Annotated in this window: 42 protein-coding genes and 1 pseudogene (2 of these 43 running past the window's edge); 14 read left to right on the top strand and 29 right to left on the bottom strand. The window is 71.5% G+C overall.

Annotation, left to right across the window (positions count from 1 at the left end; genetic code table 11):
- Both BUE43_RS06830 and BUE43_RS06825 read left to right on the top strand, forming a co-directional pair.
- Positions 1-317 carry the end of a ribonucleoside-diphosphate reductase subunit alpha gene (locus BUE43_RS06830; RefSeq protein WP_073480541.1) on the top strand. 2,176 nt of this gene lie to the left of the window's left edge, so 317 of the gene's 2,493 nt are visible here — the last part of the coding sequence; its start codon lies beyond the left edge, outside the window; its stop codon occupies positions 315-317.
- The gene (locus tag BUE43_RS06825; RefSeq protein ID WP_268844413.1) at positions 314-1,438 is read left to right on the top strand and encodes a ribonucleotide-diphosphate reductase subunit beta; all 1,125 of its coding nucleotides are present in this window, start codon (positions 314-316) and stop codon (positions 1,436-1,438) included. The genes BUE43_RS06830 and BUE43_RS06825 overlap by 4 nt, the downstream gene beginning before the upstream one ends.
- Before the next feature lie 887 nt (positions 1,439-2,325).
- On the opposite strand, the gene BUE43_RS06815 is transcribed toward BUE43_RS06825, so the two are convergent.
- The gene (locus BUE43_RS06815) at positions 2,326-3,531 is read right to left on the bottom strand and encodes a helix-turn-helix domain-containing protein (RefSeq protein WP_073480538.1); all 1,206 of its coding nucleotides are present in this window, start codon (positions 3,529-3,531) and stop codon (positions 2,326-2,328) included.
- A 110-nt stretch (positions 3,532-3,641) separates the two neighbouring features.
- Between BUE43_RS06815 and BUE43_RS06810 the strand changes: the two genes are divergently transcribed.
- Positions 3,642-4,154 carry a TIGR00725 family protein gene (locus tag BUE43_RS06810; RefSeq protein WP_073480945.1) on the top strand — a complete coding sequence of 171 codons (513 nt, stop codon included), beginning with the start codon at positions 3,642-3,644 and terminating at the stop codon, positions 4,152-4,154.
- 161 nt (positions 4,155-4,315) lie between these two features.
- On the opposite strand, the gene meaB is transcribed toward BUE43_RS06810, so the two are convergent.
- From meaB to mutA, 3 genes are read right to left on the bottom strand one after another with little or no spacing between them, the layout of a single operon-like run.
- Positions 4,316-5,317 carry a methylmalonyl Co-A mutase-associated GTPase MeaB gene (gene meaB, locus BUE43_RS06805; RefSeq protein WP_073480537.1) on the bottom strand — a complete coding sequence of 334 codons (1,002 nt, stop codon included), beginning with the start codon at positions 5,315-5,317 and terminating at the stop codon, positions 4,316-4,318.
- Positions 5,318-5,320: 3 nt separating this feature from the next.
- Complete coding sequence (gene scpA, locus BUE43_RS06800) at positions 5,321-7,606, bottom strand: methylmalonyl-CoA mutase (protein ID WP_073480536.1); 2,286 nt, start codon at positions 7,604-7,606, stop codon at positions 5,321-5,323.
- Positions 7,606-9,489, bottom strand: a complete 1,884-nt coding sequence (gene mutA, locus BUE43_RS06795; protein WP_073480535.1) for a methylmalonyl-CoA mutase small subunit — start codon at positions 9,487-9,489, stop codon at positions 7,606-7,608. The genes scpA and mutA overlap by 1 nt, the downstream gene beginning before the upstream one ends.
- 1,019 nt (positions 9,490-10,508) lie before the next feature.
- On the opposite strand from mutA, the gene BUE43_RS06790 reads away from it, so the two are divergent.
- Both BUE43_RS06790 and BUE43_RS06785 read left to right on the top strand, forming a co-directional pair.
- A complete protein-coding gene (locus tag BUE43_RS06790; RefSeq protein WP_073480534.1) occupies positions 10,509-10,856 on the top strand; it encodes a hypothetical protein in 348 nt (115 codons plus the stop codon).
- A 243-nt stretch (positions 10,857-11,099) separates the two neighbouring features.
- Complete coding sequence (locus BUE43_RS06785) at positions 11,100-12,236, top strand: serine hydrolase domain-containing protein (RefSeq protein ID WP_073480533.1); 1,137 nt, start codon at positions 11,100-11,102, stop codon at positions 12,234-12,236.
- A gap of 2 nt (positions 12,237-12,238) precedes the next feature.
- Here the strand turns inward: BUE43_RS06785 and BUE43_RS06780 are convergent, their stop codons facing one another.
- On the bottom strand, positions 12,239-13,243 hold the full coding sequence (locus tag BUE43_RS06780) for a hypothetical protein (protein WP_073480532.1): 1,005 nt from the start codon (positions 13,241-13,243) through the stop codon (positions 12,239-12,241).
- A gap of 116 nt (positions 13,244-13,359) precedes the next feature.
- Positions 13,360-13,782 (bottom strand): hypothetical protein, encoded by a 423-nt coding sequence (locus BUE43_RS06775; protein ID WP_234995580.1) that lies wholly within the window; start codon positions 13,780-13,782, stop codon positions 13,360-13,362.
- 664 nt (positions 13,783-14,446) lie between these two features.
- On the opposite strand from BUE43_RS06775, the gene BUE43_RS06770 reads away from it, so the two are divergent.
- Positions 14,447-15,781 (top strand): hypothetical protein, encoded by a 1,335-nt coding sequence (locus tag BUE43_RS06770; protein WP_234995579.1) that lies wholly within the window; start codon positions 14,447-14,449, stop codon positions 15,779-15,781.
- 28 nt (positions 15,782-15,809) lie between these two features.
- Here the strand turns inward: BUE43_RS06770 and BUE43_RS06765 are convergent, their stop codons facing one another.
- Both BUE43_RS06765 and BUE43_RS06760 read right to left on the bottom strand, forming a co-directional pair.
- Positions 15,810-16,295, bottom strand: a complete 486-nt coding sequence (locus BUE43_RS06765) for a GNAT family N-acetyltransferase (RefSeq protein ID WP_073480944.1) — start codon at positions 16,293-16,295, stop codon at positions 15,810-15,812.
- 80 nt (positions 16,296-16,375) lie between these two features.
- Positions 16,376-16,813 carry an OsmC family peroxiredoxin gene (locus tag BUE43_RS06760; RefSeq protein ID WP_073480529.1) on the bottom strand — a complete coding sequence of 146 codons (438 nt, stop codon included), beginning with the start codon at positions 16,811-16,813 and terminating at the stop codon, positions 16,376-16,378.
- Positions 16,814-16,974: 161 nt separating this feature from the next.
- On the opposite strand from BUE43_RS06760, the gene BUE43_RS06755 reads away from it, so the two are divergent.
- The 4 genes from BUE43_RS06755 (at position 16,975) to BUE43_RS06740 (ending at position 22,766) form a co-directional block, all read left to right on the top strand.
- Positions 16,975-17,964 carry a hypothetical protein gene (locus BUE43_RS06755; protein ID WP_073480528.1) on the top strand — a complete coding sequence of 330 codons (990 nt, stop codon included), beginning with the start codon at positions 16,975-16,977 and terminating at the stop codon, positions 17,962-17,964.
- 194 nt (positions 17,965-18,158) lie between these two features.
- Positions 18,159-18,758, top strand: a complete 600-nt coding sequence (locus BUE43_RS06750; protein WP_073480527.1) for a TIGR03086 family metal-binding protein — start codon at positions 18,159-18,161, stop codon at positions 18,756-18,758.
- Positions 18,759-19,018: 260 nt separating this feature from the next.
- Complete coding sequence (locus BUE43_RS06745; protein WP_073480526.1) at positions 19,019-20,488, top strand: MFS transporter; 1,470 nt, start codon at positions 19,019-19,021, stop codon at positions 20,486-20,488.
- 19 nt (positions 20,489-20,507) lie between these two features.
- Entirely contained in the window at positions 20,508-22,766 is a 2,259-nt protein-coding gene (locus BUE43_RS06740; RefSeq protein ID WP_073480525.1) for a S9 family peptidase, read from the top strand.
- Between the two features lie 3 nt (positions 22,767-22,769).
- Here the strand turns inward: BUE43_RS06740 and BUE43_RS06735 are convergent, their stop codons facing one another.
- From BUE43_RS06735 to BUE43_RS06645, 20 genes and pseudogenes are all read right to left on the bottom strand, one after another.
- Complete coding sequence (locus BUE43_RS06735) at positions 22,770-25,880, bottom strand: AfsR/SARP family transcriptional regulator (RefSeq protein WP_073480943.1); 3,111 nt, start codon at positions 25,878-25,880, stop codon at positions 22,770-22,772.
- Between the two features lie 208 nt (positions 25,881-26,088).
- Positions 26,089-26,888 (bottom strand): annotated as a pseudogene (locus tag BUE43_RS06730) (IS5 family transposase).
- Between the two features lie 82 nt (positions 26,889-26,970).
- Positions 26,971-28,794 (bottom strand): ABC transporter ATP-binding protein, encoded by a 1,824-nt coding sequence (locus BUE43_RS06720; protein WP_327083423.1) that lies wholly within the window; start codon positions 28,792-28,794, stop codon positions 26,971-26,973.
- 7 nt (positions 28,795-28,801) lie between these two features.
- Entirely contained in the window at positions 28,802-30,496 is a 1,695-nt protein-coding gene (locus tag BUE43_RS06715) for an ABC transporter ATP-binding protein (protein WP_073480523.1), read from the bottom strand.
- Positions 30,497-30,590: 94 nt separating this feature from the next.
- Complete coding sequence (locus tag BUE43_RS33300) at positions 30,591-30,734, bottom strand: SapB/AmfS family lanthipeptide (protein ID WP_143173996.1); 144 nt, start codon at positions 30,732-30,734, stop codon at positions 30,591-30,593.
- A 10-nt stretch (positions 30,735-30,744) separates the two neighbouring features.
- A complete protein-coding gene (gene lanKC, locus BUE43_RS06710) occupies positions 30,745-33,435 on the bottom strand; it encodes a class III lanthionine synthetase LanKC (protein ID WP_073480522.1) in 2,691 nt (896 codons plus the stop codon).
- A 606-nt stretch (positions 33,436-34,041) separates the two neighbouring features.
- The gene (locus tag BUE43_RS06705) at positions 34,042-36,330 is read right to left on the bottom strand and encodes a HelD family protein (RefSeq protein ID WP_083959409.1); all 2,289 of its coding nucleotides are present in this window, start codon (positions 36,328-36,330) and stop codon (positions 34,042-34,044) included.
- Positions 36,331-36,635: 305 nt separating this feature from the next.
- On the bottom strand, positions 36,636-38,144 hold the full coding sequence (locus BUE43_RS06700; protein ID WP_234995578.1) for a tachylectin-related carbohydrate-binding protein: 1,509 nt from the start codon (positions 38,142-38,144) through the stop codon (positions 36,636-36,638).
- A 40-nt stretch (positions 38,145-38,184) separates the two neighbouring features.
- A complete protein-coding gene (locus tag BUE43_RS06695) occupies positions 38,185-38,712 on the bottom strand; it encodes a hypothetical protein (protein WP_073480520.1) in 528 nt (175 codons plus the stop codon).
- A gap of 640 nt (positions 38,713-39,352) precedes the next feature.
- The gene (locus BUE43_RS35910) at positions 39,353-39,649 is read right to left on the bottom strand and encodes a hypothetical protein (protein WP_083959408.1); all 297 of its coding nucleotides are present in this window, start codon (positions 39,647-39,649) and stop codon (positions 39,353-39,355) included.
- A 374-nt stretch (positions 39,650-40,023) separates the two neighbouring features.
- A complete protein-coding gene (locus tag BUE43_RS33295; protein WP_143173995.1) occupies positions 40,024-40,299 on the bottom strand; it encodes a hypothetical protein in 276 nt (91 codons plus the stop codon).
- Between the two features lie 291 nt (positions 40,300-40,590).
- Complete coding sequence (locus tag BUE43_RS06685) at positions 40,591-44,490, bottom strand: glycohydrolase toxin TNT-related protein (protein ID WP_083959407.1); 3,900 nt, start codon at positions 44,488-44,490, stop codon at positions 40,591-40,593.
- Between the two features lie 883 nt (positions 44,491-45,373).
- Positions 45,374-45,760, bottom strand: a complete 387-nt coding sequence (locus tag BUE43_RS06680) for a metal-sulfur cluster assembly factor (protein WP_073480517.1) — start codon at positions 45,758-45,760, stop codon at positions 45,374-45,376.
- Positions 45,757-46,227 carry a Fe-S cluster assembly sulfur transfer protein SufU gene (gene sufU, locus BUE43_RS06675; protein ID WP_073480941.1) on the bottom strand — a complete coding sequence of 157 codons (471 nt, stop codon included), beginning with the start codon at positions 46,225-46,227 and terminating at the stop codon, positions 45,757-45,759. Before sufU ends, BUE43_RS06680 begins: the two co-directional genes overlap by 4 nt.
- Before the next feature lie 7 nt (positions 46,228-46,234).
- The gene (locus BUE43_RS06670) at positions 46,235-47,581 is read right to left on the bottom strand and encodes a cysteine desulfurase (protein WP_073480516.1); all 1,347 of its coding nucleotides are present in this window, start codon (positions 47,579-47,581) and stop codon (positions 46,235-46,237) included.
- Positions 47,582-47,640: 59 nt separating this feature from the next.
- Positions 47,641-48,426, bottom strand: a complete 786-nt coding sequence (gene sufC, locus BUE43_RS06665) for a Fe-S cluster assembly ATPase SufC (RefSeq protein WP_073480515.1) — start codon at positions 48,424-48,426, stop codon at positions 47,641-47,643.
- Between the two features lie 38 nt (positions 48,427-48,464).
- Complete coding sequence (locus BUE43_RS06660; protein WP_073480514.1) at positions 48,465-48,779, bottom strand: non-heme iron oxygenase ferredoxin subunit; 315 nt, start codon at positions 48,777-48,779, stop codon at positions 48,465-48,467.
- Complete coding sequence (gene sufD, locus BUE43_RS06655; protein WP_083959406.1) at positions 48,776-49,972, bottom strand: Fe-S cluster assembly protein SufD; 1,197 nt, start codon at positions 49,970-49,972, stop codon at positions 48,776-48,778. The genes BUE43_RS06660 and sufD overlap by 4 nt, the downstream gene beginning before the upstream one ends.
- Before the next feature lies 1 nt (position 49,973).
- Positions 49,974-51,425, bottom strand: a complete 1,452-nt coding sequence (gene sufB, locus BUE43_RS06650; RefSeq protein WP_073480513.1) for a Fe-S cluster assembly protein SufB — start codon at positions 51,423-51,425, stop codon at positions 49,974-49,976.
- Complete coding sequence (locus BUE43_RS06645; protein WP_143174047.1) at positions 51,422-52,366, bottom strand: helix-turn-helix transcriptional regulator; 945 nt, start codon at positions 52,364-52,366, stop codon at positions 51,422-51,424. The genes sufB and BUE43_RS06645 overlap by 4 nt, the downstream gene beginning before the upstream one ends.
- Before the next feature lie 363 nt (positions 52,367-52,729).
- Here BUE43_RS06645 and mptB point away from each other — a divergent pair, with 363 nt between their 5' ends.
- From mptB to BUE43_RS06625, 4 genes are all read left to right on the top strand, one after another.
- Positions 52,730-54,400 carry a polyprenol phosphomannose-dependent alpha 1,6 mannosyltransferase MptB gene (gene mptB / locus BUE43_RS06640; RefSeq protein ID WP_407697102.1) on the top strand — a complete coding sequence of 557 codons (1,671 nt, stop codon included), beginning with the start codon at positions 52,730-52,732 and terminating at the stop codon, positions 54,398-54,400.
- Between the two features lie 74 nt (positions 54,401-54,474).
- Complete coding sequence (locus tag BUE43_RS06635; protein WP_073480938.1) at positions 54,475-55,413, top strand: ABC transporter ATP-binding protein; 939 nt, start codon at positions 54,475-54,477, stop codon at positions 55,411-55,413.
- A 106-nt stretch (positions 55,414-55,519) separates the two neighbouring features.
- On the top strand, positions 55,520-56,332 hold the full coding sequence (locus BUE43_RS06630) for an ABC transporter permease (protein WP_073480512.1): 813 nt from the start codon (positions 55,520-55,522) through the stop codon (positions 56,330-56,332).
- A gap of 133 nt (positions 56,333-56,465) precedes the next feature.
- Positions 56,466-57,443, top strand: coding sequence for a COX15/CtaA family protein (locus BUE43_RS06625; RefSeq protein ID WP_073480511.1), 978 nt, complete (start codon positions 56,466-56,468; stop codon positions 57,441-57,443).
- A gap of 61 nt (positions 57,444-57,504) precedes the next feature.
- On the opposite strand, the gene BUE43_RS06620 is transcribed toward BUE43_RS06625, so the two are convergent.
- Positions 57,505-57,671, bottom strand: partial view of a MarR family transcriptional regulator gene (locus BUE43_RS06620; protein ID WP_073480510.1) — the 3' portion only. Its footprint extends 304 nt past the window's final position; only the last 167 of its 471 coding nucleotides appear in the window; its start codon lies beyond the right edge, outside the window — the gene reads right to left on this strand; the stop codon is at positions 57,505-57,507.

Here is a 57,671-nt window from a genome sequence, read left to right as displayed (position 1 = left end):
CCACCGCCTTCGAGATCGACAGCCGGTGGCTGGTCGAGGCCGCGTCCCGCCGGCAGAAGTGGATCGACCAGGCCCAGTCGCTCAACCTCTACCTCGCTGAGCCCAGCGGCCGCAAGCTCGACGAGCTGTACCAGCACGCGTGGGTGCGCGGCCTGAAGACCACCTACTACCTGCGCTCGCAGAGCGCGACGCACGTCGAGAAGAGCACCCTGCGCGGCACCGACGGGAAGCTCAACGCGGTCGCGCCGGTTCCGGCGCCGGTGGCCCAGCCCGCCGCCTGCTCGATCACCGACCCGGACTGCGAAGCCTGCCAGTGACGGCCCGGAAACCAGTTCGCCACCACACGAGGAAAGCACCGAACATGACCAACACGGAGCGCGCGGCCGACCCGACCGGCCTCGGCGAGATCGACCGCAACGGGGCCAGGGTCACCGTCGACGACAAGGCGATGATCAACTGTCGGGCGGACGTGAACCAGCTCCTGCCCCTGAAGTACCACTGGGCGTGGGAGAAGTACCTCGCCGGCTGCAACAACCACTGGATGCCCACCGAGGTGTCGATGCAGGCCGACATCGCGCTGTGGAAGTCGCCGGACGGGCTGACCGAGGACGAGCGCAGGGCCATCAAGCGCAACCTCGGCTTCTTCGCCACCTCGGAGTCGTTGGTGGCCAACAACGTCGTGCTCGCGGTGTACCGGCACCTGACCAACCCCGAGTGCCGGCAGTACCTCCTGCGCCAGGCGTTCGAGGAGGCCGTGCACACCCACACCTTCCAGTACATCTGCGAGAGCCTCGGCCTGGACGAGGGCGAGCTGTTCAACATGTACCGGGAGGTGCCCTCGATCACCGACAAGGCGGCGTGGGCGCTGAACTACACGCAGCACCTGGAGGACCCGTCCTTCACCACCGGCACGCCCGAGCGGGACCAGGCGTTCCTCCGCGACCTCGTCGCGTTCTACGTGGTCTTCGAGGGCATGTGGTTCTACACCGGCTTCGCGCAGATCCTCTCGTTGGGCCGGCGCAACAAGATGGTCGGGATCGCCGAGCAGTACCAGTACATCCTGCGGGACGAGTCGATCCACCTGAACTTCGGCATCGACGCGATCAACCAGATCAAGATCGAGAACCCGCACCTGTGGAGCGAGGAGTTCCAGCAGGAGATCCGGGTCATGCTCGGCGAGGCGTGCGAGCTGGAGGTCGCCTACGGCCGCGACACCATGCCCAGGGGCCTGCTCGGCCTCAACGCCGAGCTGTGCGAGCAGTACATGCGCTTCATCACCAACCGGCGCTGCGCCCAGCTCGGCCTCGCCCCGGTCTTCGGCCCAACCGAGAACCCGTTCCCGTGGATGTCGGAGATGATGGATCTCAAGAAGGAGAAGAACTTCTTCGAGACCCGCGTCATCGAGTACCAGAACGGCGGCGCCCTCGACTGGGACTGACCCCACGAGGAGCCCGCCCCGAGTCCGGGGCGGGCTCCTCGTGACTCATGGGCTGTGCGCCGCGATCAGCGGCCGAAGGCCGGCAGGTCGATGTCGAGCCAGGTGAGCGGCCCTGACGGCGGCCCTGGCGGCGGCTCGGTGCCGGCCGAGGCGCCGCCAGCGCCATCACGGCAAGCGTCGCACTCGGGCCAGAGCCAGTAGGGGTACTTCGGCAAACCGCCGCGTGCTTCGATTTCCGGTCCGCACAAGAGCTTCACCATGTGCCCGTCGGGGACCTGCGGCCCCAGGTACGCGTGCCTCTCTCCCGAATGCGGCTGCCAAGTCACAGAGAACATGGCCCCGCCCTCCGCGCGTTCTGCCAACAACACCGATCCCCTCCCAGGGACACGAGAACAATGGGGGCGCCTGAACTGGCGCTCGATCACGGCAAAGCTTTCTGTCCTCTGTGGACAGATGTGGTTGGTAGTCACTCTGTGCGGGGGTGGCGGGACCGGTCGCCGTTGTTGTCGGGGCACCGACCGGTCCCGCCGCCCGAGGCCCCCCTGTCGGGGGCCTCAGCGCCGCACACCTGCTCTCACCGCCCTGGTGGGAGTGGAAGACCCAGGGCCGAGCAGAGTGCGCGGTGGCTCATCTCAAGTTGGTCAGCAGCACCGCGCTGACCAGAACGAGGACCCTCGCGCATACGACCAGAGAGACACGTTGCCGTCGAACAACGCCATGCCTACGACTTCGTCTCCACCGCCACGCTCCTCCCTCGGTCGCTTGTGAGCGATCAGGAAAGCGTGAACACCGCCGATTCTCTCGATGTCGGCGTAACCCCTGCCGCTCGTGGTGAACGCTATGAGCGGCGGCGGTCAGAGCCTTGACAACCTGTCAAGATCACCCTGTTAGCCGAGGCGTACCCCCATGCGGTGAACCATGCCGCGCAGCTCCCGCCCGAGCGCGTCCCGCTTCGCCCGGTTGGCCAGCTCGGTCACGGACGCGCGCACGAGAGCGTTCGTCCGGATTCGCTGCGGAGCGATGTCCTCCGCCCGTCGCAGCGCGAGAACGCCCCGCTCCCGGGTCTTGGGACTCTCCACCAGCGCACGACCGAGATCAGCCCAGTACATCGCCTGCCGCGCCGCTGAGGGCACGGCGTCCGGCCTCGCCGCTTCGGCGGCCTCAGCGACCTTCGGCCCCCACCCCAGTTCGGTTCCGATCGACACGCGCCAGATCGCGATATTGGCTCGTCCAAAGTAGAGGCTGCCGAAAGTGCCCACCTCCGGGAGGCGGGAGGCGATCTCCTCGGCTTCCCGGAGGTGAGCCTCGGCATCGTCCGCTTGCCGTTTCGCCGCGGCGGCGAGCGCGCAGCTCAGGTGCAACATGCCATACACCTGTGCGACTTCCGGCGAACCGAGTTCGCTCTGGAGGCTGTTCGCCGCACGCATCGATATCGTGACCTGGCGGGGGCGGTCGGAGCCGCCCAAGGCGTGCGCTCGAAGCCACGCGGCCAGACCTGCCCATTCCGGTGAGCCAAGGGCATCGGCGACCATCTGCGCGTGCAGTGCGGCGAGCTGCGGGAGTCCCTGCGCCCCGAGGTTCTTCGTCAACACCGTCGCCGTGTGGTAGCAGTCCATCAGACCCAGCAAGGCGTCTGTTCTGTGTTCTCCTCCGGCCTCGTGCACGGCGTGCAGCTCCGCCAGCAGTCGCGGCAGAACCAGACCCTGGGCCGCGTAGTCGCACGCCGGGCGGAGTTCCTGGTTCAACCGCCGTAGCTCGGCTGCGATCACGGGCCACGGCCGGGGCTCGACGTCGCTCGGCTCCCCGAGTCGGTACTCCGACAGCGCGGTCTCCACTCCGGAGATCGCGGCCTGAGCCTCGGCCGTGACCGGATCGCGCGAAGGAAAGGGGAAAGCCATCAGCTCGGAAGGGGCGACCCGAAGCGCGTCCGCCAACGCCTCCAGCAGATGACGGCTGTTGATCTGCCGTTCTCCGCGCTCAAGGCGGGACAGGTAGCTTTGGCTGATCCCCGCGAGTTCCGCTGTGGCGGCCAGGGAGCGCTTTCCGCGAAGCGCGCGAAGCCTCCGGCCGATCAACACCTCGTCCGAGTCCACGGCAACCTCCCGCCGAAGTACGGCACGCCCACGGTACCGTCGTGACCTCTCACGGTGACGTGTCTGGCGTCACATCAAGGTAGGCGGAAGTGCTGAACAGGAGAGAGCCCTTGCCTTACCAGGTTTCCGTGTGCGGCCCCCGGCACTGCAGCGAACAGGACCGCGAACACGCCTACGAAGTTGGCCGGTTGCTCGCGCAGCGCGGTGTCGTGGTGATCTGCGGGGGCGGCATCGGCGTCATGGAGGCCGTCGCTGCGGGCGTGCGGGCCGAGAACGGACTGGTGATCGGTGTTCGTCCCAACGACTCTCGCGAAGGCGCGTGCCCTGACCTGTCGGCGGTGGTGGTCACGAACATGGGCGAGGCGCGCAATGCCGTCATCGTCTGGTCGGCCGATGCCGTGATCGCCGTCGGCGGTTCGTGGGGCACTCTGTCGGAGGTCGCGTTGGCGATGCGGCGCGGCAGCATCCCCGTGATCAGTCTCGGTGGCTGGACCATCCGCGACGCCGCCGGAAATCCCGTGCCCGGAATCGAGATCGCCACCGACCCCGCCGATGCTGTCAACCGGGCTACGCAGCGGACTCTTGTGGAGGCAAGTGGTGGGGCGGCAGAACACTCGTTCTAGTGGTAGATCCACGCTTTCGTGAGCCGAGTTGTCCACATGCCGCCGAGTTGTCCACAGCGGACGAATCTCGCCTCGTGGCGGCCTGGTGTTCGGCGATAGGCTGGTCGCGGGGCTCGCCCCCGGGACGGGTGGGGGCTGCACTCCGGCAGGTGAGTGGTGGGTCAGGCGCCGCGGGGTGGGGTGGCGCGGAAGGCGGCGAGGATGCGCTCGGCGGCCAGGGTCGGGGTGAGCGCGCCGTCGCTGACCTGGCGCTCCAGCTCCGGGGCCAACGCACGGACACCGGGGTGGTCGTGCAGGTCCTGCAACAGCCGGTCCCGCACCATGGTCCAGGTCCAGCCCACCTGCTGCTGTCGGCGCTTCGCGGCCAGTCGGCCGCTGGCCGCCAGGGTGTCCTGGTGCCGGATCACGTGCTGCCACACGGTGTCCAGCCCGATGTCGTCCCGGCCGCTGCACGTCAGCACCGGGGTTTCCCAGTCGCTGTCCGGAGAACGCAGCAGCCGCAGCGCGCCGGCGAGCTCCCTGGCCGCGCGCCGGGCGTCGCGTTCGTACTCGCCCTCGGCCTTGTTCACCGCGATCACGTCGGCCAGCTCCAGCACGCCCTTCTTGATGCCCTGGAGCTGGTCGCCGGTGCGGGCGAGGGTGAGGAACAGGAAGGTGTCGACCATGTCGGCGACGGCGACCTCGGACTGCCCCACGCCGACGGTCTCGACCAGCACCACGTCGTAGCCGGCGGCCTCCACCACCACGATGGTCTCGCGGGTGGCCTTGGCGACGCCGCCCAGGGTGCCGGCCGTCGGCGAGGGGCGGACGAAGGCCGCCGGGTCGGCGGCGAGCCGGCCCATCCTGGTCTTGTCGCCGAGGATGCTGCCGCCGCTGCGGGTCGAGGAGGGGTCGACGGCCAGCACGGCGACCCGGTGCCCGGCGGCGGTCAGCCGGCTGCCCAGGGTGTCGATCAGCGTCGACTTCCCCACGCCCGGCACGCCGGTCACGCCCACCCGGCGGGACTTCCCCGCGTGCGGCAGCAGTTCCACGAGCAACTTCTGCGCGAGGTCGCGGTGGTCGGGGCGGCGGGACTCCACGAGGGTGATCGCGCGGGCGATCCACGCGCGGGCGCCCGCGAGCACCCCCTCGGCGTACTGTCCGACGTCGATGGCGGGCGGCATGGGTCAGCCGTCGTTCCCCGTGCCGTCCCGCGAGCCGGCGCCGGCGGCGTCCCCGACGATCGCGGCGACGTCGTGGCCGAGCCGCTCGGCCAGCATCCCCAGCAACCCCACGGCCGCCTCGGCGACCACCGTGCCCGGCGGGAAGATCGCCGCCGCGCCGGCCGCCCGCAACGCGTCGTGGTCCTGCGGCGGGATGACCCCGCCGACGACGACGAGGATGTCGTCCCTGCCCAGCGCCGCCAGCTCGTCCCGCAGCGCGGGCACCAGCGTGAGGTGCCCGGCCGCCAGCGAAGAGACGCCGACGATGTGCACGTCCGCCTCGACCGCCTGCCGCGCGACCTCGCCCGGCGTCTGGAACAGCGGGCCCACGTCCACGTCGAAGCCGAGGTCGGCGAAGGCGGTGGCGATCACCTTCTGCCCCCGGTCGTGGCCGTCCTGGCCCATCTTGGCCACCAGGATGCGCGGCCGGCGCCCCTCGGCCAGCTCGAACGCGTCGGCGGCTTGCCGGGTCCGCTCGATGTCGCTCATCGGTCCCGCCTCGTCCCGGTAGACGCCGGAGATGGTGCGGATCTGCCCGGAGTGCCGGCCGTAGACCTTCTCCAGCGCGTCGGAGATCTCCCCGACCGTCGCCTTGGCCCGCGCCGCGTCGATCGCCAGCGCGAGCAGGTTCTCGTCGAGGCCCTCGCCCCGGCGGCCGTGCAGCGCCGCGTCGGCTGCCCTGGTCAACGCGTGCAACGCCGTCCGGCACGCGGTCTCGTCCCGCTCGGCCCGCAGCCGCCGCAGCTTCTCGACCTGCTGCGCCAGCACCTCGGCGTTGTCCACCTTGAGCACCTCGATGGCCTCGTCGGCGTCCACGCGGTACTTGTTCACGCCGATCACCGGCTGCCGCCCCGAGTCGATGCGGGCCTGCGTGCGGGCGGCGGCCTCCTCGACGCGCATCTTCGGGATGCCCTCGTCGATGGCCCTGGCCATCCCGCCGGCGGCCTCCACCTCCTCGATGTGGCCCCACGCGCGGCGCGCCAGGTCGTAGGTCAGTCGCTCCACATAGGAGCTCCCGCCCCACGGGTCGATCACGCGCGTGGTGCCGGACTCCTGCTGCAGCAACAACTGCGTGTTCCTGGCGATGCGCGCGGAGAAGTCCGTGGGCAGCGCCAGCGCCTCGTCCAGCGCGTTGGTGTGCAGGGACTGCGTGTGCCCCTGGGTGGCGGCCATCGCCTCCACGCAGGTGCGCACCACGTTGTTGAAGACGTCCTGCGCCGTCAGCGACCAGCCCGAGGTCTGGCAGTGGGTGCGCAGCGACAGCGACTTCGGGTTCTTCGCTCCGAACCCCTTGACGAGCTTGGCCCACAGCAGCCGCGCCGCCCGCAGCTTCGCGACCTCCATGAAGAAGTTCATGCCGATCGCCCAGAAGAACGACAGCCGGGGCGCGAAGGCGTCCACGTCCAGGCCGGCGTCCCGCCCGGCCCGCAGGTACTCCACGCCGTCGGCCAGGGTGTAGGCCAGCTCCAGGTCGGCGGTCGCGCCGGCCTCCTGGATGTGGTAGCCGGAGATGGAGATCGAGTTGAACTTCGGCATCCGCCGCGAGGTGTAGGCGAAGATGTCCGAGATGATCCGCATCGACGGCCGCGGCGGGTAGATGTAGGTGTTGCGGACCATGAACTCCTTGAGGATGTCGTTCTGGATGGTCCCCGCGAGCTGTTCCGGCGCGACCCCCTGCTCCTCCGCGGCCACGATGTAGAGGGCCAGCACCGGGAGCACCGCGCCGTTCATGGTCATCGACACGCTCATCCGGTCCAGCGGGATGCCGTCGAAGAGCTGCCGCATGTCGTAGATCGAGTCGATCGCCACGCCCGCCATGCCCACGTCGCCGCGCACCCGCGGGTGGTCGCTGTCGTAGCCGCGGTGGGTGGCCAGGTCGAAGGCGACCGACAGGCCCTTCTGCCCGGCGGCCAGGTTGCGCCGGTAGAAGGCGTTGGACTCGGCGGCGGTGGAGAAGCCCGCGTACTGGCGGACCGTCCACGGCTGCGTCACGTACATGGTCGGGTACGGCCCGCGCAGGTACGGCGCGATGCCGGGGTAGGTCGCCAGGAAGTCCAGCCCGTCGGTGTCGGCGGCCGTGTAGAGCGGCCGGACCGGGATGCCCTCCGGGGTCTCCCACACCAGGCTCTCGACGTCGTTCCCGGTGCGCTCCCGCACCGCATCGCGCCACCGGTCCAGGTCGGGCGCGGGCACGGGCGCGGCGGAGCCCAGCTCGACGTGCCCGAAGTCGGGGATCACCGTGTCCGCCATCAGGCCACTCCCAGGTCGCGCAGGGTCGTGCGGAGAACGTCGAGCGCGTCGCAGCCGGCGAACAGGTAACCGTCCACACCGGACTCCGCGTCCGTCCCGGCGCGCTCGCCCGGCCGCCCGGCCAGCCAGACGCGGGACGCGCCGGCCGCCCGCAACGCGCGGGCCACCGGCGCGGCGGCCTCGGCGTAGACCTTGTCGCTGGAGCACAGGCAGGCCACGGTCGCGCCGCTCGCGGCGAACGCGCTGGCGATCTCCTCGGGATCGAGGGTCGTGCCGCTGGTCGGCGTCTCGACTCCCCCGGCCTGGAAGAGGTTCGCGGCGAAGGTGGCCCGCGCGGTGTGCGCGGCGACCGGGCCGAGCGTGGCCAGGAAGACCGTCGGCCGCGTGCCCGTGGCCGCCAGGTGCGCGTCCGAGCGGTCGCGCAGCGCCTCGAAGTCGCCTGCGTAGCGGCGACGGGGCAACCCGCCGCCGACGGGCGCGGGCGCGGCGGCGCGCTCGGGAAGCCGCTCGGTGAGGTTGGGGAACTCGCTGACCCCGGTGATCGGGTCCCTGCGGTGCGCGACGCGCTCCCCGCGCCGACGCCAGGTCTCGTCCAGCCGGCGCGCGACGAGGCCGTCGGCCAACGCCGCCGCCAGGCCGCCGGCCCGCTCGATCTCGGTGAACCACGCCCACGCGGCGGCCGCGAGCTCGTCGGTGAGCCGCTCGACGTACCAGGAGCCGCCGGCCGGGTCGATCACCCGCGCCACGTTCGACTCCTCCAGCAGCAGCGACTGGGTGTTGCGGGCGATCCGGCGGGCGAAGGCGTCGGGCAGGCCGAGGCAGGCGTCGAACGGCTGGACGGTCACGGCGTCCGCGCCGCCCACCCCGGCCGCGAAACAGGCCACCGTGGTGCGCAGCATGTTCACCCACGGGTCGCGGCCGGTCATCATCGCCGAGGACGTCACGGCGTGCTGGCGCTGGCCGCGCGCCGCCTCGGCCGCACCGCAGACCTCGCCGACCCTGGCCCACAGCCGGCGCGCCGCGCGCAGCTTGGCGATCGTGAGGAACTGGTCGGCGGTGGCCGCGTAGCGGAACTCCAGTTGGCCGAACGCGGCGTCGACGCCCAGTCCGGCGTCGGTCAGCGCGCGCAGGTAGGCCACGCCGGCCGCGAGGGAGCAGCCCAGCTCCTCGGCGTCGCTGCCGCCCGCGTCGTGGTACGGCAGAGCGTCCACTGTGATCGCTCGCAGCCGGGGGAAACCGTTGGCGCACCGCAGGGCCAGCTCGGCGGCCGGGTCGAGGGAGTGCTCGACGCCGGTGCGGGCGCGCAGGCCCAGCGGGTCGGCGCCGAGGTTGCCCGTGAGGGCGCCGGGCACGACGCCGCGTTCCGCGGCCAGCCCCAGCAGCAGCTCCGCCGCCTCCGTGGTGCGCGCCCCCGCGTCGAGGACGACGGGAGCGAGGTCGAGGTAGACGTCGGCGAGCACCTCGGGCAACGCCTCGACCGGGAGCCCGTCCTCGCCCAGCGCCAGCCACATCGAGGTCACGCCGTTCTCCAGGTCGGCGAGCACCGCCTCCCTGGTCACGGCGACGTCGGGGTGGGCGTGCCGCTGCCGGACGTCCCAGCCGGAGACGACCCCGCCCTCCGGCCGGCCGCCCCGGACGAACGGCGGCAGGCCGGGCAGCCCCGCCCCGGGCGCGGCGCCGCCGGCGTCCTCGGCGGTGTGCAGCGCGGCGACGGTGATGCCGTCGTAGGTCGTGCTGGCGAGCAGGTCCTCGACGGGGCCGGGCACGGCGGCGAGGTCGCGGCCCGCCTTGCGCAGCACCCCGGCGACCAGCTCCCGCCACTGGTCGCGGCCCGGCGCCGGGAAGTCGGCGGCCAGGCTGAGTTCCTCCCTCGGCACCGTCATGCCGCGAGATGGTAGCCAGCATCACCGACGGCCGGACGTGCCAACGTGTGCCTGATCACGCTCGGTGAGCCGACCGTACCGGTTCCGATGCCGGCGGCGGCGTCGCGCAAGGTGAGCCCGCGTCCTCAGTAGACGGGGACGGGGCGGTGACCGCGCCACCTGTCCGACGAGAACCGGCGGCGGCGAGCGCGTGGGCCCGTCGCTCGGGCTCGCCTCTCTCGGGTGAAACCGGACTTCCCCGAGGCGTGGCCCGCCGCCGCGCGAGGCGCGCGCATCGTTGTCGAGAAACGACTTCGACAATGGCGGGGAAAGGGGTTGGCGTGACCGGGAGGCATTCGCGACCGGCTGCTCTGCTCCTCCTCGACCCGCGCGTCGTTCCGGCGACCCTGACGCCCGGATCGAGCGTCGCACCAGGACCTCGGAGCGGCCGCGCTCTCGCGGCTCCGCCAACCCCGGCTGGTCGTGGCGGGCGGCCCGGCCGTCACCGAGCACGTGTTCGCGTCGCTGTTGGCCAGACCCCGGCGGCCGGCCGAAGCCGACGCCGACACCCGCGGTGGCGGTAGGACATGTCTCGACCCCGCGCCGCGGTCGGCGAGCCGGGAGAGCCTCCCGCCCTCCTGGGTCTGACCGCCCGTCGCGTCCTCCTCTCACGGGGCGTCATGCCCGCGTCCGCGCCACTGCTGCGTCCGAGCTTCAAACCCGCCGTCCGAACGACGGCCGGAGGGAGCAACGCGTACCGCCTCCCGGCCGCTTGACCAGCGTGGCCAGCGATTCTCGCCAAAGCATCGATCCTGATCACCCGGGCTACGGCGGGACTTCCCGGTCAATGGGGCCGAAAACGTGAATTCATTTCGGTCACCCGCGAGGAACAACGGGACGCGTCTTTCCGAGTGTTTCCGGACGCGGACGTGGCCGGGCACGGAAATCGTCAGGTTCCATGGAATGGGCGCCACGACGAGTTGACCGTCGATTTCCTCCGGCGCCGATCAGGAAGAACACCCGAGGACAGGAGTCACGTGATGAAGCGGACCGTCTCGCTCGCCATGATCACCGGCCTCGCCACGGCCCTGCTGCTGGGTGGCGCCGGCGCCGCCCAGGCGAGCGGCGGCCACCAGTGCGCCAACGGCGTGGCCAACGTCGTGACCTGCAACGACACCGACACGGTGGTCCCCGTGAAGATCGAGATCGAGGGGAACCGCACGCTGACCGACGCCGAGCTCTCCGTGCTGGAGGACAGCCTCAACGACATCGACGTCGACGTCGAGGCCATCAAGCTGGTGGTCGTCGACGTCTACCGCTCGTTCAACCCGTCGATCGACATCACGGTCGACGACGTCAAGGTCTGCGTCGTCGCCGTCTGCTCCTGAACGAGAAGGAACGCGTGCGGTGAATCGGGGGGAACGGGTTCCGCCCGTTCCCCCTGTCCCGCCGCGCGCCCCACCCGTGATCCGACGACGCACGCCGGTCCGGCCGCCACAGGCCCCCCACGGCGGCCAGACCGGCCCGTCCCGACTGCGGTTTTCCACAGGGTCGCACCTGGGGAACACAACAGGTCAGGTCTGCGGTTCACCTCGTGGTCGTGACCGACCCGCGCTTCTACCTTTTTCCGCATGGCCAAACGAAAAACGCTGATCCCGCTCCTCCTGACCGCGCTCACAGCGCTCACACTGCTCGCCCCGGGCGGTCAGGCGCTGGCCGCGGCTCCCTCCCGACCACCGGGGGCGGAACTCCAACGGCGGCTGGACGACCTGGTCGCCACGGGAGCGGCCACCGCCGCCCTGCTCCGCGTCCAGGACGGCCACCGGGCCTGGTCCGGCAGCGCCGGGGTCCGCGACCTCGCCTCCGGCCGGCGCGCGAATCCCCACGGCCACTTCCGCATCGGCAGCATCACCAAGACCTTCGTGGCCACCGTGCTCCTCCAGCTCGTCGACGAGGGCCGGCTCGCCCTGGACGACCCCCTCGACCGGCACCTGCCCGGCGAGGTGCCGCACGGCGACGTGATCACCGTGCGGCAGGTCCTCAACCACACCAGCGGCCTCTACGACTACGCGCACGAACGCGACCTGTCCGTCAACCGGTGGCGCGGCGACGCCAGGTTCCGCACCCACCACCCCAAGAATCTGCTCGCCGTCGCCGCCGCGCGCGAGCTGTACTTCCCACCCGGCACGGGCTGGCACTACTCCAACACGAACTACGTCGTGGCCGGTCTGCTCGTCGAACGCCTCACCGGCCGTCCGTACGGCTCGGAGGTCGAGCGCCGCATCCTGCGGCCCCTGCGGCTGCACCACACCTCGGTGCCCGGCGCCAGTCCGCGTGTCCCGGAGCCGCACGCCCACGGCTACGCCCTGGTGGACGGGCGGGACGTCGACGCCACCGAGATGAACGTCTCGCTCACCTGGGCCGCCGGGGAGATGATCTCCACGACCGCCGATCTCAACCGCTTCTTCGACGCCCTGCTCGGCGGTCGGCTGACCAGCCCGGCCTCCCTCGCGGCCATGCGGCAGACGGTCGAGACCGGGACGACCTTCCGCTACGGCCTGGGACTCCAGCAGTTCGACCTGCCCTGCGGCCGCAGCGTGTTCGGGCACGGGGGAGAACTCCTCGGCTACCTCACCTACGCCACCCGCGCCGCCGACGGCCGCCAGGCCACCCTGTCCTTCAACCCCTACCGCGGGAAACCGCCGGCGGAAGCCGTGATCAACATCTTCGCCGCGGCCTACTGCCCGGCGACCACCCAACCGTCCTGACGTCAGCGGTCGGCCACGAGCTCCATCCGCCAGGTGAGCCAACGGGAGATGACATGCAGTCCAGCCAGGGACGAGGCGTGGCCGACCGTCTCGTCGTCGAGTTCGCGAACCGACAGCTCGGTGACGCCGGGGTGCTCCCGGCGGAGGTGGACGACCAGCTCGGCGAGCAGGGCCGCCAGGTCGGCCGCGGGCGCGTCGCGGTGCACGACCTTCTCGACCAGGGCCGTGTGGTCGGCGACCGCGGCGATGAGCTGGGCGACGAGGGCGCCCCGAGGGTGTCCGGGGACAGGGTCTTGGAGAACAGGGTGTTCGGCGACAGGGTGCTCAGAGACAGGGGGGTCAGAGACAGAGCCCAACAGGTCCAGCGTCAGCACCGGGTACCGGTCGTCGGCCAGGTACTCGGCGACGTCCTCGACGTCCCACTCCACCCCGGTGGCGTCGTGGTAGAGCCGGGCGTACTCCGGGAGCAGGTCCTCCGGCACCGGCTCACGCGTCCGGCGAACCTCGACGGCGGGCAGGCCGTCCGGAGCCGGCCAGGCGTTGAGCTGACGCGTGCCCCAGTGGCGCCCGACCTCCGCCCGCACGGTGGCGCCCAGCTCGCTCGCCGCCGGACCCTCCGGCGTGTCGTCGACCCCGCTCCACTCCAGGGCGGCGAACCCCGCGCCCGCGGCCTGTTCCGCCGCACCGGCCAGCAGTCGGACGACGACCGCGGACTCGTCGACGTCGTGTCCGGAGTGGACCGTCGCCCCGAGGGGCCGCGCCTCCCTGGCGACGAGCAGCAGGTCGGCCGTGGCCGCCGACTCGTCCTCCTCGTGGGCGGAGACCCTGGCCCAGCCGAGAAGTCGGCCCTCTCCCCTGGCGACCACGAGTCCAACGGGGTTCGGCCAGTCGTCGTCGCCGACCTCGTCCGGCGGGGGCTGCCCCAGCACGACGAGGAGTTCCCGCACGAGGCCGGCCTCGGCCCCGGGATCGCTGACGAACTCCAGCGAGACGTCCGTGCGCGTCACCGGCGGCCTCCCCGTCGTCCTGCCAGCACCCGCCGACCGGTCCACCTTGGACGTCCTCTGTGGACACCAGGAGTGACCACAGTGGACGAACTCGCGGCGTCCCTGCCGCGGCCGGCCTACTGGCCGGGCGCCCGGAAGATCACGGGAGGAACCGACGAGGCCGCCGGCGCCTGCTGGCTCCTCGGTTCCCGCTGGAGGCGCAGCTCCCGCGGCGCCTCCTCCTCGGCGGACTCGGCGACCGCCGACGACGCCGACGGGGCCGCCGCCTCGTCGCGGTGGGCGTCGGTGGCGTCGAGCGCCCTCCTGGCCTTGCCGACCCACATCGCCCACATCACCTCGTCGCGCGTGCCCCTGGCCTCGGCGAGCACGACGGAGAGCGCGCCACGCACCCGCGCCGACAGCACGGCGTCACGGCGGACGGCGGCGAAGATCCGCAGGGAGTGGGCGTCGTTGCGCTTGACGATCTGGCGCACCTGGTCGACCAGGGCCTCCCTGGGCAGGGCCAGCCATTGGTCGACGATGTCCGGAGTGGTGGGCACGTGCGGGTCATCCTCCCAGGTCCGGTTCACCGGTAGCACGAGGTCATCATGGGCAACCGCGGCGCGGTCATCGGGCCGGATGGGCCGATCGCGCGACAGACTACCCCGTTCGGGTTATCACCCCGAGGTCGAGGCGGATGGAGACGACGACCGGGCGCCATCGCACTCTCCACGGACGAACAATTCCCCGACTCATGGAATTCCCCCGAAAAAGGGCACGGGCGGCGGCGCCAGGATGAACGACCACCGTCGCGCCTGTTTCCGGGTGACACCACCGACCCTACCCCCTGCGGGTGGCGAGACGCCATGCCGGAGCGCGCTTCGTGGCACGGCCCACCACGGGGCGCCCCGCCGGGAACAGCGTGTGCGGCCGTCGATCCCCCGCTCGCCGGGGGAAACCGGCGGCGAACCCGGCGCGATCGTCCACGATGGACCAGGGACTTTCGGTTGCCGGGTCGGCAACCGCGCTCCCGCCGGGCCCGGGCGCGCCCCGCGCCGGCCGGCGCTGGAACGATCCACCGAACCCCGACACGCTGGCGGAACGGCGGACGTGTTCGCCGGCGGTGGACAGAAGGACGACAGAGCGGAAATCGTTCCGATATCGCCCGCCGGCGACGAACAGCAGGGCAGAATCCGGTTGATCACCAGCCGGGAAGGGGTCGCCGTGGGCAAACTCAGCCGCCTCGCCAGGGCCAGGGCCGACTACCTCGGATTCCTGCTGGCCCACGAGTGGCCGGTCGTGCTCTCCGGCGTCGGCGTGCTGCTCGGCGCGGTGACGATCCTGCCCAGCGCCGTGGGGATCGTGCTCTCGGTGATCGCGCTCGGCCTCGGGTCGGTCACCTTCGTCCGCGACTTCCGCCTGCTCCGGCGGCGGTGGTCGGCCTACGACTTCTCGTTGATCGCCGCGCCGTTCCCGGTGGCGGACATCCCGCCGCCCACCGCCTACCCGAACGCGGCGTACCTGCACATCCCCAACCGGGGCACCGCCCTGGTCAGCGACGAGATCGACCAGGACCTCGCCGCGCGGGCGCTGCCGGTCGAGGTCGACGAGCAGCCGTACCGGCTGCCCCGCCAGCTCAAGGCGAGCGCGCCGTACGTGCTCCCGGTGCGCAACCGCGGTCGCCTGGTGTTCAACGGACAGGTCGTGGGCATGCGCGGCGACCCGCTTCCCCGCGCTCGGGGCGCGGGTTCTCCGGTGACGTTGCACCGGGCGCGGTTCTTCGACGCTCAGTGCTCCAACGAGATGTGCTCGTTGCGCATCACGCACCGGGAGACCGGCGAGGAGTTCGACCCCCGCCGGCGGTTGCTCACCGACGCGGGCGGCCGGCTGCGCACCCTCGCGGAGAGCGAACTCGCCGACGTCGTCGGCATCTCCACGGTCGCGGTCACCACCGACGGCGTCCTCGTGCTCGTCCGCCAGTCCGACCGCAACATCGCCAGCGCGTTGCTGCTCGCCCCGTCCGGCAGCGGGTCGCTGGAGCCCCGGGACCTCGGCGACGCGGTGACCGACGCCGGCGGCGCCCTGCAGGACGTGCTGCGCGTCGGCATGGAACGCGAGCTGTGCGAGGAGACGGGCCTGCGGGCCGACGAGATCGCGGACACGAGGGTGGTGGGGTTCGCGCGGTGGATGGAACGCGGCGCCAAGCCCGAGTTCTTCGCCCTCACCCGGCTCACCGTGGCCGCCGCCGACCTCGCGGGACGCCGCCTGGCCTCCGACGAGCGGCTCTACAGCTCGGGGCTGCTCACCGTCCCGGTGGACCTGCGCGCCCTCGGCCGGGAGCTTGGGGCCGGGGTGGACCTGCTCGCGGCGAGCAGCCTGCCGCCCCAACTCCGGGAAGACGGGTCGCTACCCCTGTTGGTCGCGCTCCGCGCCGCCGCCCGCTGGCTCGTGCGGCAGCCCGAGAACGCACCCGACAACGTCGCTGACACCGCAGGAGAAACCGACGCCGAAGAGCCGGACATCAGGGGAGGGGAAACACGAACGCTTCCGTCGCCGTAGCCGCGCGACAGCGGGAACGGCCCGCGGGTCAGAGCCGGCGGTGCATGATGTGGAGCCCGACGTAACCGTGCACCGGGTGGTGGAAGCCCTCCGGCAGGGTTCCCAGGACCTCGAACCCCAGCGAGCGCCACAGCCCGACCGCCCGGGTGTTGGTCTCCACGACGGCGTTGAACTGCATCGCCCGGTAACCCTCGGCCCGCGCCCGGTCCAGGACGTACTCCCCCAACGCCCTGCCGACACCCCGGCCAGCGTGCTCGGGCGCCACCATGAAGCTCGCGGTGGCGATGTGCGCCGCGGGCCCCATGTGGTTCGGCCCCATCTTGGCCGAGCCGAGCACAACGCCGTCGTCGACAGCCACCACCGTGCGGCCCGGCGGCTCGGGCATCCACATCGCGCGGGCCTGGTCCTCACCGACGTCCCGGGGCCAGCTGTACGTCTCGCCGGCGGCGACGATCTCACGGAGGAAGGGCCAGATGGCGGGCCAGTCGCCGGGCAGCGCGTCGCGGATCTCCACCGGGACACCGTGCCCGCGAACCCCGTCGCGGGCCACCCTTTTTCACCGCACCGGGCCCCCGGGCCCCGGGGGTCAGGGGGTCAGGGGGTGCCGCCGGAGACCAGCTCCGCCCGCAACCTGATCGTCGTGCCGGCCAGCGCCTGGCTCACCGGGCAGTTCTTCTCGGCCGTCTCGGCGGCCGCGGCGAAGTCCTGCGTGCTCATCCCCGGCACCGACGCCCGCGCCCGCAGCTCGATCCCGGTGATGCCCTGCCCGGGCACGAAGGTGACCTCCGCGCGGGTCTCCACCGACTCCAGCCGCACTCCCCTGCCACCGAGCTCGTGGGCCAGCGCCATGGAGTAGCAGGCGGAGTGCGCGGCGGCGAGGAGCTCCTCGGGGCTGGTCCGGCCCTCCGGCTCGTTCGCCCGCGAGGGCCAGGTGACCTCGTGCGACCCGATCCCCGACGAGTCGAACGACACCGTGCCCGAGCCGTCCTGGAGCCCGCCTTCCCACACGGTGTGCGCGGTGCGGATCGTCATCGGTTCCCTCCCCGCCGGCGTTCGTACGGACTGTCGGACGGTTCGGCACGCCCTGCCACCCGGACCCCGGCACACCACCCGAACCGACGACCGGCCGGTCCGGGACACGGGGTGGGCGACGGGGTGGCGGGCGCGGTACGTTGCCTGCCGGAGGTGCCACCGTGAGCAGCGCCTACGAACGAGCGGCCCGACGCGCCGTCGGGTGGCTGACCGACCGGCTGGCGGACGACGGCTCCTTCCGGGAGGCCGACGACGACATCGCCTGCTACTACAAGGCCCCCTACCTGTTCGCCCTCGCCGGGCACCCGGCGGAGGCCAACCGCCTGCTCTCCCACGTCCACCGCCGGTTCGGCCGCCACGACCACGACTACCGGACAACGGCGGAGACCAAGAGCGCGAACCCGGCGTTCGAGGAGTTCTGGGCCTACCCCAACGGGTGGATCACCATCGCGGCCCAGCGGATGGGCCGGTTCGACGTGGCGCACCCGGCTTTCCGGTTCCTCCGGTGGTTCCACCAGCCCGCCACGGGCGGCTTCCGCACCCGCGGACCGCAGCACGCGCACAACATGGGAACGGACGCCCTCACCACAGCGCACCTCGGGCTGGCGTCGCTGTACTTCGAGGACATGGAGCGGGCGGAGGGCGCGGGGCGCTGGCTCGCCGAGACGCTCCGGCTGCAACCCGACCTCGACGTCGGCCTCTACCTGCGGCGCGACGGCGCGGGCGCGGTGGTGCGCGAGTTCCCCGACGCCGAGGCGGCGTTCCACGTCGTCAGCGCGACCGAGCCGGACCAGGCCTACTTCATGGTCGGCTACCCGATGGCGTTCCTGGCCGCGCTGCACCGCGCCACCGGCCATCCCGGCCACCTGGAGGCGGCATGGGGCTACCTCGACTTCGCCCTGCGCTGCACCGGGAACCTGCGGAGCTGCCACCACAGCCACAAGATCGCCTGGGGCGCGGCCGCCCTCGCCAGGACGACCGGCGACCAGGACTGCGCCACCCTGGCGACGGACATCGCCGACCACCTCCTGTCCACACAGGACGACAGCGGCGCGTGGTTGCCCGACCAGCCCGCCCTCACCCGATTCGACCAGACCGCCGAGGTCGCGATCTGGCTCCTGGAGATCACCGCTGCGCTCGACGGCTGGTGACCGCTCAGCCTCGCCCCGCAAGGCTTTCTTCTCCCACCGGACCGGCTCCTCACCATGTCTGTCCATTGTGGATTCAATGCCCGACCTGAGCACGCGCTGCCAGGCGGACAACCGGTTCCGACACCATCCCCTTTCCTGACTCCACAGCCGATTCCCGCCGGGATCAGTCGCCAAAAACGATCACAATCAGTTCCGTGAACGACACGGACAACGCACTACTGACGTACTTCGACGCCGCGGCAAGAGGATTCGGCGACCGCCTGCGGCAGGTGCCGGCCACGCACTGGGAAAGCCCCACTCCCTGCACGGAGTGGAACGTGCGACAGCTGGTCAACCACATGATCCAGGGCAGCCGCACCTACGTCGCGCTCCTGCGCGGGGGCAGCAGCGGCGAGTTCATGGCGAACCTGAACCAGCACGCGCTCGACGGCGACCCGGTCGCAGCCCACCAGGAGGCGGTGGCGGAGTGCCGCGCGGCGTTCCACGCCGACGGGGCGCTCGACCGGATCGTGGACTACCCGTTCGGCCCGGTTCCCGGCCGGCAGTTGCTCGGCCTCTACGTGGTGGACGCGGTCGTGCACACCTGGGACCTGGCGCGCGCGGTCCAGCTCGACGAACGACTCGACCCGGACACGGTGCGCTGGGTGCTCGACAACTTCCGGTGGATCTACGCCAACGTCTCCGAAAGTCCGATCAGCGACAGCGCCGAGTACTACGGGCCGCCCACGACCGCGCCGTCCGGCCCGACATCCCCGCAGAACCGCCTGCTCCACGCCATGGGACGCACCCCTTAGAGCCCGTTCGGGACTGATCTCAGGGCACCGGCGCAGAGAACCGCCTGGACCTCGCTTCCCACGTGCGGACGTGGCGGCGATCGGTTGAGGCACATGGAGGTCCGCCACTGATCTGCCGGCGGCGAGGGGCGGTTTACCACCCGGCCTGACAGCCTCGCCGTTCGCGCTGTCAGCCCGCTGTCAGCGCCACCCGGATCGTTCGGGACGAACCGAACGGGCCCGTCACGACGGGCCCTTCCGAACGATCCGGGAGAGATGTCATGCCTCATCCACGCCGGTGGTGGATCCTCGGCGTCCTGTGTACGGCGCTGCTGGTGCTCACCGTCGACAACATGATCCTCACGCTGGCGATCCCCTCGCTGATGCGGGATCTGGGCGCCGGCCCGGCGGACGTCCAGTGGATCCTCGACTCCTACATCCTCGTGTTCGCGGGAGTGCTGATCACCGCGGGCAGCCTGTCCGACCGCTACGGACGACGCCGGCTGCTGATCATCGGGCTCGTCGTTCTCGGCGGGGCGTCGTTGTTGGCGTCGTTGGCGGACCAGCCCTGGCAGCTCATCGCGTGCCGCGCGCTGATGGGCCTGGGCGCCGGGTTCGCGATGCCCAGCACCATGTCGATCGTCATCGTCGTGTTCGACGAGGCCGAGCGCCGGAAGGCGATGTCGATCTGGGGCATGGTCAGCATGGTGGGCATGGTGGCCGGGCCCACGCTCGGCGGCCTGTTGCTGGAGCACTTCTCGTGGGGCTCGGTCTTCCTGGTGAACGTGCCGCTCGCGGTGGTCGCCCTGATCGGCGTGTTCGCCCTCGTGCCGGAGTCCCGCGGGCCGTCCCGGCGGTCCGACCCGCTGGGCGTGCTGCTGTCCGTCACCGGGATGGCCACGGTGGTGTGGGCGATCATCTCGCTGCCACACGAGGGGTGGTCGACGGGGGTGGTCGTGGCCCTGGTCGTGGCCGCCGCCGCGCTCGTCGGGTTCGTGCTCTGGGAGTCGCGCGCCGAGCACCCGATGCTGCCCCTGGCCATCTTCCGGAGCCGGGACTTCAGCGCGGCCTGCCTGTCCACGGTGCTGCTCGTGTTCGCCACCGCCGCGATGCAGCTCGCGTTCACGCAGTTCCTCCAGCTCGTCCTCGGCTGGGGCACGATGGCGGCCGCGCTGGCGTTCGTGCCGATGGCGGTGGCCGTGGTCGTCTTCAACGTCGTCGGCGCCACGCTCGCCAAGCGCGTCAGCAACAAGGCGATGATCGTGACCGGGATGCTGACGATCGCCGCGTCGCAGGTGGTCATCGCCATGATCTCCCCCGGCGACGGCTACGCGCTCATGGCCGTCGGGCTGGTGGTGATGGGCATCGGCACCGGGCTGGCCGCGCCCTCCGTCTACGCCACCCTCATGGGCGCCATCCCGCGCGACCAGGCGGGAGTGGGTTCGGCGGTCAACGACACCGTGCAACAGGGCGGCACGGCGCTGGGCGTGGCCGTGCTGGGCAGCGTGCTGTCGGCCGCGTACACGGCCGCGCTCCCGCCGGCCGTGCCCGACACCGCCAGGGCGTCGCTGTCGGACGCGCTCGCCACGGCGGCGGCGACCGGTTCGGCCGAGCTGGCGCGGACCGCGCGTGAGGCGTTCCTGTCGGCCATGTCCGCGGTGAGCACCACCGCGGCCCTGCTCTCCGTCGCGGGTGGCGTCCTCGCCCTCGTCCTGCTGCGCCCGCGCGCGGCCGAACACACCACTGCCTGACGCAGGAAGGGAAACTCCGATGCGACAGCTCGACCCCAGGGCCTACGAGGCCGCCGAGAAACTGATGCCGCACCACCGGCACACGCTGGTGTCCCGCGACCGGATCAGTCCTGTGTGGACCGACGGCGGCGCCGGGTTCTGGTACCGGGCGGACAAGCGGTTCGTGCTCGTCGACCCGGCCGCGGGCACCCGGAGACCGGCGTTCGACCACCAGCGGCTCGCCGAGGCGCTCGCCACGGCCTCGGGCCAGGACGTGGACGCGGCGGCCCTGCCGTTCGCGGCCATCGAGCTCGCGGCGGACGGCGTGGAGTTCGCCGCCCGCGGCGGGTACTGGCGCTGCCGGCTGGACACCTACGAGGTGGAGCCCGCCCAGCCGGGCCCGGCCGTCGACTTCGTCGAGCTGGCCTCGCCCGACCGGCGGCACGCGATCTTCCGCCGCGACCACGACCTGTGGGTGCGACGGCTGGCCGACGGTCAGGAGTGGGCGCTGACCACCGACGGCGAGCAGGACCTCGACTACGCCACATCCCCGGACTGGTGGCAGTACTCGGTGCTGGTCAACAAGCTCGGCTTCCCGACCATGCCCCCGGCCGCGGCGTGGTCGCCGGACGGCACCCGGGTGCTGACCCACCGCACGGACCAGCGGGGTGTGCGCCGCACCCACCGCGTCGAGGCGCTGCCGGCCGACGGCGGCCCCGCCAGGCTGCACACCCAGCGGTACAACCACACGGGCGACGAACGGCTGCCGCTGGCCGAGCTCGTCGTCCTCGACATCACGACCGGCGCCGTCGTGAACGCCCAGGCGGAACCGCTGCTGATGTCGGTGGTGTCCCCGGTGTCCATTCGGCGGGCCTGGTGGGCGGCCGACGGAACGGCGGTGTACTTCCTGCGGCAGTCCCGCGACGGGCGCGCCCTCTCCCTGGAGCGGATGGACCCGACGACCGGGCGGGTGGACACCGTGGTGACCGAGACCGGGGACACCAGGGTGGAGCCGAACCAGTGGTCGGAGGGACAGCCGCCGATGGTCGCGGTGCTCTCGGGCGGGTCCGAGGTGCTGTGGTACTCCCAGCGCGACGGGTGGGGCCACCTCTACCGGTACGACGCGACCGGCGCGCTGAAGGGGCGGGTGACCTCCGGTGACTGGGCCGTCCGCGAGATCCTGCACGTCGACGAGGAGCGCGGGCTGGTGTACTTCACCGCCTCCGGCCTGGTCGCCGAGGACCCGTACCGCCGCTCGGTGTGCCGGGTCGGCATGGACGGTTCCGGGTTCGTCCGGCTCACCGACGACGACCTGGACCACGCGGTCACGGTGGCGCCGAACGGCGCGTACTTCGTCGACTCGGCCTCGACCCACGACACGCCGCCGGTGACCACCGTCCGCGACTGGGCCGGAAAGATCACCGTCGAACTGGAGCGCGCGGACATCTCCGGCCTGCTCGCCACGGGCTGGAACCCGCCCGAGCGCTTCCGGGTCAAGGCCGCCGACGGCGTGACGGACGTGTACGGCGTGCTTTACAAGCCGCACGGCTTCGACCCCGCGCTCCGCTACCCGGTGATCGACCACCCCTACCCGGGTCCGCAGACCAACCGCGTCCACCCGACCTTCGACCCGGGCTTCTACGGCCAGGAGGCCGAGGGGCTGGCCGCGCTCGGCTTCGTCGTGGTCGCCGTCGACGGACGGGGGACTCCCGGACGCGACAAGGCGTTCTCCGACGCGTCGTTCGGCAACATCGGTGCCGCGTCCGACCAGGTCGCGGCGCTGCGACAGCTCGCGGAGACCCGGCCGTGGATGGACATGGACCGGGTGGGCGTGATGGGCAACTCGGCCGGTGGGCACCAGGCGGTGCGCGCCATGCTCGACCACCCGGAGTTCTACCGGGTCGGGGTGGCCAGTTGCGCGCCGCACGACCTGCGGTACGTGCACGCCGAGTTCCCCGAGCGCTACCACGGCATGCTGGACGAGGTTGACTACGAGCTGGTCTCGAACGTGGACCGGGCGGACCGGCTCCAGGGCAAGCTGCTGCTGGTCCACGGCGGCATGGACCCCAACGTCCTGGTCGACCACACCCTGCGCCTGGCCGAGCGCCTGGTCAGCCTCGACAAGGACGTCGAGACGCTGATCCTCCCCGGGGCCGAGCACCTGTTCCTCGGGTACGAGCACCACCTCTTCCGGCGCCGGTGGGACTTCCTGGTGCGCAACCTCATGGGGGTGGAGCCGCCGGAGCACCGGATCGCCCCGGTCGCGTTCAACTGGGAGGTCCTGGCCGCCTGGTTCTGACGGTCACGCCCGCAGCCTGGCGAGGGCGTCGTCCCGCGACAGCTCGGCGCCCCGGCGGTACGCCTCGTCGTACTCCGGGGCGCCGAGCCGTTCGGTGAGCTCGGCGACCAGCTCGGTCAGCTCGGGCTCACCCCGGTCGAACGCGCCGCGAATCGCCTCGCTCATCCCCAGCGCGGTGGCCGCACCGGTCGGGTCGCCCTCCAGGTGGAGCAGCCGGGCGAGCAGTTCCGCGGCGGGGGCGACATCGCGCAGGGCGAGGACCGCCTCGACGACCGTGGGGAACAGCTCGCGCGCCTCGGCGGCGCGCCCCGCGGTGATCAGGTTCGCCATCCGGGCCGGGACCACCAGGTGGGCGATCGCCTCCGGCAGCACGGACAGCTCGTGGGCCACCTCCTCCAGGCGGTCAAGCGCCCGGTCGGCGAGTTCCGGCTCGCCGAGGCGCCGGTGCAGGTCGGCGACGCAGCGGTGGAACCCGAGCTCCGCGTGCTGCCGGACCTCGCCGTTCAGCAGCCGGCGCGCGGCGTCGACCTCGCGCCGCGCGCCGGTCAGATCACCGCCGCGCATGCGCTCGGTGGCCAGCCACGTCCGGTGCCAGATCTCCTCACCACCGCCGAGTTCGGCGACGAGGGCGGAACTGCGTTCCATCGTCGCCACCGCCCTGCGGTGCTCGCCGTCGACGGAGTGGGCGCGGGCCGCGTCGAACAGCGTCACGGACAGCGCGTAGCGCTCGCCGATCTCCTCGGCCTTCTCCAGCGCCACCGCCCGCGCCGCCAGAGCGCCCTGCCAGTCACCGCGGTCGACCCTGGCCACGGTCTCCACGTAGAACGCGCAGACCCGCGCCCACCGGTCGCGGTGGTGCTTGGCCCGGTGCAGCGCGTGTTCGGCCAAATCGTCGAGCCCGTACAGGAACGCCGCCCCGACGACCACCGGCACCAGCACGCAGAACCGGTCGACCGCCCCGGTGCGGACGCACTCCTCGACCAGCGCGCGAGCCGTTTCCCGCTCGGGAAACCACGCGCGGTTGTTGGTCAGGACGTGCAGCGCGTTGATGGTCGCGCGCACGTCCTCGGGCAGTGCGTCGCCGAGTTCGAGCACCTCGGCCATGAGCTCTTCCGACCTGGGTTCGAACCGGATCGACCAGTACCAGTACAGCGCCAGGAGCAGCCGCCACGAGGAGTCGGCGTCCCCGGTCGCGACGGCCGACCGGAACGCGAACACCAGGTTGTCGTACTCGGCGTCGAAGATCGCGTACCCGCGCAACTGGTCGCGGGTGCGCAGCAGCGGCTCGTTCTCCTCGGCCAGTTCCACGAAGTGCCGCACGAAACGGGCGCCGACCGCCGGCCACTCGCCGCTGTGCCGCAGCTTCTCCGCCGCGTACGCCCGCATCGTCTCCAGCATCCGGTAGCGGCCGTCGGCGGTCAGCTCCACGAGGGACTTCTCGACCAGCGAGTCCAGGAGGTACGGGCTCCCGTCCGGTGAGCACACCGCCGCGGCCGCCCGCTCGTCGGCTCCGCCGGGGAAGACCGAGAACCGCCGCGCCAGCGCGCGTTCGGGCTCCGACAGCAGGTCCCAGCTCCAGTCGATCACCGCCTGCAGCGTCCGCTGGTGGGCGAGCGCCGTCCGATTCCCCGAGGTGAGCAGGCGGAACCGGTCGTCCAGCCGACGCGCCACCTGGTCCACGGTCATCGACCGCAGCCGGGCGGCCGCCAGCTCCAGCGCGAGGGGGAGCCCGTCCAACCGCCGGCAGATGTCCACCACCGGGCCGAGCGTGGACTCGTCGAGCGCGAAACCCGGTCGCACGGCGGCGGCGCGGTCGACGAACAGCCGCACGGCCGCCGACTCGGGCGCCCGCTCGACCGTCGCGGGCACCTCCAGCGGCCCGAGCCGGCACAGCGCCTCCCCGGTGATCCCCAACGACTCCCGGCTGGTCGCGAGCACGTTCACGTGCGGCAGGCGGTCGAGAAGCCGGTACGCGAACTCCGCGACGTCCGCGGTCAGCCGCTCGCAGTTGTCGAGCACGAGCACCGCCTCGCCGCCCCGCAGCAGTTCGACCACCTGGTCGAACGGGTCGTCCGGCTGGGGCCGCCCCTCGGGAAGGCGCAGGTCGGCCGACCGGAGCGCGCCGCGGACCGCGTCGGCCAGCCCGGCGGGCGAGTCCAGCCCGGCCAGGGAGACGAACCACACCCGCCCGCCGCCGTACGCCCGGTGCTGGGTCACCGCCTCCACGGCCAACCTCGTCTTGCCCCCGCCGCCGGGCCCCACGATGGTGACCAGCCGCGCGGTCTCCATCAGCTCCAGGACCAGCTTCACCTCGTCGTCCCGACCGACGAAGCTGGTCAACCGCACCGGCAGCCGCGGCTCCGAGCGCACCGCACGCCGGCCGTGCTCACCGCGCAACACCGCGACGTGCGTCTGCCGCAACTCCTCCGACGGGTCGACGCCGAGCTCCTCGGCCAGCACGCGGCGGATGTCCTCGTACACGGCCAGCGCGTCGGACTGCCGTCCCGCCGCGACCAGCGCGCGCATCCGCAACACCGCCAGGCGCTCGCGCAACGGGTGACGCCTACCGGCCGCCTCCAGATCGGCCAGCACCTCGGCGTGCCGGCCCAGGCGCAGCGCCGCGTCGAACCGGTCCTCGCCCGCCGCCACCCGCAGCTCCTCCAGCCGCGCGGCGGCCTCGGCGAACGGGCTGCCGGACAGGTCGGTCAGGGGCGCGCCCCGCCAGAGCCCGAGCGCCTCGTCGAGCGACGCCGACGCGCGAAGCGGGCGGTCGGCGGCCAACTCCCGCCGGCCCCGGGCGACCAACTCCTCGAACCGGTGCACGTCGACGTCCGACGCTCCCAGCGCCAGCCGGTAGCCGCCGGCCACCGACTCCACCGACTCCGGCCCGCCCAGCGCCCTGCGCAGCCGGGAAACCAGCGCCTGCAACGCGTTGACGGCGTCGGCCGGCGGGGTGTCACCCCACAACCGGTCGATCAGGGAGTCGGCCGGCACCACGCGTCCCGGGTCGAGGGCGAGCCGGGCCAGCAGCGTGCGCAGCCTGATCCCGCCCACCTCGACCGGCGCGCCGTCGGTGTCGTAAGCCCGAATCCGTCCGAGCAGTTGAACCCGCACCCACACCAGCCTTCCAGGCGCTCAGCGAACATCCGACGCCGGGACGCGCCCCGCTTTCTGCCAGCGACCCTCTCCGATGGTCAGTCGCACAAGGCAAGCGTCACGCGATGCGGCGGGCCGAGAAGGACGAGCGCTCAGAAGCACGAGCGCTGAGAAGGACGACGTGCGCAGAAGGGCAGCGTTCCGAGAAGGGCAGCGGTCTTAGTGATCAGTTCAGAACGAGCTTGCGTAGGCGGATGATCGAGCAGGCCAGGCTGAGCATCGCTTGGTGGACGTCGGCTCGTCGTTCGGTGCGGACGCGGAGTCGTCGGAAGCCTTTGATCCAGGTGAAGGTTCGCTCGACCGGCCAGCGGCGCCCATCCAGGCCGGAGCCGTGCTCCACACCGCGGTGGGCGATCAGCGAGGTGATGCCGCGGGCGCGGACCAGGCGGCGGTACTTGTCGTGGTCGTAGCCGCGGTCGGCGGAGAGCCCGCGTGGTCGCCGGCGTGGTGTGCCGACCACGCCTCGGATCGGTGGGATGGCGTCGATCAGCGGGATCAGTTGGGTGACGTCGTTGCGGTTGCCGCCGGTCAGGGTGATGGCGAGTGGGATGCCGGTGGCGTCGGTGATCAGGTGGTGCTTCGAGCCGGGTTCGCGTCGGTCGACCGGACTCGTCCCGGTGTGGTCCCCCGTTGAGGGCACGAAGGTGTGTGGAGTCGACCAGCGCGGTGGACAGGTCGAGCAGACCGGCCGCGCGCAGTTCGGCGAGCAGGCGTTCGTGTCACTGCTGCCACACCCCGGCCTCGTGCCACTCGGTCAACCGCCGCCATCAGGTGGGCCCGAGGCTGGCGAACAGGGCGGGGCAGCCGGTTCCAGCCGATGCCGGTGCGTACCGCGTACAGGATGCCCTCCAGGGTGGCGCGATCGTCGGCACGTTGGCGGCCGGGATGACGGAACCGTCGCGGGTGCACCGGGATCAGGGGCTCCAGACGGGCCCACAGCTGGTCGGTCAGGACCTCCTCACGCACACGCTGACTTGGTACGCCCTGCGTCACAGGCAAAGCCGACATCCAGCTCGTTCTGAGCTGATCACTAAGAAGGGCGGCGTTCCTAGAAGGGCGACGCGCTCGGCGTGGCGGACGCGCTCGGGACGTCCTGCCCCGGTTCCACCGCCCCTGCCCGCCAGGCGTCGACGAGCTGCGCGTAGAGCGGCGAGCTGGCGCGGAGCTCGTCGTGCCGGCCGAGGAGCGCCCGGTCCCCGTCGAGCAGGAGCACCCGTCGCGCCCGCATCGCGGAGCTGAGCCGGTGGGCGACCACGACGAGCGTCCCGCCGCGCCGGACGAACGCCTCCTCGGCCCGCGCCTCGGCGAGCGGGTCCAGGTGCGAGGTCGCCTCGTCCAGGATCACCACGCCGGCCGCGCTGGCGTGCACCCGCGCCAGCGCCAGGAGTTGGCGCTCCCCCGCCGAGAGCGACGCGCCGCCGTGGTCGAGAATCCCGTCCAACCCGCCCAGACAGTCCACAATGGACAATGCGCCGACCTCGTCGGCCGACCTCAGCAACGCGGCGTCGTCGGCGTCCACCGCGAGCATCGCCAGGTTCTCCCGCACGGTGCCGCCGAAGACGTACGCCTCCTGGGGAATGAGCGCGACCACCCGCCGCAACTCCACCTCGGACACCTCGTCGACGCGCGCTCCACCAACGCGGATCTCGCCCCGCTGCGCGGGAAGCAGACCGGTCATCAGACGGACCAGTGTGGACTTGCCGATGCCACTCGGCCCCACGACCGCGAGGTGGTCCCCCGCCGGGAGATCCAGGTCGAGGGCACGCACGACGGGTTGGGCGCGCGGCCCCCACTGGAAGGTCAGGCCCCGGATCGTCACGTCCGGACGTGGACCGCTCCGAACCATCCCCGAGTTCCCCGCCCCGCCAACAGGATCGGGGACAGACACCTCCGCCAGCCTGCGCAGCGTCACGACAAGGCGGACCGCCGCGGACCCGACGACCTGCACCAGGCTGCGCAACGCCGGTTGGACGCCAGTGGTCAGGTAGGCCACCGCCGCGACCACGGCGCCCGGGCTCATCCGCCCCGCCGCGACCAGTCCGGGCGCCGCGACCAACACCAGGGCGAGCGGGAGGTAGCCCCCGACGGCCACGACCACCACGCGGAACGCGGACGCGACAGCCAGCCGGACCGCCGTCCTCTCCTGCGCGTCGACCTCCGCGATGATCTCCTCGGCGGCCTGGCGCTGCGCGCCGCACGCGACGACGTCGCGCATGCCCGTCAGCACGGACGCGGCGGCCTCAGCGGCGCTTTCGTCAGCGAGAACGACCTTCTGCTGCCTCCGCACCAGGGAAGGCAACAGCACGACGAACAGGCCGAGTGCCAGGAGCAGCGGTGGAACCACGAACCACACGAGATCCCGAGCTGTCGCGAGCAACCCGACCACGGCCGCGACCGCGGTCACGACCAGCGACCTCGCCTGGACCAGCAGCCCTCCGGTGACGTCCCTGACGACCTCGACGTGCCGGGTCAGCCGCGCCACCACCGCGCCTTCCGGCAACCGGCCGCCCCCAGAGCCCCGCGACAGGACACCGCGAACCACCGCTGTGACCAGGGCGTCCCGAAGTGGCTCCACCACGGTGCCCAGACCGGCGAACACCTGGCGGGAACCGAGCGCGCCGAACACGGCGACCGCGCCGAACGCCGCCAGCCAGGCGATCCCCGCCGCGATCCGGCCGACCGCGAAGCCCCGGTCGACGGCCAGTCCCAGCAGATGACCGGAGAGGAAGCCGGGCACGCCCTCGACCAGGGACCAGGCGACCAGCACGAGGACGGCACGGCCCCGCCCGGAAAGCGCGCGGCGGTAGAGCCGGCGCCCGCTCCGGGGAGAACGCGGCCGATCTCCCGTCACCTTGTCCCGCAACGTGATCACCTACGGCTCACAGCGCCGCGAACACGGAGCGGTAGTCGGGCTCGTCCCACAGCTCGTGGTGCGGCGCGCGGCCCCGGACCCGCCCCTCGTCCAGCCACAGCACCAGATCCGCGCGGCGCGCCGTCGACAGGCGATGCGTCACGACCAGCCGCGTGCGGTCGGGGAACGCCGTGGCGACGGCGGCGGTCAGCCGCGCCTCGGTCGCGGTGTCCACACTGGACGTGGCGTCGTCCAGCACCAGCACCCGCGCGTCACGAGCCAAGGCCCTGGCGAGGCCGAGGCGTTGCGCCTCACCTCCGGACAGCGGCACCCGAACCAGTGGCGTCTCATACCCTTCCGGCAGGCGCGTGATCACGTCGTCCACCTGCGCCGCCACCGCCGCCGCGCGCACGCCCTCCCCGGACGGCCTCGACTCCGGAGCGAGGCCGTAGGTGATGGCCTCCGACACCGTCGATCCCAACAGCGTCGGGCGTTCGAACGCGCAGGACACGAGGCCGCGCACCGCTTCCGGCCGGAGATCTCGAACGGGCACGCCGTCCAGGAGCACCTGCCCCTCGTCGGGTTCGAGCAGACCCGCCGCGACGGCGGCGAGGGTGGACTTCCCAGCGCCGGAGCGACCGACGACCGCGACCGTCGCCCCCGGCGGCACATCCAAGTCCACAGTGGACAGAACGGGGGCGCCGCGGTCGTCGAGCACCGACACCGCGCGCAGCGTGATCCGCCCCTGTCCCGGCGGCGCATCCCGACGACCGCCCCCTCCCGGAGCGGTGTCGAGAACGTCGAGGACGCGCGCGGCGGCGGCGCGAGCGCGCGCCAGTCTCGTCAGGTGCGACCCGTATCCGATCGCCATCATGCCGAGCGGGACGTAGCCCGCGGCGGCCACCAGGTCGCCGACACTCGTCCGGCCCTGCGCGACACCGACACCGGCCGTGATCAGCACCGCGACCTCCACCGCCGGCAACAGCAGCCCGGCCCGCCAGGCCAGCGCGGCCTGCGCGCGCCACATCCCGTGCCCGGCGGCGGCCAGATCCGGCAGCGGACGCAGAACCCGGTGGGTCTCCCGCTCCACAGCGCCGGCTGCCTCGATGGTGCGCATGCCGCGCACCGCGTCGAGCAGGCGCGCGGACAACTCACCGGAAACCCGCTGGTACGCGGCCACATCGTCGGCCGTGCGGCGCAGGTGCCCGCCCGCCAACCGGAGCGCGACGGGGACGCTGGCCACGAACACCGCCGCCAACCGCCAGTCCAGCAGGGCCAACGCGACCACGGCTCCCACCGACACCGCGACCGCCGACACCAGCCGCACGCAGATCGGCCCCACACCGCCGGCCTCGGCCGCGTCGCCGCTGATCCGACTGACCACGTCACCCGGGGCGAACCGGCGGTGTCCCCGCAGGTCCATGCCCAACAGGTGGCGGGTGAGCCGTCGCCGGAGCCACGCCGCGCCCGCGTTCGCGCACCGCGCCTGGGCGACCTCGCCCACCGCGTCGGCAACCGCGATCGTCATCGCCAGCGCGACGAGCCACCACGCCGCCGACGCGCTGCCCGCCGAGAGCGCGGCGTCAACACCCCGCGCGACAGCGCCCGGCAGCAGCAGCGCGGCGACCGCGCCGACCACAGCGCTGACGACGAGCCACCCCAGCCACCCCGGCGTCCGGCGGACCACGCCGCACAGCAACCGGTCGGCGGGATTCGCTGGCACGGGGAGTTCCTTCCGGCCGTCGACGGGGCGATCATGGGGGGAGGTGGGAGCGGCGCAGTCCGGATGCGCCGCTCCCACCCCGTCAGGCCCAGCGTCAGCAGGTGAGCAGGCTCAGCGCGCTGTGGCCGCAGTGGGTGAGCAGGCTCAGGTTCGAGCCGCCGCCGCCGTGCTCCATCGCGCCGCCGGCGTCCGGGGTCTCGGTGGCCTCCATGGCCTGCAGGTCCAGCACGAACTCCATGGTGTTCTCCTCACTGGTTACTTTCGGGGGGTCCAACCAGCGTCGGGGCTGGCTGGTCTGGGAGCCGGCGACGGGTCGCCGGCAGGGAGCCGGCGGACAGGAACGGCAGCGGAGCCGTCCCGTCCACCGCGTGCGCGATGGCCAGCAGCACCCCGGCGTTGCCGGTGGCCACGTCCATCGACAGCCGGAGGAGCTGGTTGCCGGGGAAGGCGAGGCCCGTCGCCCGCGTCTCGGCGGCCGTCTCCGCCGGCGCGCTCCGGGCCGGGTGCGGCAGCGCCCACCAGCCGAGCTGGCGCAGGTGCCGGCGGACGAGCGCGGCATCGGCGGCGTCGCCCCGGCAGTGCCCCGCCGACACCAGCGCCGCGACCAGACCGGCGCGGCCGAGGAACAGTCCCGGCTGGGCGACGTACTCGCCGCGGCAGGCCCGCAGGACTCCGTCCAGCCGCTGGGCGGAGGGCGCGTGCGGCGCGACCGCCGTGAGCTCGGCCAGGGCCAGCGCGACGCCGGCGCTGCCGACCTCCAGGTAGGGCAGCGTGCGCTGGCTGCCGTCCCGCACCTGCCACGAGCCGTCGGAGCGCTCGACGCACTCCCGCAGGTCCCACTCCATCGCGCGGTCGGCGGCGTCGATCCACCCGTCGTCGCCGGTCCGCTCGTACAGCCGCAGGAACAGCAACGCGGGACCGGACCACCCGTGGGCCAGACCGGCCTTGCCGTTCGGCCCCGGCTCGGGCGGCGCGCCGACGAGGCGGTCGGCGAGCCGGTCGCCCACCTCGACCGCCTGTCGCACGCAGGCCGGGTCGTCCCACCGCTCGCCGAGGTGGAGCAGGTTGAGGCCGATGCCGGAGAGCCCGCCGGACAGGGTGTGGTCCCGCATCCGGGTCACCGAGGGCGCGTACGCCTCCACCAGAGCGCGGGCGACGTCGCGGTGCCCCAGCTCGTCCAGCACGTGCGCGACGCCGTGCGCGCCGTCGAAGAACCCCGGGCGGCGGGGCGGCTCGGTGTCCAGGGTGTCGAGCAACCACTGCTCGTGCTCGGGGAACCGGCCCGCGCCGGTGACGTGGAAGGCGTGCAGCACACCGGCGGCGCCGTGGGCGAACGTCGTCCCGCCGTTGACGAACTGGGCGATGTCGCCGGGGAACAGCCGGTCACCGCGGTGCGGGGTGGCGCTGCGCAGGATGCCCTCGACGATGGCGGCGCGCACGGCGCTCCAGTCCGGCTCCGGCTCGTCGAACGGCGTGGCGCCGGCGACGGGCCCGGGCAGCCCCGTCAACGGGTGCGGGGCGTCGGCGGCCGGGGTCAGCTCGCGCAGGACCTTCTCGCGGTAGTCGGGGGGAACGGGGAAGCGCTCCTGGACGACGTCGACGAACCGCGCGAGCTTGCCGGGTTCCAGCGCCGCCACCAGGTTGACCGGGAGGAACAGCCAGAGTCGCAGCGCGGCCAGCGCGTACTCGTCGACGGCGACGCCGGCCCGGTCGGCCGGCGCGGCGAACCCGGGGGCGCCGAGCGCCGGCCGGCGGGGTTCGTCGAGCTCGAAGGCCAGCTCGAAGTCGACGAGGGCGACCCGGTCGTCCTCGTCGATCAGGATGTTGTTCGGGTGCAGGTCGCCGAAGGCGAGCCCGCGCCCGTGCATGGCGTGGAGGAGCCGCTCGACCTCGTCGACCACGCGCAGCGCGCGGTCGGTGTAGTCGGCGAGGACCTGGGGGGAGCACGCGTCCTCGGGTCCGGTCAACGGGTACTCACGGCCCAGCCACTTGCCGAGGGTGGTGCCCGGCAGGTGCTGCTGCACGAGGAAGTGGTGCTCCCACGCGGTGAAGAAGTCGTGCAGGACCGGGACCCCGGGCACGCCGGCCAGGCGTTGCAGGACCCTGCGCTCGCGCTGCAGGCGGGTGACGGCGTCGGTGCCGTCCCGGTCGAGCCCGGCGTGCGGGCGCGCCTCCTTGAGCACCACCCGCTCGCCGCCGGCCCTGGGCGCCGCGACGTAGACCCCGCCGCCGTTGGAGAAGTGCAACGCGCTCTCGACCCGGTACGGGAACGCGTCCGGATCGCCCTTCCCCCTGGCCGCGACGTGCGGTTCCAGGAATTCCGGGACCCGCACCCACGGCGGAACGCGGAAATACGGCTTCCGCTCGTCGGGAACGAGGTTTCCCTCCGGCGTGCGCACGGCCGGAACCTGTTGCCCGGCGTCGTCATTCGTCCACATGTCCACGAATGCGCCCCACCGCACGTACAGCGGTCCCGGGCCGTAGCGCAGGTCGCTGAGCACGTACGGCCCCTGCTCGCCGACCAGCCGGGCGGACAGCTCGCGCAGCACCCGCTCCAGCCCGGCCTCGTCGGGCGGGTAGATCGTGACCAGCTTGCCGCTGGCCTCCCTGGGCGCGTACTTGGCGTTGCGGGCCAGCAGGACACGCGGGCCACGCAGGAACTTGAAGGCGATGCGGCCGACGGTGCAGTAGTCCCAGACCTGGCGCAGCACGCGTTCGGCGTTGTCGATCGTCGCGGAGACGTGGATCTTCCACCCCTGCTCCGGCAACCGGTGGCCGTGCGGGCGGCAGACGGTCCAGACGTCCCGCTCCGCGCGCCACCAGCCCACCGGCAATGACGGCAGGGAATCCTCGAAAACCGTCTCGGCGGAATTACCACGGGTGGGAGCGTCGTAGAACAGCGGATCAGCGAAGCAGTACGCCTCGTACCGCACGTCCATACACAGGCCCTTCCCGGATGGTTTTGCCCGCACATACGGCGTGGCGACGACCGGGATATTTCCTCACAGCTCGGGCCCGGGGCCAAGGCTCCATTCCAACGAATCGGGGTCGTGGCACGGACGTCAGGAAAACGCTAGCTACCGGCGAGTTCTCCACCGAGCGTGACGAGAAAACGCGGTTCCACCACCCACACGCACCACAACTCGATTGGACAAGCAATCACGCTGCCCCCGAGCGGGTGAACCAGCGGCACGCGGGGATTTCCGGCCCTGCCCACGGGCGCGACGACCAGCGTCGATGACGCTCGTCATCCGAAAGTCGGACTCATCACGCTATGTTTCCGACCAAACGAGGGACTTGACCACACACCGTGACGAGATCGGCGCCGGCCGGTAAGCAGGTCCGTCCCGGAATGCGGAACACGGCGTTCCCCCAGCTCGGCCTGCACCGGACCGCGCCGTCCCAGGTCACGGCGACCGACGCGGTCAGGGGACGCGGACGGAGCACTCCACTGCGTCACTCCGGCGGAGCGCCCGTCAGCCTTCCGGCTCCGCGACGAACAGGGGTACCGCACCGCGAGCCCCTGTGATCACCGCGCCGCCGGCTCAGCCGTCCCGCCGACCCCCGTCCCACTCGCGCAACCCGGCCAGCGCCGAGGGCGGCGCGGCGCTGTGGAGCACACCCAGCCGGCGGGTGGCCCTGGTCAGCGCGACGTAGAGGTCGTTCGCGCCGCGGGGCGACTCCGCCAGGACCAGCGCCGGTTCGACGACCAGCACGGAGTCGAACTCCAGCCCCTTCGCCCGCGCGACGGGGAGCACCACGACCGGGCGCTCCAGGTCCGGGTCCTCCCCCACCGACGCCCCGGGCACCGCGGCGAGCACGGCCGCGCCCAGTTCGGCGACCAGCGACGCGGGCGCGATCACCGCGACCCGCCCCTCGCCGACCGCGGCCACCTCCTCAACGGTCATCCGGGCCAGGCGGTCGGCCAGTTCGGCGCGCGGCGCCGCGCACCGCCACGGCTCAGCGCCGCTCGTGCGCACCGACGTCGGCGGCTCCGGCGGCGGGTCCAGCGGTGGGCCCAGGTCGGCCAGCACCGCCGCCGCGACGGCCATGATCTCGGCCGGGGTGCGGTAGTTCACCGTGAGCCGCTCCAGGCGCCACCGGTCGGCGACGTAGGGGCGGAGCACGTCGTCCCATGAGGACGTGCCGGCGAGGTCCCCGGTCTGCGCGACGTCGCCGACCAGGGTCATCGACCGGCTGGGGCAGCGCCGCATCAGCATCCGCCACGCCATCGCGGACAGCTCCTGCGCCTCGTCCACGATCACGTGCCCGAAGGTCCACGTCCGGTCGGCGGCGGCCCGCTCGGCCACCGTCGCGTGGGCCCGGTCCTCGTGCCGGTCGGCCAGCGCGCCCGCGTCGACCAGGTCGGAGGCCAGCACGACCTCCGGGTCGTCCTCGCCCTCCACGTCCTGGGTGGCCGAGCCGGCCAGGATCTCCAGCACGCCCTCCGCGTAGGCGACCCGGTCCCGGCGCTCCCGCTCGGCCCGCGTCCTGGCCACCCGGTCGTCCGCGCCGAGCAGCTCGGCCGCCTCGTCCAGCAGCGGCACGTCGGCCGGCGACCACCCGCCGGCCCGCTCGCGGAGCAGCAGGCCGCGCTCGGCCTCGGTGAGCGTCGGCGCGGCCGAGGCCAGCAGCTCGGGCCGGGCGAAGAGGTCGGCCACCAACCGGCGCGGGGTCAGGACGGGCCACAGCGCGCCGAGCGCCTCCCGCACCGCCCGGTCCCCGCGCAGCTCCCTGCGGATCTCCGCGACGTCCTCCTCGTCGAGGAGGTTCCCCCCGCCGTGCACGTCGGCGCCGACCAGCTCCGCCATCTGCCGGGCCAACGCCTCGACGACCTCGGCGACGAACACCTCCCTGGCCTCGTTGTGCCGCCGACCCGTGCGCCGCGCGCGCTCCCGCGCCCGCTCGCAGGTCTCACGGTCCAGACTGAGGACCTGGTCGTCGAACTCGATCACCCACGGCTCGTCCGGCACCCGCTGCCGGTCCCGCACGGCCGCGGCCACCACCTCCGCCATCACCGGCCTGCCCTTGATCTCGGCCGCCTCGGCCGTCTCCGCGCGCCGGGCGCTGATCCCGGGATACAGATCGGCGATGGTCGACAGCAGCACACCGGTCTCCCCGAGCGAGGGCAACACCTGGCCGACGTACCGCAGGAAGCCGGCGTTCGGACCGACGACCAGCACACCGCGCCGCGCGAGCCGCTCCCGCCGCGTGTACAGGAGGAACGCTGCGCGGTGCAGCGCCACGGCCGTCTTCCCGGTGCCGGGGCCGCCCTGCACGACCAGCACGCCCTGGTGCTCGGACCGGATGACCCGGTCCTGCTCGGCCTGGATCGTCTCGACGATGTCGTTCATCCGTCCCGTCCGGTCGGCGCTCAGGGCCGCCAGCAACGCGGCCTCGCCGACCAGCCCGTCACCGCCGTCCGCCCCGTCCGCCGCGGCCAGGTCGAGCAGTTCGTCGTCGATCGCGACCACCGTCCGCCCACTGGTGCGGATGTGCCGCCGCCGCCGGACGCCCTCCGGTGCGGCGGCGGTCGCGACGTAGAACGGGCGCGCCGCCGGCGCCCGCCAGTCCACGAGCAACGGCTCGTAGTCGTCGGACTCGTCGAACAGCCCGAGCCGGCCGACGTAGCGCCGCTCGCCGTCAGCCAGGTCGAGCCGGCCGAAGCACAACTTGTTCTCCGCCGCGTCGAACCGGGCGAGCTGCTCAGCGCACCGCGCGGCGGCCACGTCCCGCTCCAGCACCGCCTGCGGAGTGCCCCCGGACTCCCGCAACACCCCGGCCAGCCGTGCCGAGACCTCCCCCCGCAGCCCGTCGAGCCGCCCGTACAGCATCGAGACGTATTCCTGCTCCCGCACCCTTTCCCCGGTTGACAACCCGTCCCCCAATTCACTAAAATGACGACAGCTTATTCGGCGACCACTCCGTCGTACCCAATCCTCGAAGGTAGCGCACTGACCGGCCGCGCGCCACACTCGATCCAACTCGGATCACTCCGCTCGCGTGAAGATCCCGATCAAATTCTGTCGCGCCCCCTTGACAGTTTTCCAGAAATGGAACAGGGCGCGAATCGCCAACAACACGAGAGGGGCGGCCGTCAGGGCCGCCCCTCTCGTCGTTCATGCCTCTAGTTCATGCGTCAGACAACGCGGCAGCCGTCGGGAGCGGCCGTGATGTTGAACTCGTTGTACCAGCCGGTGCCCACCAGCTTGCCGAGGTCGCGACCGGTGTCGGCCCAGGTTCCGTTGAGGAACTGGTACCGGTACCACAGCAATTCTCCGTTGTTGTCCGGCCGGGCGCCGTACAGGATCTCCCCGCCAACGGAGATGATGGAGTTGAACATGTTCCAGCCGGAACCGTTGCGCTTGGCCTGCTGGGTCCACTGCCCGCTCTTGGCGTCGTAGACGTGCCGGAACAGGTCACCGTTGGGCGTGCGGGTGTAGAGAACGCCCGGGCCAGCGCCCACGATGAGGTCGTACTGCCCCCAGTCGCCGGCGAGCACCCGGTGGTCCAGCTTCTTGCTGGCCGGGTCGTACGAACGCCAGTGCAGCTTGCCGTCCGGCTCGATCGTGTAGACGTGACCGTTGGTGTCGACGGTCATCCGGTTGCGGTAGTCCGGCGTGACGTAGCGGTCCCAGCCGTTGCCGTTCTCCAGGACGTCGTACTGGGAGCCGGCCTGGTTCGTGTCCCAACCGTTGCCGTTCCAGCGGTAGCGGCGGAACTCGCCGTTCTGCACGGCCAGGTAGAACACCCCGTCAGGCGCGGCGACCGTACGCGCCCCGAGCCATCCGCCCCCGATGATCCGCCCGTTGTAGTCGGCCCAGCTGAAGGACCCGTTCTTCGGGTCGGTGTGCTGGTACTCGCGGACCTCGCCGTCGTTACGCACCACGTACAGCGGAACGGCGGGCTTGCACTCGATGCTCAGGTTCGGGATCTGCTGCCGAATCCAGTCGTTGAGGTCGTCCACGCGAGTCTCGGTGCCACCCTGGCGGGTCTGGCTCTCGCCGAGGCAACCGTTCTGCCACGAGGTGTGATCGACCGCGACGAGCTCGGAGGTTCCGTTCGCCTCGCGGATCACCGGGGCACCGGCGTCGCCCTTGCACGTGCTGGTGTTCCCCGAAACCCCAGCGACCTCGAACGTGGTCTTACCGACGTTCTTGACCTGGAACGACGCGGTGTTGAGCTGGTTGGGCACCCACTCCGTGGCGGTCCGGCCGAAACCCGCGACACGCAGGGCTTCACCGTTCCTCGGCGCCGCCTTGCTGATCTTCACCGGCGTGATCCCGGAGACCGGTGCGGCGAGCTTGACCAGTGCCACGTTGCGGTCCTCACGCGGCACAACACCAGCGATCTTGGCCACCTGGCCCGCGTTGGTGCCCAGGTTGGTGCGGCCCACGGTGACAGTGCCGGCGTCGGCCTGAACTCCCGTGACACAACTCTTGGTGGTGATCACCCACTGAGCCTCGATCAGGGCGCCGGAGCAGGCGCGCCCCGGCAGTTCGATCTTCGCGGTGTACTGGTGGGTGCCGTCCTTGACGGGCGTGCCGCCGCTGATGGCGTGAGCCGGCGCGGCGACCAGAGTCCCCACCCCCAGCGCCGCGGCGACCACGGTGGTGCCTCTGACCGTTCTCAGGCGAGAGCGTGACATAGGTATGTCCCCTGTCTTTCGGGAATGAAGGCGAAGAGGGTCAGGAGGAGGCGTCCAACCGCAGCAAGGTCGTGGGCTCACCCGGCGGTTCGGTGCTCACTCCCACCTGGGTGGAGCCGTTGGGGTTGACGTCAACGACCTTGTGCTCACCAGCGTCAGTTGTCAGCTCGGCCTTCAGCTTGTGCCCCTTGGTGGATCCGTAGCCGTCACCACGAATCTCGTACACCGCGGGAACCTTCAGCGTGAGGTATCCGGCCGGGGCAGTCACCCGGAAGCAGATCGCGCCCTTGCCGCCCGCACCGATCCCCTCGTTGGTACGCACCCGGATCAGATCGGTTCCCGAGGAGCACTCGGCGAACAGAATGTGACCGTCCCCGGCGATCAGTTTGACGCCGTACTGCTTGAGAATGGCGTCCGCCCCCGGGTAGGCGTAGTCCTCGACGGTCGAGGGCTGCTGCTCCGTAGGCGGCTGGTCACTGGCCTGGGCAGCCAGGGTCGCTGTCGCCCCGAGGAACGCAGCCGCTCCCACTGCGCCCGCGACCGCGAGGAAACGGGGAAGTCGTCGCATGAACGATCCGCCTTGTCTGATTTGTTCGGATTGAAAGTTGTCGCCGGTGTCGGCGCAACCAGGTAGATGAGCCTGTTTCTGAGGCCGAGAGGACATTAGGTTTCGACACTGCTTTTAGTCAACACGGCGCGGCCAGCGTGCGGGACGTCACAGAGGCGAAATCTCTCCCGCATGGCACACGGCGAAAGTAACACTCCATCAGTCCGCGCCATCTCGCGCGGTACGAGGTTGCGAGTTTCCGCGGTACGCCCCTGACATCGCGCGCATCAAGCAGCATTCGCAGAGCCGCAAGGACAGATCAGTCCAGAACCGCACAAGCCTAAGCTTCCCTCCCCGTGATCGCGCTGGTATCACGCGCTCATCTCCGCTGACCACTCTCGCCGTCGCGGTACGCGCGAAGCCCAGCCCCGAAGGAAACAGTCCCGCCGCTCCTCTTCGACAGAGAGCACGTCAATACGCCAGAGAAACACTAACGACGGCTCAGTACACTCCAGCGTTCACGTGGTTTCGCTCTTCTCCCGAGCCTCACGCGCCACATCCGGATCCGGGTCTGAAAGGAGCTTCTGTAGAACACTGTCCGGAATAGCATCCCTGCACGCCACAATCCAGCGAACCTCAGCTTCCGGGTCAACGGCAAGTGTCAGGAGAACATCTTCCGGGCATTGATCGTTATCCGCCACCGCGCATCGCTCGTCCACATCACCACTCGCGGCAACGCGGCGAAGGACAACGATGTCCCGCGTCCGCAACAGGGCGAGACGCCGTACATACGCGTCAGGTCGCCGAGCAGGGTGTCGACAAGCCACTCCGCCCCGTGAGATTCCTGCGCGACGCGGTTGAGAACCACACCTCCACGCACGTCCGGATCAGGATCACGAGAAAGCTGCTCCAACAGCTCGGGGGGACAGTGGGGGTTACCTGCGACATCAGACCTGATGAGGTAGGTCGAGTGTGCGCCTCACCGAAGTTCCTCGACCAACTCCGTCCTGCCGAACGCGGCGCTTCGAACCAGCTCGTCGGAGTCGTCCACCAACTTCGTGATCACATCCTGTGGAGTGTCACGACAGTCGGCGACAGCCTTGCGCACAAAATACTGGTCACTGGTCGCAAGAACTCGAACAACGTCCTGCGGAACGCCTTCACGAACGCGGGGAAGCGGAGGATATCCACGGTAGTCATCAACGAACTCTCCATCGTGATACCACGACGGAGAATTCAGAACCCTGTCACACCCACCCTCGTAGACCTCTCGACACAACACGCTCGCCCCATCCGTCAACCAGCCGAGACCAACCGGTCAACGTAAGTTGATCAATAAGACCGCTGGTCGCGATCTCGGCGCATCTGCATATCCCTGGCATATCTTGCGACATCAGGGTCCGGGTCGCTGACGAGTTCCAGCAAGAGACTATCGGGGCAAAGTGGATTAGCGATCACCGCCTTCCTGATATGGCGCGGAAGATTTTGCGCAGCCCAGTAAAGCGCCTCAATGCGATTTGTCCTACGGTACGCCAGCATACGCACGGTGGGATTCTCATCCTCAAGGAAGAGGTCGATAACTTCCTGCGGAGCTTGCTTGTAGCTCACAACCGCGTTACGTACATGGGGCTCGCTGCTCCTGGCCACAGTACGGATGACGTGTTCCGGGAGGCAGTCACGGAGGCGCGGCTGGGGCGCACGACCTATATCGACGATGAACTCGAAATCATGACACCACGTCGGCCCTTCAAGTTCCCGATCGCAACCACCCTCGTACACATCCTTACAAATCACTACTCCCCCTCTCTATTCATGACCATTTCTCGCTTATGATAGCACTGAATAGCGGGGTCGGTAGAGGCGAGCGTGGAGCGCCGCCTCCACCAACCCCACCTGCGACTAACAGTATGGCTTATTTACCGGGATGATGTACCCAGCCTCGCAGAGCTGCTTGACATTCATACCATCCAACCGAAATTGAATCCCTCCCCCAACCTGTCTGAACCCCGGCGCGATCTCACCCTTCCAAATTATACCCAAAGATCCATCCCACTTCTTGACCCATCGATAAACATGGTACGGCAGATGGAGACTTCCAGGCGGAAGTGCGCGCTTCTCAAAAGCGGTTCCAGCGTCAGAAAGAAAGGTTCCCGTAGGCCCTCCAAAACGATCCCAAACCTCACCCGCCTGTGGGACGTACTCCTCCTCAATAGTACCCTTTTTAACCCCAGGGAAGGCTGGGTATTTCCACAACAGCTCCCCGTTAGGTCCTCGCGTCGTGAACTCGCGGAGAAACTGGTACTCGAGGTCCTTCCCGTTTCCGTAGTATTCTTTGAAGTTCTCCCCGATCAGGTTACGAGTCTCCGCCGGCAGTTCCTCGGTACGGGGAGCTGTCATTTTCGCGGCCCGCGCCTCTTCAACAAGCGCATCGACCATGCGGACGTACTCGGTTTCGACGCGGGCGACTTCCAGCTGCGCCTGGAGGGCCTCCGCAGCCTTGGGGAGGACCTTGGCGGCCGTGCCGGTGGCCGCCGGGATGACCCGCATAGCGACGGGAATCAGGCCGGCGCTCTCCGGAGTCGCGAAGAAGAGCACCTCAGCGGCGACCGGGAAGTAAGCAGTAGCGAGAAGGGTCACCTCTGCGGCGAGCATGAAGTAAGCCGCTGCCTCCATCATCTGCACGAAGGGCGCGATGATGGCGAGTGTGTTGGTGTGCTCGAAGTTCATACTGAACACCGAGCTCAAACAACCGGGAACAAGTTCCTGGTCGTTTTTATCGACACATTGTCCGGTATTTATCCAGGCACGCTGAAACTGATCGTCGAGCGTCTTGGGGATCTGGCTGACACATTCGGCGACCGCCTGGGCGTCCTTGCGGTTCTTGGTGCACTCATCGGCTTGGTTGGCGACGAGGTTGCCCAGCACGTTCTCCCGGATCTTGCTGATCGCGGCGTTGTACGCCTCCTTGTACGCGGTGTGAGCGGCCGCGGCGTCGTCTTTGGCAGCCTTCTCGGAATCACGTGCGCGTTGGGCCGACGCGTACGCCTGCTGGGCATAGCTGGCAGCTTGACGCGCGGATGCGGCAGCCCAGACAGCCGAGCGTGCTGCCCGTCTGGCGGCGTCCTGGGCGGAAGAGGCGGCTGCGTTGGCAGTCTTGGCCGAGGCTGCTGCCTGCTGAGCGGACTTCTCGGCCTGGCTGGCGGAGTCCGCGGCCTGACGTGCGTACTCGCCGGCGAGGTTCGCCGCTGCCCGCGCCTGCTCGGCGTAGGTGTTGGCCTCCTGAGCCGCGCCTCGAGCGCGGGCCGCGACCGCTTGGGCACTGGAGGCCTGGGTGTTGGCGTCGGCTGCGGCCTGGGCGGCCCGGTTGACGTAGGCCGCCACAGTGGCGTTGTGGACAGCGGTGTCGTGGTCGCGCTGCGCCGCGACGTGTTGGCCGACGGTCACGAACTGGTGCAGCATCGTCGCGGTACCGTCGAGGGCGATCTGCGCAGCAGCCTTCAGCTCCGGCCCACTGTCCTTGTTGGCCAGGATGCGGTTGGCCCGGATGCGCTCGTCGTGCTCGGCGGCGACGTAGCGACCGTTCGCGAGAAACTCCCGGATGGCTTGTCCGTCATCGTCGACATCGAGAGCCTTCTGCGCCGCGTCCCGTGTAGCGACCTCGCCATTCTGCGTCGCGGCGTGCAGGATGCGGTTAACGCTGATTCGGTCGTCGTGGTATCGGCCCGGGTAGTCGCGCTTGTCGAGAAAGTTCCGGACGTCCTCGTTCGACCCAGCCAGCGCCTTCCTCGCCGCGTCGCGGAAACCCTGGCTGGAGCTGTCGGCCGTCAAGCTGGTGAGGGTGATCCGGTCGTCGTCACCGGCGGCAGCCGCCATACCGCCCTGCACGTAGTCGACGACCTCGTCGTCGGTGCCGGCGAGAGCGTTCTCGGCAGCCGTCCGGCTCCACGCACCCGTGGAAATCACAGCGAGGCGCAAGGCGATCTTACGACCACGGTTGACAGTGGTCGCTCGGTCTGCCTTGGAGTCGGTGGCCTCCCTGACCCACTGCTGGGTTTCGGCGTCGCGGCGAGCCGCCTGCGAAGCATCCCAGGCGGCCTGGGCCTGCTGCTTGTTCATGGCCTCGACAGCGGCTCGCGCGGTCTCGCGGTCCTGGTCGACCTGCGCGGCCAGTCGGTCGGTGTCGGCCTTGCGGGCCAAGTCGTAGACCTCGCGGGCCTGGGTGGCGGCGTCATTGGCCCGTTGAGCTGCCTGGGTTGCGGCGTTGGCATGAGCGGTGGACTGCTGGGCCGCATCCCCTGCCTTGCCGGCGTGGTCGGCGGCCTCGTCAGCGGCTCGGGCCGCCTCCTCCGCATCTCGGGCAGCGCGCTCGGCCGCTTCCCGCGCACGACGCGCGGCATCGGTGGACTGGGCAGCCAGGGCGGTGGCGGCCTGGGCGGCTCGGGTGGCACGAGCGGCCTGACGGCGTGCCTCGGCGGCTGCCTGCTGGGCACGTCGAGCCTCCGCGGCTGACACGCCAGCGTGTCGACCAGCATCGTGAGCGGCCTGAGTCGCGTCGTTCGCGTGATTGGCGGCACCGGCCGCGGCGTCGGAGGCTTGCTTGGCCTGCTTCCCCGCCTGCTCGGCCTCCCCAGCCGACTTGGCCGCGGCTCCGGCGCTACGAGCCGCGTCGCGCGCGGCCTCGGCGGCTTGGCGCGCCTCGGACGCCTTGGTGGCGTCGGTGGCTGCGTCCGAGGCAGCGGAGTAGGCGCGGGAGGCAGCCTGCCCGGCCATGGCGGCGGCCGAGGCCGCTCGTGTGGCGGCATTGGCGGCCAGCCGCGCCGCGGCGTTCGCGGCATAGGACGCCGTGACCGCTTCCTGGGATGCCTTGGCCGCACCCAAGGCGGCGTCGGCGGCTTGGCGCGCGGCAGCTCCAGCAGTCTCGGCGTTGTTCTGGGCGCTGTCCAACGCCCGCTTGGCCCTTTCAGCGGCTTGGCGAGCCAGCTCAGCTTCCTTGACCGCCTGCTCGCTGGCCTGTTTGGCGGCCTGCGTTTCGCGGGAGGCGTCCTGCGAGGCGTCCTGGGCCATCGCGGCGAGCTGGGCGACGGACGCGGTCTCCTGGTCACGAGCGGCCGCCACCGGCCACTCGGCGGTCAGAAACGCGGCCAGAGCCTGGGGAGTGCCAGCGTCCAGAGCCCGCTGGGCGATCTTCTTCACCTCCGGACCTCCGGAGGCCATGATCTGGTTGACCCGAATACGCTGGTCGTGCTCCGAGGGGGTCTTCCAGCCAGAGTTGAGGAACTCCTTCAGCGCCTTGGGATCCTCGGCATCCAAGGCCTTCTGCGCCGCGGCCCTGAGCGTCTGCCCGCCAGTGGCCATCATCTGGTTGACCCGGATACGCAGGTCGTGCTCGGACGGTGTCCGCCACCCCGAGACGAGGAACTCCTCCAGCGCCTGGGGATTCTCCGTGTCCAGGGCCTTCTGCGCGGCGCCCTTGACGGTGGGGCCGCCGGAGGCCAGCATCCGGTTGACGCTGATACGGCTGTCGATCTCGGCGACCCGCCGGTAGTCCTTCCCCAGGAACGCGTGGATGTCAGCGTCGGAGCCGAGCAGGGCCTTCTCAGCGGCGGCGCGTGTGGTCGGACCACCGGTACGCCACAACGCCGCTACTCTCGCACGGTCACTGTCAGGATCTGCTGTCGGCGGCTCAGGCCCTCCGGCCACTGCTGGCGGAGCCGCGACGATGCCGACCATCAGCGAAGCGCTGACCAGCAGGGCGGTTCCGAGCCGGCCCGCGCGGAACCGGCTTCTTCTACCGCTCATACACTCTCTCCTTTCGTAATCCAGGCATGACAAAACCGCGTGCAACCAAACGAAGGGTTACACGCTGAACCAACGACACATCTGAGAGCGAAGCCCGTCAGCCGAGTTCAGCTGCTCGTCGAATTGACGATTCCTTCTTCCCCGACCAGCTCCGCCCGCATTGTGAGCACTGCCCCATCAACCGGGGTGAACCGTACTGCGCCTGGGCGGGTAGATCAAAGTGTGTGACGACAGACACTCGCCAGCATGTCTACTTTGTCCGAAAAGGTTGGTCAAGGCCACTATTCGCTGAATCAGTCCAGTTCCCAGGAAGGCAACCTATCGATCGCCGCACGCTTCTGAAACCGTATGGGACAAGCGGGACCCCAGGCCGGAGCTTCTCTTGTAGGCGCGGCGGATTCTGCGGACGCCCGATGCCACGGGCACACTCGCTCCTGAGCATCTCGAACTCGCCTCGACCAAAGCCGAAGGAAAGCAACTCCAAGAATGCCCACAGCCCCAGACGGGAAGGGTGCGGCTTTACCCGCGGTACGGCGACCCCTCAGACTGGCGGTGTATCGCGCAGGTGATGCCACTGTCCCGGTTCTTGGTCGTTTTCGCATCCCTGGGCCGAAAAAAGGCGGACAAACTCTGGACGCGGCTTCACCGCCCAGGTGGTCGTCAGGGGGCGCTGAGGCCCATCGACCAGGAAACAGAGCCCAAACTTGACGCGAGGGATTCCCATTGGGCGAGTGGGCACAGGTTGGCCCCCACAGGAGCGAGCCGACATGCGACGGAGCGGAGCGGCTTCCTTCGCCGGAGATGGCGACCTGCTCCATCTTCAGCAACAAAGCGAGAGGGGCGGTCCCGGAACGGGACCGCCCCTCATGGGTTGGTGGGTGGGTCAGACGGTGAAGCCGAGGGCGCGGAGCTGCTCGCGGCCCTCGTCGGTGATCCGCTCCGGGCCCCACGGCGGCATCCACACCCAGTTGATGCGGAAGTCCTTGACCAGGCCGCCGCCCGGGCCGCCGGTCAGGGCCGCCCTGGTCTGGTCCTCGATGACGTCGGTCAGCGGGCAGGCCGCCGAGGTCAACGTCATGTCGAGGGTGGCGACGCCGTCGTCGTCCAGCCGGATGTCGTAGACCAGGCCCAGGTCGACGACGTTGATCCCCAGCTCGGGGTCGACGACGTCGCGCATGGCCTCCTCGAGGTCGGGCACCGCGGCCTGGTCGGCCGCCGGCGCCGACGGCTCGGGCAGGCCCGCCACGCCCCGGGTCACGTCCTCGCTCATCGCGCTCCCACTTCCTGCTGCCGCTCGGCCACCCGAGCCACCGCGTCCTTGAAGGCCATCCACCCGAGCAGCGCGCACTTCACGCGGGCCGGGTACTGGGCCACCCCGGCGAAGGCGATGCCGTCCTCCAGCACGTCCTCGTCCGGCTCGACCTGCCCGCGGCCCTGCATCAGCTCCAGGAACGCCGCGTGCTTGTCGAACGCCTCGGCCACGGTCCGGCCCACGACGAGGTCGGTGAGGACCGAGGCCGCGGCCTGGCTGATCGAGCAGCCCTGGGCGTCGTAGGAGACGTCGTCCACCACGGCCGCCTCGCCGTCGCCGACCAGGTGCACCCGCAGCGTCACCTCGTCACCGCAGGTCGGGTTGACGTGGTGCACCTCGGCCTCGAACGGCTCGCGCAGCCCGCGCCGGTGCGGGTTCTTGTAGTGGTCCAGGATGATCTCCTGGTACATCTGGTCCAGCTTCATCCCCGGCTCACACCCCGTCGCGATCCGCACCGGCCCCGTCGGCCGACGTTACCTCGAGGCCGAAGAACCGCCTCGCCTCCCGCACAGCGTCCAACAACGCCCGGACGTCGTCCATGCCGTTGTAGACGTAGAAGGTGGCGCGCACGGTCGCCGCGACGCCCAACCGCCGGTGCAGCGGCCACGCGCAGTGGTGCCCGACGCGCACCTCCACGCCGACGCTGTCCAGCACCTGGCCGACGTCGTGCGCGTGGATGCCGTCCACCACGAACGACACCACGCCGCCGCGGTCGTCCATCTCGGTGGGGCCGACGATCCGCACGCCGTCGATCTCGGCGAGGCCGGCCAGCGCGGCCGCGGCGAGCTCGTGCTCGTGCGCGGCGACCCGGTCCATGCCCAGCGCCGACAGGTAGTCGACGGCGGCGGCGAGCCCGATGGCCTGCGAGGACATCGGCACGCCCGCCTCGAAGCGCTGCGGCGGCGGGGCGAAGGTCGACCCCTCCATCCGCACGACCTCGATCATCGACCCGCCGCTGATGAACGGCGGCATCGCCGCGAGCAGCTCCCGCCGCCCGTAGAGCACGCCGACCCCGGACGGGCCGAGCATCTTGTGCCCGGAGAAGACGGCGAAGTCCACCCCGAGGGCGTGGAAGTCCACCGCCATGTGCGGCACCGACTGGCAGGCGTCGAGCACGGTCAGCGCGCCGACCTCGCGGGCCCGCGCCACGATCGGCGCCACCGGGCCGACCGCGCCGGTCACGTTGGACAGGTGGCTGAAGGCCACCACCTTCGTCCGCTCGGTGACCAGCTCGTCCAGCCCGGTCAGGTCGATCCGGCCGTCGTCGGTGACCCCGAACCACCGCAGGGTGGCGCCGGTGCGCTCGCAGAGCTGCTGCCACGGCACGAGGTTGGCGTGGTGCTCCAGCTCGGTCACGACGATCTCGTCGCCAGGGCCGACCCGGAAGCGGTGCGCCTCCGGGCCGGCCGTGGCGGCGTTGCTCATGGCGTAGGCCACGAGGTTGACACCCTCGGTGGCGTTCTTGGTGAACACCACCTCGTCCGGGTCGACCCCGACGAACGCGGCGATGCGGGCCCTGGCGCTCTCGTAGGCGTCGGTGGCCTCCTCGGAGAGCTGGTGGGCCCCCCGGTGCACCGCGGCGTTGGAGGTCTCCAGGAAGGCGCGCTCGGCGTCGAGCACCGGGCGGGGCCGCTGGGAGGTGGCCCCGGAGTCCAGGTACACCAGCCGGTGGCCGTCCCGGACCGTCCGCTCCAGGATCGGGAAGTCCTTGCGGACGACCGCGACGTCCAGCGGCTCCTGACCTCCGGGTCGAGCCGTCGAGTCCGCGACTGCCGTCACGTCCGCGCCTCCTTTCGCCTCGCCGTTCGTTCGCGTCGCAGGGGTTGACACGTCGGACCTCAGCTGGCCGCGCCGGTGCTGGCGGCCTCCTGCTTGCCGGTGTACCGCACGTAGCCCTCGGCCTCCAGGCGCTCGGCCAGCTCCGCGCCGCCGGACTCCACGACCCGCCCGTTGGCGAAGACGTGCACGAAGTCCGGGGTGATGTGCTTGAGGATCCGGGTGTAGTGCGTGATCAGCATGATGCCGGTCTCGCCGTGCTCGGCCTTGTACCGGTTCACGCCCTCGGACACCACGCGCAGCGCGTCGACGTCCAGGCCGGAGTCGGTCTCGTCGAGGATGGCGAACTTCGGGCGCAGCAGCGCGAGCTGCAGGATCTCGTGCCGCTTCTTCTCACCGCCGGAGAAGCCCTCGTTGACGCTGCGCTCGGCGAACGTCGGGTCGATGTCCAGGTCCGCCATGGCCTGCTTGACTTCCTTGACCCAGTGCCGCAGGGCGGGGGCCTCGCCGCGGACCGCGGTGGCCGCGGTGCGCAGGAAGTTCGACATGGACACGCCCGGCACCTCGACCGGGTACTGCATGGCCAGGAACAGGCCGGCGCGAGCGCGCTCGTCGACGCTCATCTCCAGCACGTTCTCGCCGTCGAGCAGCACCTCGCCGGAGGTGATCTCGTACTTGGGGTGGCCCGCGATCGAGTAGGCCAGCGTCGACTTGCCGGAGCCGTTCGGGCCCATGATCGCGTGGGTCTCGCCGGCCTTCACGGTGAGGTCGACGCCCCGGAGGATCTCCTTGGGCTCCTCGTCGGTGAGGACCGAGACGTGCAGGTCCTTGATCTCGAGAATGGCCATCGGTTTCTTCGTTCTCCTGGTGTGCCGCGAAAGTCTGTTCAGTTCAGTACTGCGGTGGTGTCCACATAGACGTCGCCGTCGCGCACGCTGACCGCGAACACGTCGACGGGCTCGGTCGCCGGCAGCGAGTTGGGCTTGCCGGTGCGCAGGTCGAAGCACGACCCGTGCAGCCAGCACTCGATGCCCTTGCGGGTCACCTCGCCCTCGCTCAACGCCACCTCGGCGTGCGAGCAGACGTCGTGGAGCGCGTGCACCTCGTCGCCGTCACGCACCACCACAACGGGGGTGCCGTCGACGTCGACGCTGACCGGCTGGCCGTTCTCCAGCTCGGCGAGGGCGCACACACGGGTCACGCACCCACCGCCTCAAGCTCGGCCTCGATCGCCTTCTCCAGCCGCTCCCGCACCTCGGGCACGGAGATCTTCTGGAGGACCTCGCCGAAGAAGCCCCGCACCACCAGGCGGCGGGCCTGCTCCGTCGGGATGCCCCTGGCCTGCAGGTAGAACAGCTGCTCGTCGTCGAACCGGCCGGTGGCGCTGGCGTGGCCGGCGCCCTCGATCTCGCCGGTCTCGATCTCCAGGTTCGGCACCGAGTCGGCGCGCGCCCCGTCGGTGAGCACCAGGTTCCGGTTCAGCTCGAAGGTGTCGGTGGCCTCGGCGGCCGCCCGGATCAGCACGTCGCCGATCCACACCGTGTGCGCGCCCTCGCCCTGCAGCGCGCCCTTGTAGGTCACGTTGCTGCGGCAGTTGGGCACCGAGTGGTCGACGAACAGCCGGTGCTCCAGGTGCTGGCCGGCGTCGGCGAAGTACAGCCCCTGCATGTCGACGTCGCCGCCGCGGTCGGTGAAGGTCGCGGTCGGGCTGATCCGCACCAGGTCGCCGCCCAGGGTCACCACGGTGTGCTTGAGCACGGCGTCGCGGCCGATGCGGGCGTGGTGCGCGGAGACGTGCACCGCGTCGTCGGCCCAGTCCTGGATCGCGACCACGGTGAGCTGCGCGCCGTCACCGAGCACGAACTCGACGTTGTCGGCGTAGGCGCCGGAGCCGCGGTGGTCAAGCACCACGACGGCCTCGCCGAACGCCTCGGCGCGCACCTGGACGTGGCCGTAGGCGGTGTTGCCCTCGCCGGGGCCGGTGACCACGAGCGTGGTCGGACCGGACGCCTTCGTGTCCTTCGGGACCGTCACGACCGTCGCGGAGCCGAACGCGCTCCACGCCTGCGCGGCCACCCGGTCGCCCGGGGTGCCGGCGACGCCGAGCCGCTCGTCGCCCCGCTCGACGGTCTCCACCCGCACCTCGGGCGCCGCCGTGACCTCGACGGTGGCCGCGCCGGTGGCCGGCGCGGTCCCGTCGTGCAGGCCACGCAGCCGCCGCATCGGCGTGAAGCGCCAGTCCTCCTCGCGGCCCGTGGGCTTCTCGAACGCCTCCACGTCGAAGGACGCGAAGCGCTCGGCCCGGGACGCCTCCGGGATGACCGGCCCACCGTGCGAGTGCTCGCCGAGCCCCTTGGTCGGCGCGGTGGTCCGCTCTTCGTTCGACACCGTCATGTCAGCCGACGGCCCCTTCCATCTGCAGCTCGATCAGGCGGTTCAGCTCGAGGGCGTACTCCATGGGCAGCTCGCGCGCGATCGGCTCCACGAAGCCGCGCACGACCATGGCCATCGCCTCGTCCTCGGTGAGGCCGCGGGACATCAGGTAGAAGAGCTGGTCCTCGCTCACCTTGGACACGGTGGCCTCGTGGCCCATGGCCACGTCGTCCTCGCGGATGTCCACGTACGGGTAGGTGTCCGAGCGGCTGATGTTGTCCACCAGCAGCGCGTCGCACTTCACCGTCGACTTGGAGTGGTGGGCGCGCTTGTGCACCCGGACCAGGCCGCGGTAGGAGGTGCGGCCACCGCCGCGGGCCACCGACTTCGACACGATCGTCGAGGAGGTGTGCGGCGCGAGGTGCTCCATCTTGGCGCCCGCGTCCTGGTGCTGGCCCTCACCGGCGAACGCGATGGAGAGCACCTCGCCCTTGGCGTGCTCGCCCATCAGGAACACCGACGGGTACTTCATCGTCACCTTGGAGCCGATGTTGCCGTCGATCCACTCCATGGTCGCGCCCTCTTCGGCCTTGGCGCGCTTGGTGACCAGGTTGTAGACGTTGTTCGACCAGTTCTGGATGGTCGTGTACCGGCAGCGGGCGTTCTTCTTGACGATGATCTCCACGACCGCCGAGTGCAGCGAGTCGGAGGAGTAGATCGGCGCGGTGCAGCCCTCGACGTAGTGCACGTAGGCGCCCTCGTCGACGATGATCAGCGTCCGCTCGAACTGGCCCATGTTCTCGGTGTTGATCCGGAAGTAGGCCTGCAGCGGGATGTCGACGTGCACGCCCGGCGGCACGTAGATGAAGGAGCCGCCGGACCACACGGCGGTGTTCAGCGCGGAGAACTTGTTGTCGCCGGCCGGGATGACCGAGCCGAAGTACTCCTGGAACAGCTCGGGGTGCTCCCGGAGGCCGGTGTCGGTGTCCAGGAAGATCACGCCCTGGGCCTCGAGGTCCTCGCGGATCTTGTGGTAGACGACCTCGGACTCGTACTGCGCGGCGACGCCCGCGACCAGCCGCTGCTTCTCCGCCTCGGGGATGCCCAGCCGGTCGTAGGTGTTCTTGATGTCCTCGGGCAGCTCGTCCCAGGTGGTGGCCTGCTTCTCGGTGGAGCGCACGAAGTACTTGATCGAGTCGAAGTCGATCCCGCTGAGGTCGGCGCCCCAGTTCGGCATCGGCTTGCGGTCGAAGATCTTCAGCGCCTTGAGCCGGGCCTCGAGCATCCACTCGGGCTCGTCCTTCTTCGCCGAGATGTCCCGGACCACGTCCTCGTTCAGGCCGCGCCGGGCGCTGGCGCCGGCCGCGTCGTCGTCGGCCCAGCCGTACTCGTAGCGGCCCAGGGTCGCCAGGGTCTCCTCCTGGCTGAGCGGCTGCTGCGTGGTGGGTGTGCGCTGCTCGGCAGCGGCAGTCATGCGGGCTCCCCTTCGCGTTGATGGCTCGACCCTGCGAGGTCGCGCTGCCCATGGCTCGACCCTGCGTGCGGGTCTCGCGCCGGGATCCGTGCGGTTTCTCCCGCCTCCTGCGGCGCGCCGTCCGCAGTCGGCTCCGGGCACGTCGGGTGGTCGGCCGCGGGCGCGTCGGCGGCGGCCGAGGCGCGCTCCGCGTCCTCGGTCGCCGGGGCCTCGCCCAGCGGCACGTGGGTGGTGCACGCGGCGTCGCCGCGCGCGATGGTCGCCAGGCGCTGCACGTGCGTGCCCAGCAGCTCGGCGAAGGCCGCGGTCTCGGCCTCGCACAGCTGCGGGAACTCCGCGGCCACGTGCGCCACCGGGCAGTGGTGCTGGCAGAGCTGCTCCCCCATGCCCACCCTGCGGGCCGAGGCAGCGTAGCCCTCCCTCGTGAGCGCGGTCGCCAGGGCCTTCGCCCGCTCGTCCGCGCCCCGCCGGGCGGTCACCGCCGCGCGGTGCCGGTCGACGAGCGCGCCGATCCGCCGCTCGGCGAAGGACCGCACGGCCTCCTCGCCCGCGTGCTCGGCGAGGAAGCGGAGCGCGGCGACCGCGAGGTCGTCGTAGGCGTGCCCGAACCGGGCCCGCCCGGCCTCCGTGAGGAGGAAGAGCTTGGCGGGGCGGCCGCGGCCGCGCCGTCCCCGGCGGGGGGCGTCCCGCGTGCACGCCTCACCGTCGGCGACCAGCGCGTCCAGGTGCCGGCGGACGGCAGCCGGGCTCAGCCCCAGCTCCTCGGCCACCGCGGCCGCGGTGACCGGGCCCTGCTCCAGCAGGAGGCGGGCCACGGTGTGCCGGGTGCTGCCGTCCGGGTGCTGGGTTCCCGGGTGCTGGGTTTGGGCTCCCGGCGGCGTGCCGGGGGCGCCCTGCGCCGGCGCGGCGGCCGGGCGCGCGGCGTCGGCCGCGGCGGCCACGGAGCCCGTGGCGGCGGCCGATGCGACGGTCCCGGCGTTTTTCACAACACGAGTGTTACCTATTTCGGGGAGGTCGGCAAAGCCCCTGGTGGCCCACGGTGACCGGGTTCACGCGTCACCCGTTCCGCGCAGGCGGCGCGCGGGGGCGAACACCCAGGGCGATGATCCCCACGAGCACCTGCCCGAGATCGGAGAAGTCCGGCCGCGGCTAGCGGCTTCCCGTGCCGGCGGACGGCGTGCGGCATCGTGCGCGCCGGCCCGCCGCCACCCCGAACATGATCTTGCGCACGCCCGGGCCGGCCGCGGGCAAACTCCAGGTGGGAGCCATTCGACGGGGCGCTCCTCGCTACCCTTCGCGACGTGGTGGCGGGCAAAGCGGTCGGCAGGGTGGCGCGAGGCACGAGAGCGCACGGCACGACCGCGACGGAGGGTGGACAGGACGCGGTGGACGACCAGCGACGGGCCCCCGCCGTCGAGCCGGCGGCGGGGCGGATCGGCACACCGGAGGAGCCGGCCCCCCTCGACCGCGGCGAACGCCGCCAGCTCGACGTGGTGCGCCGCTTCGGCACCGTCGGCTCGCTGCTGCTCGCGGTGGGCGCCCTCGGCGCCGGCGCCAACCCGGTGCTCCCCTCCGTGCAGGGTCTGCGGCTGCTCGGCCTGCCGGCGCGCCTGCCCACGGCCTCGCTGGCGGTCGCCTACGCGGGGCTGCTCATGGTGGTGCTCGCCTGGCTCGCCCTGGGCCGGCTCGCCAGACCCGGCCGGCCCCGGCTGATCTCCCGCAGCCAGCTCGACCGCACGCTGGTGATGTGGGCCGCGCCGCTGGCGCTGGCGCCGCCCATGTTCAGCAGGGACGTCTACAGCTACCTCGCCCAGAGCGAGATCGCGGCCAGGGGGCTGGACCCGTACCTGGTCGGCCCGGTGGACGCCCTCGGCCCCGACCACCCGCTGACCAGGGGCGTGCCCAACATCTGGCGCGACACCCCCGCCCCGTACGGGCCCCTGTTCTTCTCCTTCGCCAGGGTCATCACCTGGGTCGCCGGCGACAACGTGGAGCTGGGCATCCTGCTGCACCGCGCGCTGGCGCTGGCCGGCCTGGCGCTGATCGTGTGGGCGCTGCCCCGGCTGGCCCGCCGTTGCGGCGTCCAGCCGGTGAGCGCGCTCTGGCTGGGCGCCCTCAACCCGCTCGTGCTGTTCCACCTGATCAGCGGCGTGCACAACGAGGCGCTGGCGATCGGCATGATGCTCGCCGGCTTCGAGGTCGCGCTGCGCAACCGGCGGGTCGCCGCGGTCGTCGGCGCGCTCCTGATCACCTGCGCCGCCGCGGTCAAGATCTCGGTCGCGCCCGCGCTGGGCTTCCTCGGCGCGGCCCTCGCCCGGCGGCGCGGCGGCCGGATCAGCGACCTCGTCAAGGTCGCGTTGCTGCTCACGGTGGTGTTCGTCGCCGGCCTCGTGGCCACCTCGCTGCTCAGCGGGCTCGGCTTCGGCTGGACCGGCACCCTGGACACGGCGAACAAGGTCAAGAGCTGGATGTCGCCGGCCACCGCGCTGGGCATGCTCGGCGGCGGCATCGGCATCGCGCTGGGCCTGGGCAACCACAGCGACGCGGTGATCGCCCTGACCAGGGCGATCGGCATGGGCCTCGGCGGGTTGGCCATGGCGGCCCTGCTCTGGCTGTCGTTCCGCAGCTGGGGCCGGCACCGCGTGCGGGAGCCGCTGGCCTGCCTCGGCGTCTCGCTCGGCCTGTTCATCCTGCTCGGCCCGGTCGTGCACCCCTGGTACCTGCTGTGGGCCGCGATCCCGCTGGCGGCCGCCACCAACTCGGCGCGCTTCCGCACCGCCGCGACCGGCATCAGCGTCTTCCTCGCGCTCATGGTGCCGCCGCCCGGCTCGACCTTCGACAACCGCGTCTACGTGCTCTGGCAGGCGGTGGTCGCGGCCGTGATCGTGGTGCTGCTCCTGCTCTGGTTCGTCCGCAGGGTGCTGCTGCGCGAGCAGGGATTCCCCACCGCAGCGCCCCTTCCCCCGACCCGGTGACCCGGATCACGGTTTCCGCTGGTGGCAGGCCCCGTGTGGGGCCCGCCCACCGGCACGGCCTACGCTTGCCCGCCGTGAGCCCGAACGCCGATTCACCGCCAGCAGTCGAGGTGTCCGGGCTGGTCAAGCGCTACGGGTCGACCACCGCCGTGAACGGCGTCGACCTGCGACTGGAGCGCGGCCAGGTGCTCGCGCTGCTCGGCCCCAACGGCGCGGGGAAGACCACCACCGTCGAGGTGTGCGAGGGCTTCCTGCGACCGGACGCCGGCCGCGTGCGCGTGCTCGGCATGGACCCGGTGGCCGACGCCGAGCGGCTGCGGCCGCGGGTGGGCGTGATGCCGCAGGGCGGCGGCGCCTACCCGGGTGTCCGGGCCGACGAGATGCTGCGCCTGGTCGCCGCGTGCGCGGCCAACCCGCTCGACGTCGACTGGCTGCTGGACGTGCTCGGGCTCGACGCCGCCCGACGCACCCCGTTCAAGCGCCTGTCCGGGGGCCAGCAGCAGCGGCTGTCGCTGGCCTGCGCCCTGGTGGGCCGGCCGGAGCTGGTGTTCCTGGACGAGCCGACCGCCGGCATGGACCCGCAGGCCCGGCGCACGGTGTGGGACGTGGTGTCCGCGCTGCGCGCCGACGGCGTCGCGGTCCTGCTCACCACGCACCTGATGGACGAGGCCGAGACGCTGGCCGACCACGTGGTGATCGTCGACCACGGCCGGGTCGTGGCCGAGGGCACGCCGGAGGAGCTCACCAGCGAGCGCGCCGAGCGGCAGCTCCGGTTCCGGGCCCGGTCGGGCCTGGACCTCGACCTGCTGCTGAAGGCGCTGCCCGAGGGCTGCCACGCGGTCGAGCCCCACCCCGGCTCCTACCTGGTCACCGGCGAGATCGACCCGCAGGTGGTGTCCACCGTGACGGCCTGGTGCGCGCAGAACGGCGTGCTGGCCAGCGAGCTGCAGGTGGCCCGGCGCAGCCTGGAGGACGTCTTCCTGGAGCTGACCGGACGGGAACTGCGCTCGTGACCGCGCTCCCGAGAACGGCGGCGCTCCCGAAGACGACAGGGCTCGCGAAGACAACGGGGCTCCCGAGGACGACGGGGCTGGGAACAACCTCCACGAGCAGGAAGGCATGACGGTGTCGCTCACGAACGCCTCCGGCCCGACCGGGCAGCGTTTCGCCGCCGGCACGTTCCGCCCGCGCCCCGGGCGCGGCCGCCTGCTCGGCATGCTCGCCACCCACACCCGCACCGAGGCCGTGCTGACCCTGCGCAACGGCGAGCAGGTGCTGCTCACGCTGTTGATCCCGCTGGCGCTGCTGGTGGGGCTGAGCGTGCTCGACGTGCTGCCGCTGCCGACCCCCAGGGTCGACGCGGTGACGCCCCGGGTGGTCGCGCTGGCCGTGATGTCCACGACCTTCACCGGGCAGGCGATCGCGCTGGGCTTCGACCGGCGCTACGGCGTGCTCCGCCGGCTCGCGGCCACCGCGCTGCCCCGGTGGCTGCTGGTCGCCGGCCGCGTGCTGGCGAACCTGCTGGTGGTCGCGGTGCAGCTCGTGGTCATCGGGGTGGTCGCCGCCCTGCTCGGCTGGTCCCCCGCCCTGGGCGGCGTCGGATGGGCGCTGCTGTTCGTCCTGCTGGGCGGGCTGGCCTTCGGCGCGCTGGGTGTGCTGCTGGGCGGCTCGCTGCGGGCCGAGATCGTGCTCGCGCTGGCGAACACGGTGTGGTTCGTGCTGCTGCTGGCCGGCGGCATCGTCGTGCCGCTCAGCTCGCTGCCCGGCGGCCTGGCCGCCGTCGTCCAGTTGCTGCCGTCGAGCGCGCTGGCCGAGGGCCTGCGCACCGCGCTGGTCGACGGCGCGTTCCCCGGCTGGCAGCCGCTGGCCGTGCTCGTGGGCTGGACCGCGGTCGCCGGCCTGGCCGCCACACGCACCACGCGCCTCACCTGACCCGCGTTCCGTCGGCCCCGATCCGGCGCGTCCGGACCGGGGCCGACGTGTCGGTGGCGGCCGGCGTGACCGGGACCGCATTCGGGGCGACCCGCCGCCGGGACATGTAGCCACACCACCTACCATCGCCACCGTGCCAGCCTTCTCCTGGTTCTCCCGCCTCCCCGCCCCGTCCCTCGCCCTGCAGCGCGCGTTCGCCGTCGCCGCGGTGATCACGCAGGCGGGCATCGCGGTGACCGGCTCGGTGGTCAGGGTGACCGGGTCCGGGCTGGGCTGCCCGACCTGGCCCGAGTGCTTCCCCGGCAGCCTCACCCCGGTCGCGCACCCCGAGTTCCACGCGTTCAACCAGTGGGTCGAGTTCTCCAACCGGCTGCTGACCGGCGTGGTCGGCTTCGTCGGCGCGGCCTGCCTGATCGCCGCGCTGCTCGTGCGGCCCCGCCGCCGACGTCTGGTGTGGCTGGCGGCGAGCATGCCGGCGGGGGTCGCGGCGCAGGCGGTCATCGGCGGCTTCACCGTGCTGACCGGCCTGGTCTGGTGGTCGGTGGCGGTCCACTTCCTGGTCTCGATGGTCCTGGTGTGGCTCGCCGTGCTGCTGCTCCGCGCGGTCGGCGAGGGCGAGGGTCCGGTGCGGCGGCTGGTGCCCCGGCCGCTGCGCGCGCTCCAGGTGGCCAACGCCGGGGTGCTGGCCGCGCTGCTCGTCGCGGGCACCCTGGTGACCTCGGCCGGGCCGCACTCCGGCGACTCGAAGACGCCCCGGCTCGACCTGCCGATCGCCACGCTGGCCCAGGTGCACGCCGACCTGCTCTTCCTCTACCTCGGCGTGCTCGTCGGCCTCGGCTTCGGCCTGCGCGCCAGCGGCGTGGACCGGCGGATCTGGTCGCGGTACTGGTGGCTGATCGGCGTCGTCCTCGCGCAGGGCTGCCTCGGCATGGTCCAGTACTGGACCGGCGTGCCCGAGGTGCTGGCCGCCATCCACGTCCTGGGCGCGGGGGTGGTCGTCGTGGCCACCGCGGCGTTGTGGACCGCGACCCGCGACTACGGCCCGATCCCGGCGCCGCCCACCCCGGCCTCCGGCCGGACGGCGGACGCTCCGGCCACCACCGCCGCCTGAGACACCAGCGGTGGCCTGAGGCGCGGTGATCCCGGGGCGGTGAAACCCTGGGGCGCGGTGGTCAGGCGCGCTGAGCGTCGCGGGTGTGCTGGAGCCGCCGCCGGAGGTCGTCGAGCGCGCCGGACAGCGAGCCGTAGACCTCGTCGACCGTCCGGAGCCGCTCGGCCCGCTCGGGGTCGCCCGACATCAGGCGCAGACCGCCGGCGGTGAGCTCGCGGACGCCGGCGA

Source organism: Streptoalloteichus hindustanus (assembly GCF_900129375.1).
Lineage (GTDB): Bacteria > Actinomycetota > Actinomycetes > Mycobacteriales > Pseudonocardiaceae > Streptoalloteichus > Streptoalloteichus hindustanus.
Note: the sequence above shows the minus strand (reverse complement) of the source record. Positions and strands in the feature narration are given on the sequence as shown.

Excerpts from the sequence above, each read along its gene's own strand:
- BUE43_RS33300 (WP_143173996.1), bottom strand. The coding sequence starts at position 30,734 with ATGGAGTTCGTGCTGGACCTGCAGGCCATGGAGGCCACCGAGACCCCG.
- mutA (WP_073480535.1), bottom strand. The coding sequence starts at position 9,489 with ATGACGGTGCCGAGGGAGGAACTCAGCCTGGCCGCCGACTTCCCGGCG.
- BUE43_RS06705 (WP_083959409.1), bottom strand. The coding sequence starts at position 36,330 with ATGCTGTACGGGCGGCTCGACGGGCTGCGGGGGGAGGTCTCGGCACGG.
- scpA (WP_073480536.1), bottom strand. The coding sequence starts at position 7,606 with ATGGCGGACACGGTGATCCCCGACTTCGGGCACGTCGAGCTGGGCTCC.
- sufB (WP_073480513.1), bottom strand. The coding sequence starts at position 51,425 with ATGACTGCCGCTGCCGAGCAGCGCACACCCACCACGCAGCAGCCGCTC.
- sufD (WP_083959406.1), bottom strand. The coding sequence starts at position 49,972 with ATGACGGTGTCGAACGAAGAGCGGACCACCGCGCCGACCAAGGGGCTC.
- BUE43_RS06700 (WP_234995578.1), bottom strand. The coding sequence starts at position 38,144 with ATGTCACGCTCTCGCCTGAGAACGGTCAGAGGCACCACCGTGGTCGCC.
- BUE43_RS06680 (WP_073480517.1), bottom strand. The coding sequence starts at position 45,760 with ATGAGCGAGGACGTGACCCGGGGCGTGGCGGGCCTGCCCGAGCCGTCG.
- BUE43_RS06695 (WP_073480520.1), bottom strand. The coding sequence starts at position 38,712 with ATGCGACGACTTCCCCGTTTCCTCGCGGTCGCGGGCGCAGTGGGAGCG.
- sufU (WP_073480941.1), bottom strand. The coding sequence starts at position 46,227 with ATGAAGCTGGACCAGATGTACCAGGAGATCATCCTGGACCACTACAAG.
- sufC (WP_073480515.1), bottom strand. The coding sequence starts at position 48,426 with ATGGCCATTCTCGAGATCAAGGACCTGCACGTCTCGGTCCTCACCGAC.
- BUE43_RS06745 (WP_073480526.1), top strand. The coding sequence starts at position 19,019 with ATGCCTCATCCACGCCGGTGGTGGATCCTCGGCGTCCTGTGTACGGCG.
- BUE43_RS06685 (WP_083959407.1), bottom strand. The coding sequence starts at position 44,490 with ATGAGCGGTAGAAGAAGCCGGTTCCGCGCGGGCCGGCTCGGAACCGCC.
- meaB (WP_073480537.1), bottom strand. The coding sequence starts at position 5,317 with ATGCCGCCCGCCATCGACGTCGGACAGTACGCCGAGGGGGTGCTCGCG.
- BUE43_RS06785 (WP_073480533.1), top strand. The coding sequence starts at position 11,100 with ATGGCCAAACGAAAAACGCTGATCCCGCTCCTCCTGACCGCGCTCACA.
- BUE43_RS06790 (WP_073480534.1), top strand. The coding sequence starts at position 10,509 with ATGAAGCGGACCGTCTCGCTCGCCATGATCACCGGCCTCGCCACGGCC.
- BUE43_RS06740 (WP_073480525.1), top strand. The coding sequence starts at position 20,508 with ATGCGACAGCTCGACCCCAGGGCCTACGAGGCCGCCGAGAAACTGATG.
- BUE43_RS06760 (WP_073480529.1), bottom strand. The coding sequence starts at position 16,813 with ATGACGATCCGCACCGCGCACACCGTGTGGGAAGGCGGGCTCCAGGAC.
- lanKC (WP_073480522.1), bottom strand. The coding sequence starts at position 33,435 with ATGGACGTGCGGTACGAGGCGTACTGCTTCGCTGATCCGCTGTTCTAC.
- BUE43_RS06630 (WP_073480512.1), top strand. The coding sequence starts at position 55,520 with ATGACGGTGTCGCTCACGAACGCCTCCGGCCCGACCGGGCAGCGTTTC.